Source organism: Pseudomonas sp. (assembly GCF_030147005.1).
Lineage (GTDB): Bacteria > Pseudomonadota > Gammaproteobacteria > Pseudomonadales > Pseudomonadaceae > Aquipseudomonas.
This window is the reverse complement of sequence record NZ_JASLAW010000125.1, coordinates 1-46,147: the sequence shown is the minus strand read 5'-3', so window position 1 is coordinate 46,147 and position 46,147 is coordinate 1. Positions and strand designations below refer to the sequence as shown.

The 46,147-nt window shown below is 59.1% G+C and carries 37 protein-coding genes and 2 pseudogenes; 18 read left to right on the top strand and 21 right to left on the bottom strand.

All coding sequences use genetic code 11. The features are described from left to right. Positions 1 to 219 precede the first annotated feature (219 nt). The 10 genes from Q1V60_RS11435 to Q1V60_RS11390 all read left to right on the top strand — a co-directional run bounded on the left by Q1V60_RS11435 (position 220) and on the right by Q1V60_RS11390 (position 9,194). The gene (locus tag Q1V60_RS11435; protein WP_300630332.1) at positions 220 to 531 is read left to right on the top strand and encodes a hypothetical protein; all 312 of its coding nucleotides are present in this window, start codon (positions 220 to 222) and stop codon (positions 529 to 531) included. Between the two features lie 170 nt (positions 532 to 701). Then, positions 702 to 1,607: an iron-containing redox enzyme family protein gene (locus tag Q1V60_RS11430; RefSeq protein ID WP_300630331.1), complete on the top strand. Its 906-nt coding sequence runs from the start codon at positions 702 to 704 to the stop codon at positions 1,605 to 1,607. Next, positions 1,588 to 1,884 (top strand): Rieske (2Fe-2S) protein, encoded by a 297-nt coding sequence (locus tag Q1V60_RS11425; RefSeq protein ID WP_300630330.1) that lies wholly within the window; start codon positions 1,588 to 1,590, stop codon positions 1,882 to 1,884. The genes Q1V60_RS11430 and Q1V60_RS11425 overlap by 20 nt, the downstream gene beginning before the upstream one ends. Positions 1,885 to 1,930: 46 nt before the next feature. Continuing rightward, positions 1,931 to 2,899 (top strand): 50S ribosomal protein L11 methyltransferase, encoded by a 969-nt coding sequence (locus Q1V60_RS11420; RefSeq protein ID WP_300630328.1) that lies wholly within the window; start codon positions 1,931 to 1,933, stop codon positions 2,897 to 2,899. A 59-nt stretch (positions 2,900 to 2,958) separates the two neighbouring features. Continuing rightward, on the top strand, positions 2,959 to 4,245 hold the full coding sequence (locus Q1V60_RS11415) for an MFS transporter (RefSeq protein WP_300630326.1): 1,287 nt from the start codon (positions 2,959 to 2,961) through the stop codon (positions 4,243 to 4,245). A 14-nt stretch (positions 4,246 to 4,259) separates the two neighbouring features. Beyond that, positions 4,260 to 5,192: an alpha/beta hydrolase gene (locus Q1V60_RS11410; RefSeq protein WP_300630324.1), complete on the top strand. Its 933-nt coding sequence runs from the start codon at positions 4,260 to 4,262 to the stop codon at positions 5,190 to 5,192. Beyond that, positions 5,189 to 6,463, top strand: coding sequence for an ATP-grasp domain-containing protein (locus Q1V60_RS11405; RefSeq protein ID WP_300630322.1), 1,275 nt, complete (start codon positions 5,189 to 5,191; stop codon positions 6,461 to 6,463). The genes Q1V60_RS11410 and Q1V60_RS11405 overlap by 4 nt, the downstream gene beginning before the upstream one ends. Beyond that, positions 6,460 to 7,350 (top strand): alpha/beta hydrolase, encoded by an 891-nt coding sequence (locus tag Q1V60_RS11400; RefSeq protein ID WP_300630320.1) that lies wholly within the window; start codon positions 6,460 to 6,462, stop codon positions 7,348 to 7,350. The genes Q1V60_RS11405 and Q1V60_RS11400 overlap by 4 nt, the downstream gene beginning before the upstream one ends. 33 nt (positions 7,351 to 7,383) lie before the next feature. Then, positions 7,384 to 8,505, top strand: coding sequence for an FAD-binding oxidoreductase (locus Q1V60_RS11395; RefSeq protein WP_300630318.1), 1,122 nt, complete (start codon positions 7,384 to 7,386; stop codon positions 8,503 to 8,505). Continuing rightward, positions 8,499 to 9,194 (top strand): M24 family metallopeptidase, encoded by a 696-nt coding sequence (locus tag Q1V60_RS11390; RefSeq protein WP_300630317.1) that lies wholly within the window; start codon positions 8,499 to 8,501, stop codon positions 9,192 to 9,194. Before Q1V60_RS11395 ends, Q1V60_RS11390 begins: the two co-directional genes overlap by 7 nt. A 191-nt stretch (positions 9,195 to 9,385) precedes the next feature. Here Q1V60_RS11390 and Q1V60_RS11385 read toward each other — a convergent pair. Further along, positions 9,386 to 9,669 (bottom strand): annotated as a pseudogene (locus Q1V60_RS11385) (transposase); the annotation flags it as partial. Positions 9,670 to 10,025: 356 nt separating this feature from the next. On the opposite strand from Q1V60_RS11385, the gene Q1V60_RS11380 reads away from it, so the two are divergent. Continuing rightward, on the top strand, positions 10,026 to 10,499 hold the full coding sequence (locus Q1V60_RS11380) for a hypothetical protein (protein WP_300630315.1): 474 nt from the start codon (positions 10,026 to 10,028) through the stop codon (positions 10,497 to 10,499). 136 nt (positions 10,500 to 10,635) lie between these two features. On the opposite strand, the pseudogene Q1V60_RS11375 reads toward Q1V60_RS11380, so the two are convergent. Continuing rightward, positions 10,636 to 10,892: pseudogene (locus Q1V60_RS11375) on the bottom strand (hypothetical protein); the annotation flags it as partial. A 125-nt stretch (positions 10,893 to 11,017) separates the two neighbouring features. Between Q1V60_RS11375 and Q1V60_RS11370 the strand changes: the two are divergent. Then, a complete protein-coding gene (locus Q1V60_RS11370) occupies positions 11,018 to 12,232 on the top strand; it encodes an aldose 1-epimerase family protein (RefSeq protein ID WP_300630313.1) in 1,215 nt (404 codons plus the stop codon). Positions 12,233 to 12,394: 162 nt separating this feature from the next. Here the strand turns inward: Q1V60_RS11370 and Q1V60_RS11365 are convergent, their stop codons facing one another. Continuing rightward, positions 12,395 to 13,015: a LysE family translocator gene (locus Q1V60_RS11365; RefSeq protein WP_300630312.1), complete on the bottom strand. Its 621-nt coding sequence runs from the start codon at positions 13,013 to 13,015 to the stop codon at positions 12,395 to 12,397. Between the two features lie 177 nt (positions 13,016 to 13,192). On the opposite strand from Q1V60_RS11365, the gene Q1V60_RS11360 reads away from it, so the two are divergent. Together Q1V60_RS11360 and Q1V60_RS11355 are read left to right on the top strand one after the other, a co-directional pair. Beyond that, positions 13,193 to 13,705, top strand: coding sequence for a GNAT family N-acetyltransferase (locus Q1V60_RS11360; RefSeq protein ID WP_300630310.1), 513 nt, complete (start codon positions 13,193 to 13,195; stop codon positions 13,703 to 13,705). A gap of 135 nt (positions 13,706 to 13,840) precedes the next feature. Next, the gene (locus tag Q1V60_RS11355) at positions 13,841 to 14,608 is read left to right on the top strand and encodes a pyrroline-5-carboxylate reductase dimerization domain-containing protein (RefSeq protein ID WP_300630308.1); all 768 of its coding nucleotides are present in this window, start codon (positions 13,841 to 13,843) and stop codon (positions 14,606 to 14,608) included. A 37-nt stretch (positions 14,609 to 14,645) separates the two neighbouring features. On the opposite strand, the gene Q1V60_RS11350 is transcribed toward Q1V60_RS11355, so the two are convergent. From Q1V60_RS11350 to Q1V60_RS11340, 3 genes are all read right to left on the bottom strand, one after another. Further along, positions 14,646 to 15,791, bottom strand: a complete 1,146-nt coding sequence (locus Q1V60_RS11350; RefSeq protein ID WP_300630306.1) for a sensor histidine kinase — start codon at positions 15,789 to 15,791, stop codon at positions 14,646 to 14,648. Between the two features lie 158 nt (positions 15,792 to 15,949). After that, positions 15,950 to 16,189 (bottom strand): hypothetical protein, encoded by a 240-nt coding sequence (locus Q1V60_RS11345; protein WP_300630305.1) that lies wholly within the window; start codon positions 16,187 to 16,189, stop codon positions 15,950 to 15,952. A 319-nt stretch (positions 16,190 to 16,508) separates the two neighbouring features. After that, entirely contained in the window at positions 16,509 to 17,384 is an 876-nt protein-coding gene (locus Q1V60_RS11340) for a LysR family transcriptional regulator (protein WP_300630304.1), read from the bottom strand. A gap of 114 nt (positions 17,385 to 17,498) precedes the next feature. Between Q1V60_RS11340 and Q1V60_RS11335 the strand changes: the two genes are divergently transcribed. Beyond that, positions 17,499 to 18,374, top strand: a complete 876-nt coding sequence (locus tag Q1V60_RS11335; RefSeq protein ID WP_300630302.1) for an NmrA family NAD(P)-binding protein — start codon at positions 17,499 to 17,501, stop codon at positions 18,372 to 18,374. Between the two features lie 62 nt (positions 18,375 to 18,436). On the opposite strand, the gene Q1V60_RS11330 is transcribed toward Q1V60_RS11335, so the two are convergent. The 15 genes from Q1V60_RS11330 to Q1V60_RS11260 form a co-directional block, all read right to left on the bottom strand. Further along, positions 18,437 to 19,930 carry a methyl-accepting chemotaxis protein gene (locus Q1V60_RS11330; RefSeq protein ID WP_300630300.1) on the bottom strand — a complete coding sequence of 498 codons (1,494 nt, stop codon included), beginning with the start codon at positions 19,928 to 19,930 and terminating at the stop codon, positions 18,437 to 18,439. Positions 19,931 to 20,113: 183 nt separating this feature from the next. Then, positions 20,114 to 22,270: a TonB-dependent siderophore receptor gene (locus Q1V60_RS11325; RefSeq protein WP_300630298.1), complete on the bottom strand. Its 2,157-nt coding sequence runs from the start codon at positions 22,268 to 22,270 to the stop codon at positions 20,114 to 20,116. Between the two features lie 157 nt (positions 22,271 to 22,427). Next, on the bottom strand, positions 22,428 to 23,189 hold the full coding sequence (locus Q1V60_RS11320; RefSeq protein WP_300630297.1) for a PIG-L family deacetylase: 762 nt from the start codon (positions 23,187 to 23,189) through the stop codon (positions 22,428 to 22,430). Positions 23,190 to 23,324: 135 nt separating this feature from the next. Next, positions 23,325 to 23,978 carry a glycosyltransferase gene (locus Q1V60_RS11315; RefSeq protein WP_300630295.1) on the bottom strand — a complete coding sequence of 218 codons (654 nt, stop codon included), beginning with the start codon at positions 23,976 to 23,978 and terminating at the stop codon, positions 23,325 to 23,327. Next, complete coding sequence (locus Q1V60_RS11310; protein WP_300630293.1) at positions 23,975 to 24,574, bottom strand: SAM-dependent methyltransferase; 600 nt, start codon at positions 24,572 to 24,574, stop codon at positions 23,975 to 23,977. Before Q1V60_RS11310 ends, Q1V60_RS11315 begins: the two co-directional genes overlap by 4 nt. Next, the gene (locus tag Q1V60_RS11305; RefSeq protein ID WP_300630292.1) at positions 24,571 to 25,329 is read right to left on the bottom strand and encodes a PIG-L family deacetylase; all 759 of its coding nucleotides are present in this window, start codon (positions 25,327 to 25,329) and stop codon (positions 24,571 to 24,573) included. The genes Q1V60_RS11310 and Q1V60_RS11305 overlap by 4 nt, the downstream gene beginning before the upstream one ends. Beyond that, entirely contained in the window at positions 25,326 to 26,324 is a 999-nt protein-coding gene (locus Q1V60_RS11300) for an acyl-CoA dehydrogenase family protein (protein ID WP_300630291.1), read from the bottom strand. The genes Q1V60_RS11305 and Q1V60_RS11300 overlap by 4 nt, the downstream gene beginning before the upstream one ends. 1 nt (position 26,325) lies before the next feature. Further along, positions 26,326 to 28,485: a glycogen debranching protein GlgX gene (gene glgX, locus Q1V60_RS11295; protein WP_300630289.1), complete on the bottom strand. Its 2,160-nt coding sequence runs from the start codon at positions 28,483 to 28,485 to the stop codon at positions 26,326 to 26,328. A 123-nt stretch (positions 28,486 to 28,608) separates the two neighbouring features. After that, a complete protein-coding gene (locus Q1V60_RS11290; RefSeq protein WP_300630287.1) occupies positions 28,609 to 28,878 on the bottom strand; it encodes a DUF2934 domain-containing protein in 270 nt (89 codons plus the stop codon). Positions 28,879 to 28,899: 21 nt separating this feature from the next. Further along, positions 28,900 to 31,650: a malto-oligosyltrehalose synthase gene (locus Q1V60_RS11285; protein ID WP_300630285.1), complete on the bottom strand. Its 2,751-nt coding sequence runs from the start codon at positions 31,648 to 31,650 to the stop codon at positions 28,900 to 28,902. Beyond that, a complete protein-coding gene (malQ, locus tag Q1V60_RS11280) occupies positions 31,647 to 33,731 on the bottom strand; it encodes a 4-alpha-glucanotransferase (RefSeq protein WP_300630284.1) in 2,085 nt (694 codons plus the stop codon). The genes Q1V60_RS11285 and malQ overlap by 4 nt, the downstream gene beginning before the upstream one ends. Next, positions 33,728 to 35,473, bottom strand: coding sequence for a malto-oligosyltrehalose trehalohydrolase (gene treZ / locus Q1V60_RS11275; RefSeq protein WP_300630282.1), 1,746 nt, complete (start codon positions 35,471 to 35,473; stop codon positions 33,728 to 33,730). Before treZ ends, malQ begins: the two co-directional genes overlap by 4 nt. A 19-nt stretch (positions 35,474 to 35,492) precedes the next feature. Continuing rightward, on the bottom strand, positions 35,493 to 37,049 hold the full coding sequence (glgA, locus tag Q1V60_RS11270) for a glycogen synthase GlgA (RefSeq protein ID WP_300630280.1): 1,557 nt from the start codon (positions 37,047 to 37,049) through the stop codon (positions 35,493 to 35,495). Positions 37,050 to 37,453: 404 nt separating this feature from the next. Next, positions 37,454 to 38,407, bottom strand: coding sequence for a D-2-hydroxyacid dehydrogenase family protein (locus Q1V60_RS11265; RefSeq protein WP_300630278.1), 954 nt, complete (start codon positions 38,405 to 38,407; stop codon positions 37,454 to 37,456). 24 nt (positions 38,408 to 38,431) lie between these two features. After that, on the bottom strand, positions 38,432 to 39,436 hold the full coding sequence (locus Q1V60_RS11260) for an alpha/beta hydrolase (protein ID WP_300630277.1): 1,005 nt from the start codon (positions 39,434 to 39,436) through the stop codon (positions 38,432 to 38,434). Between the two features lie 291 nt (positions 39,437 to 39,727). Here Q1V60_RS11260 and Q1V60_RS11255 point away from each other — a divergent pair, with 291 nt between their 5' ends. From Q1V60_RS11255 to Q1V60_RS11245, 3 genes are all read left to right on the top strand, one after another. Next, positions 39,728 to 41,716, top strand: coding sequence for a hypothetical protein (locus Q1V60_RS11255; RefSeq protein ID WP_300630275.1), 1,989 nt, complete (start codon positions 39,728 to 39,730; stop codon positions 41,714 to 41,716). 107 nt (positions 41,717 to 41,823) lie between these two features. Further along, positions 41,824 to 43,800, top strand: a complete 1,977-nt coding sequence (locus Q1V60_RS11250; RefSeq protein ID WP_300630274.1) for a hypothetical protein — start codon at positions 41,824 to 41,826, stop codon at positions 43,798 to 43,800. Between the two features lie 144 nt (positions 43,801 to 43,944). After that, positions 43,945 to 45,843 carry a hypothetical protein gene (locus Q1V60_RS11245; RefSeq protein WP_300630273.1) on the top strand — a complete coding sequence of 633 codons (1,899 nt, stop codon included), beginning with the start codon at positions 43,945 to 43,947 and terminating at the stop codon, positions 45,841 to 45,843. Positions 45,844 to 46,147: the final 304 nt, after the last annotated feature.

Here is a 46,147-nt window from a genome sequence, read left to right as displayed (position 1 = left end):
GCGTTCTGTGTGGCGGGTGAAAAAAATTTAGATTTAAAAAAAATATCAAAGCAAGAAACGGAGTTTTCTGTGAAATATTTTGCAATATTTTGACCCTGCCGCTCGCTGCCACCGTAGTGTTGACGCGCGGTGTAAGGCTATTGCGCCGCCGACATGCGCTATGCCTAACGATAAATGCTTTGGTTCTATCGATAAACCTAATCATTTTGGAGTGGTGCAATGGATATGCAGGTGGCTGAAGACTTTGTACGCCTTATGAAACGCTTGGGTGAAATAGAGCTATTCCATGACGGCGAAGACTGGGTAGAACCTGACTCTGTCTGGAAACGCCCCCTTCGACCGCAAGCGTTTCCCTACACTACATTTGACAGTGTTACGCAAAGTACGCTGTTCAATTATTCATCCCTGACAATGAACCGAACGCTTACCGCGCTGTACGAACAAGACTTCCTCTACCTGCCCGCTACTTCCAACACTATTATAGAAGATCTCAAAACTGCCTATAGCACTCCGCTGCGGCGAATGAGCTGATTGCCCCGCTTGAGAAAAAGGTTCTGGGGGATTTACAGGATCAGGTTAAAGTTGGCGGGGGGTGGAGCAAAGAGCTGTTCAAGTGCTTTCTTGCAGAAAAGCTGGAACCCCGTGGCGAAGCCGTATCAGATTCTTTGAGCTTGGTTCAGAGTGCCAATGACCCGCAATTGATGCTGAAGTTGTTACTGATACAACACGCTGTGGATTTCCTGCCTGAGTCTTCGCATATGGCGAGGTTTGCAAAAGGCGATTATGGTGATGCGCAATCTGCCGTATTCCGCGTATTGCTCGATGAGTTCGGTTATGGCAAACACGCGACCAAGCACAGTACGCTGTTCAAGTCGACGTTGAAGTCTATCGGCATGCTGGACAACTCCCATGCTTATTGGAATTTCTACCTGACATCCTCGCTGCTCAACAATAACTATTTTCATAAACTGACGCGAAGCCCAGAATGCTTTTTTGAATATGTCGGCGCAATCACTTATGCAGAAAACTATTTCGGGCCCTATTGCGGCAGAGTCAGGAGCTTACTGTTGCAACACTTTCCTGATGTGGACGCGCGCTATTACACCGAACACGTGCATATCGACGATTTTCACGGCTCCATGACCTTAAATGAAATTTTATTGCCGCTGGCGGAACGCTACGGGCCGGCGGTGTATCCCGAGTTCGTGCGTGGTATTGAAATGTCCTGCATGCTCCAGCAGATCATGGAAGATGATTTGTGCGCGCAGATCACTTGGATGGACAAGCGTCCCCTCTATCGCCAGCTGGCGATGGATATCAAACAAGCGGTGTTGGAAAATATTGCAAACATACCTGTGGCTTGCCTCAATGAGCCCAAGGGGGAGCTGTCTGTTCCGCACGTTCATGATGGTGACGAGTTTTGTATTGTCGATGAAGGCTTGCTGCGGTTTTGTCACGGCCCGGATTGTTTCAGTGATCTCTCGCCCGGCGACTGCGTGGTGATCGCAAAAAACCGCCTGCACGGTGCGCTGGTCTTGTCTGACTTTTGCAAATATCGAATTCTGTCTATCGGGGATTATCGCCAATATGCAACTTATAGCCTTTGATCAATCTCAGACACCTCCGGTTATCAAGACGGCCGGTAAATATATCCAAATGCAGCGCGACGAAGACGGGCAGATAAAGTTCAAGGACATGACCTGCCAGCACCGAGGCGGCCCGCTGACTCATGGCACTGAAGACAGTGAGTCGGTGATCTGTCCCTGGCATGGTAAAAAGACCAAGAAGTGTCGGATTCATTACCTGGATATCGCCTTCGTGGAAAACGCGAACACGGTCTGGGTCGGCCTTCAAAATTTCGAAAGGCTTATTTACAACGTCTGATCAATCCCCCTGAACTGGACGCATCGCCAAACTTCGGAGATTTAGCATGTTGAGTCATAACAATGAGGCTGTGTTTAAAGCTACTACCATTAATGTAAATGACCCGTTGATAGCCACCATCCCCCGCTGGCATTTTTCCATGCTGAACGACCAGCAACGCAATCAGGCTTTTTTTGACGCCATTGATGCAACCGACTTTACCAATAAAACCGTGCTTGATATTGGCACCGGCTCAGGCTTGTTGGCGATGCTGATTGCCCGAAAGGGTGCGCAGCATGTTTACACGTGCGAATTCAACCCACTGGTGGCTGCCAAGGCCGAGGAAATCATCCGAACAAATGGTTTGGAGCATCGCATTACTGTTATCAATAAACTGTCAACTGATCTAGTCTCGGGTGAGGATGTTCCGCGCAATATCGAGATAATGATTTCCGAAACCGTAGATTGCGGTTTTTTTGGCGAAGGTTTTGGTCACGCGCTGACTCATGCAAAACGTGAATTGCTCAATCCCGGCGCCATTATCATTCCTGAGTCGGTGAAACTGAACGCCTGCTTATTATCAAGTCAGGAGGTAGCCAACCTAAACTACGTGTATGACGATATTTTTGGTCTCGACGTCAGTGCATTCAACAGTTTCCAGACCACGGGTTATTTTCCGGTGCGCTTGCAGACCTGGCCGCATCGACTGATTAGTAATACCGTGGACTTCTACAGTGCCGACTTCAAGAACGAATTTATTTTTGATGCTCACCAGGAACTGAGATTTACCGCCACTGCCAATGCGCTGGCGCAGGGCATTGTGTTTTGGTTTGATCTCTTTCTTAAAGAGGACACGTGTTTATCCAATGACCCACATAATGTTCGTTCACACTGGATGCAGGCCGTCCAATTATTTGACTGCCCCATTTACGTTAGAAAATCCTACGATTACCGAGTCTCGTTAAACCTGAGTTGCGACGGCGTTCGGTTTGGTAAACAACTTGCCTCCCTGCTGTTTGAAAATATTGCCAGTTGATAGACCACTTTGCTCGGCAGGTCTCGAACGACGTTGGTTATTGAGTCAGGAGAGGGTGTATGGACACTGAACAAAAAGATCCGTTACGGCGCACCGACCACAAAAACTTCAATTTGCTCTGGTCGGGGCAGTCGCTCAGCCTGCTGGGCAATCAATTCCTGGTGATCGCGCTGCCGTTCCTGGCGGTGCAGACCGTCGGCGCATCGGCGGCACAAGCCGTGCTTTTGCCATTTTTGATGTTTGTGCCGTTCCTGGCGTTTGGCCTGCCGGTTGGCGCCTTGATCGATAGGCTGCCCAAGCGAAAAACCATGATCGTGGCGGACCTTTTGCAAATGTTGGTCTACGTGACGATCGCGCTCATGGCCATGGCTGGCTTGCTGACATTCCCGATGCTGATGGGCCTGATCCTAATTGCCGGCATTGCAACGGTGTTCTTCCAGGTGGCGTACAACTCGTTCCTGCCGGAAATCTATTCCGCTGCATCCGACTTGCAGAAAGGCAATGCCAAATTGTTTTTCTCCGAGTCGATTGCCCGCACCCTGGGGCCAATAGGGGCGGGGCCGTTGATCACGGTATTCGGTCCGCCAATGGCGATTCTTCTTAACGGCTGCTCGTTCCTGATGTCGATCCTTACCTTAGGTGCTATCCGTGATACGGCCGTGGCACCTGCGCAGGATCATGCCTCCACGGCACGCACCTCCATCATGGAGGATATAAAAACCGGCCTGAAGTTCGTGTTTTCGCACCCCAAGCTTGAACCGGTGTTTTTATGCGGTGCCGTGTATGTGCTGTTTTTGACGGTTATCGAGACCAGCCTGGTGCTGTATTGCAAGGACATCCTGCTGCTGGCGCCCAGCGTGATTGGCCTGGTCATTGGTGCGGCAGCTATTGGTTTTCCGATCGCCAACCTGATCGCCGCGCGGTTGCTCAAACACTTCGGCATGGCGCGCACCCTGGTGATTGCCGCCGCTACGTCGGTCAGCGGGTTGTTTCTGATTGCCGTCTTTGGGGCCTCCGGATCAATCGCCGGCCTGATCGCCGCCAGCGTATTGCACGGGTTGGGGGAGGGGGTGTTCGGCCCCACGTCCCTGACCCTGCGGCAGACCGACACGCCGTTGTCTCTGCTCGGCCGCGTCAACTCAGTGCAGCGCTTCATGATTTGGGGCGCAATTCCCCTGGGCAGCGTGATGACCTCATTGATCATTAAATACGTTGGGCTCGAGTGGACACTCTGGGTGGGCGGCGTTGGTACCGCGCTGTGCCTGTTACCGCTTATTCGCCGCGGAATACTGGCGGATCTGCGTGAAGCCAATATTTCCTTTAGTACAGATTCTTCCCACAGCTGAAAGGAGCCATTGCGATGACTTACGCACCGGGTATCGAAGAGTTCGTTGATCGTTGTAATGCTGTAATGCCTGCCGATTTCTTCACCTATGCGATGGAGGAGCAGCGCCGTCTGTACCAGAGCCTTGTGGTCGAGTTTCCTTATGAGCTGCCGCTGGATGTGCACTGGGCGGAACACAATGTCACCCATGGCGATGCGCACCTGCGGTTCAGGCTCTACCAACCGTCGCAGGCGATGAATGACGGTCTGGTTATTTATATTCGCGGCGGCGGGTTTGTCATGGGGTCCCTCGACACACACCATTCTGTCGCGGCGGAAATCGCTTCGAAGTCTCGGATCAAGGTCATGGCCGTGGACTTCCGGCTGGCACCGGAGCATCCATTCCCGGTGGCCCTGGAAGACTGTTACACCGCACTGCTCTACGCCCACGCAAAGGCGGATACCCTGGGTATCGACCCACACAGGATCATCCTGGCGGGCGACAGTTCAGGCGCTAATATGGCGGTGGCGGTTGCCATGATGGCGCGTGACCGCAATGGCCCCGCGATTGCCGGCCAGGCCCTGATAAGCCCGGTCTTGGATTTTACCCGCTGGCGCAACGGCGGTGATGATGCGCCACTGCTGACCGGCGGCGAGATGGAGTTTTATACGGCCTGTTATACCCCGGACCCTTCGACCACCGCGCACCCTTACGTCTCGCCCCTGGTTGCCGGTGATTTCAGCGGTTTGCCCAAGGCCTATGTGATGGGCGCGGAAAAAGATTCACTGGCGATTGATGCGCAGCTTTACGCGCAAGCATTGCAGCACCAAGGCATCGACGTGGAATTGGTCATCGAGCCCGGCATGGTCCACGCCGCCATCCGCGCCCGCTCTCTCAGCCCTACGGTGGAGGATGCATGGACGCGTTACTGCAGCAAAATCAGCGAAATGACGAGGGCCGTATCATGACGCGCTCCATTCAGCGTTACGCGGTGATTGTCGATCCGTATTCATCCGGCAATCAGTTCGCCAAAGAGTTTGCGCGTGTGGGCGTCAGGCTGGTTGCGGTGTTGTCGTGCGCCGAACCGCCAGGGGTGTATGCCGCGTCGTATCGGCCTCAGGATTTTTTCAAGGTGTATGTAGCGCCTGCCGCCGATTTGGAGGCGCTGGCTGCTGAGCTGCGCGATTACTCGCCGATCTGCGTGTTGACCGGGTGCGAGTCCGGGGTGGAGCTTGCTGAACGCCTCGCACCCATGCTGCTGCCCCAGGCTGCCAATGCGCCGGGGCTTGCCCTTGCACGGCGTGACAAGGGCCTTATGGCCGCTGCGGTGTCTGCGGCGGGCGTACCCATGATGAAGCAGATATGCACCAACGAATTTGCGAGCGTGCAACGTTGGCGCGTGGACAATGGCCTGACGCACCGGCATCTGGTGGTCAAGCCACCCAAAAGCGCGAGCACCGATGGCGTCAGCAAGGTCAGCCCCGATGAAAGCTTGCAGGTGGCGTTCACGCGGCTGCTCGATAAGCCCAACCGCTTGGGCATTATCAACGACAGGGTGCTGGTTCAGGAGTACCTTGCAGGCACCGAGTACGTCGTCGACACGTTCAGTTACGCAGGGGTCCACACCCTGTGCAGCGTATGCAAATACTCCAAGTTGGCCAACGCCAATGGCATGGCCATCTATGACCAGATGGAGTGGGTCAGCCACGACGACCCGATCATTCAAACCCTGGCCGCCTACGCCGAGCGGGTGCTCGATGCGCTGGGTATTGCCTGGGGTAACTCCCATATCGAAATCATGCAGACGACAGATGGCCCACGGTTGATCGAATTGGGCGCCAGGCCTCATGGGGGCGGGCACCCGGCGCTGTGCGTCATCGCTACCGGCGACAGCCAGGTTCATCGGTCAGTGAGGTACTTTGCCCAAAGCGTCACACCGCCCAAGCGCTTCACCCTGCTCAAGCATATGACCGTGGTTTTTTTCCGGGCATTGGCGCCTTGCATCGCGCGCAATCTTGAAAAACTGCACGCCCTTGGCGCACTGGGCAGTTATGTCGATGCGAGCATTCAGGTCAAGGAAGGTCAGGCTGTGCCGGCCACCCAGGATCTGTTCGCAACCCTGGCACTGGGCTTTGTGGTACTGGCTAACGACGACCCGCAGCAACTTGCCAGGGATGTAGAAGCTGTTCGGCAGGCCGAAGCCGAGGTTTTTCAACAGGATATGCAGGGGGTTGCATGACAACGTCACCGGTACAACACGCGCCCGGCGCGTTCCATGAGGTGCGCGGCAAACGCCTTTGGGTCGAGCAGGCGGGGGACGGGCAGCCGTTGATGTTGCTCTCCGGGCTGGGGCCGGCCGGCTCGCACGCCCTGTTTCATCCGCACTTTGACGCGCTGCATGCCGATTTCCGGGTCATCTATGTGGACCTGTATGGCCGGGGGCGCTCCGATAAACCGGACGATCTGGGCGCTGTCAGCTTCGCGCAGGATGTACTCGATATAAAGGCATTGATCAGCCAACTTTGCCCTGAAGGTGCTCATCTGTTCGGTTTTTCTTACGGGGGCCTGATCAGCCTGCAGGTGGCATTGGACCAGCCCGACCTGGTGCGGTCCGTGCTGCTTTGCAACTCTCTGCATAGCCCGCAGATGTGGCAGCAGAACCATGAAAATATCAATCAGGTCATTGCCACCCAGTTGCCCCATGTATGGGAGCAGATAAGCCAATTGCACGCGCTAGGCGAAGTGTCCACCTCGCCGCGCATGCAAGCGTTGTTCGGCCAGGCGGCCACCGTGGTCAGGTTCTATGACCCGGCTAACGCAAGCAAATTGTTCAGTGAGCCGGGCTCACGCAATACCGAGCTTTATCCGCTGTTTTGCGGTGCCGATGTTGATTTCACCATCGGTGGGCAATTGTTGCAGATCCCCGATTTCAGGCCGTTGCTCGACCACTTGGTGCCGCCGACCAAGGTATTGGCCGGACGTTTTGACCGTGCGTTATATCCGGCGCTTCAACTCGAGTTCCAGTGCGCACGCGTTGAACTGGCATTCTTGGAACGCAGTGGTTCGTTCGGCTTTATTGAGGACAATGAAGAAGTGTTAGGGCACATCAGGGCTCATTGCCAATGAGCCGGCTGGGTTTCCTGCATGAAGGGCTGCCCCATGCACGCGCTTGAACAGGCGCTTGGAGTGCATTCATACCGTGCGGTCGCTGTAACGCGGGCCGGCGCACGCGTGGCGGTGTTGCAATTGGAGCCCGCAGGCCAGACCGCACTTTGCTATCGAGCCGGGCAGTACGTCACTGTCGAACTGAACGATGGGACGCTCCGGGCATATTCTCCCGCCACTGGCATGCAGGCCGATGGCCGGTTGGAACTGCACGTGCAGTTGTACACGGGGGGGCGGTTTTCGCAGCGTGTCAAGCAAGGCGCCCAGGCGTTGGGCCTGTTGAAGGTGCGTGGCCCGTTCGGTCAGTGCGTCTGGCCAGATTCATTTGATCAAGCGGAGCAGGCCATCCTGCTGGCGACCGGCACGGGTATCGCGCCCATCAGAGCAATGGTCACGGATGCCCTGACAGCCGGGAAGGGTAAGGATATTCGTGTGTATTGGGGGGTTCCATCGCGCGACGATCTTTATCTGCATGATGAATTCGCTGCGCTCGAACGGCGGTATTTACAGTTTCACTTTATTCCGGTGCTTAGTCGCGAGATCCCCGGCGACAAGCGTTATGTGCAGCACATAGCTTCAGCGCAGCACACCTCTCTGGCTCATGCCTGGGTAGTCGCCTGCGGCAAACCGGCAATGGTCAGCGCCGCCGCGAAGCTGCTTGGCGAGCGCAACGGTTTGCCGGCATCGCAGTTCTGCGCCGACTCATTCAGCGCGTCGGATGCGCTACCGCTTGCTGCAGCCGGTGCCTCGAAAGCGGCTGGCATCCCCACACTGACAGTCAACGTAACGCGGCCAGACAGCCAATTTTCGGAGCCTGTGCGGGTCCGCGCCGATGGAACTCTGATGCAGGCTTTGCGCGACGTTCAGTTGGTCGAGGGCGTCTGCAATGGTCAACAGTCATGTGGCACTTGCCGACTGACGCTGCCTAAAACGTGGTTTGAGGCGTTGCCCCAGGCCACGCGTTCCGAAGCCCGGCTTCTGCGGGCTTTACCGGGTGCAGGCGCCCACGATCGTCTTGCCTGTCAGATCGCCTTGAGCCCTGATTTGGAAGGCCTGCAGGTTTTACTCACTGAAAGTCCACGACTCACTCTTGGAACGGGAGAATACCCATGTTGAACTTAGCTGATCGTGACGCTCTGGAAGCCGTCGGCCAACACTACAATGTGAGCACCATGATGAAAGTGCGGCAGATGACCCGGAACGCGATCTTGGACATCGCTCGTCAAATCGGGCCGGGCATGGTCGAAAAGGATGCGCTGGAACTGGCCAAGGATGTGCTGGCCGAGCGTGAGATGCTTAAAGGGTGGCATGGTGTTTTTGTAAGGTTTGGCAGAAATACGACCAAAACCTTTGGCGCGCCTTCGCAGCCCGGTATGGTGCTGGGTAAGGACGATATTTTCTTCATCGATATCGGCCCGACTTGGCAAGAGTGGGAGGGCGACGGCGGTCAGACGTTTGTAACGGGCGAAGACTCGGAAAAGGCGCGCTGCGCGGCTGATTCGAAAGCGATTTTCCATGAAGTACGCAGCCATTGGCTCAAAACCGGTGCAACGGGCAAAGCGCTTTATCAGTTTGCGGTCGATGCCACTGAGCGTCGCGGCTGGCTGCTGAACCTGGACCTGAATGGCCACAGGCTTTCAGATTTTCCTCACTCTGCGGCCTACGGCGGGGCAATGTCCGACATTGAGTTCACCCCAAGCAGCCAGCTATGGGTATTGGAAATTCATATCCGCAACCAGGAAAACACCTTTGGCGCTTTTTTTGAAGACATGCTGCTTGAAGATGAGTATTTCGACGATTTTTAACAGTGCTTGCTGTCTTGATGGGCGGAAAACGGCTGATTCTGTTGAAAAACTCGGATTTTCAGAACGCCTGAACCCAGGCACGACCACCGGAGAACCGACTCACCACTTTGAGTGGTTTTTCGGCCCTTCGGTGACCTTTGCTGCTCTTATTAGTGGGTTAATTTGAGGTTTTTTGCTGGGTGCAGGCGCACCTATCCCGTGACTGGTGGCCCTTGAGATGAAAATTTGGCCAGCCGTCGCACGTTCTGCACCGAGCGGCCAGCGTGAATTCATCGGTCGCGCCACTCATGCCACGTAGCCGCAGGCGACCCAATTTCAGGATGCGCTTGAGGTGGGCAAACAACATTTCGACCTTTTTACGTTCGTGGCGGGAGCGCTGATATGCCGGCGTTGCCGCAATGCGCCGAGCCACATCGCGAGCGGCTTCATGGACGCTGCGAGCGATCTTGCGAATCGAGGCATTCGGGCAGCACTTGGCCTACAGACGTCTATCATGACGGGCAGAAGCCGACCCGAGCTGATTACATCCTGACCCTGCGGCGGCAGGCAGTATAAGTGGAGTCGGGCTTGCACTCCGGTAACAGGAAGGTTGACAGGGCTGGATCGATGTCAAAATGACACTGTTGGTTGACGGGTGTTATGCTCGATTCCCTAACCAACCATGCTGATGGGTAGCTTATGTTTTTACGCCATCCTCTCTCGTCGATCCTCTTTTTGGCCTTGTTGGTTACAGGTTGCGCGAGCCAACCTGTTTCCCTGAAACCAGCGGAGCCGTTCCATGTGGAGCCCTTGGGCCAGAGTCTGCCTCAGACTAGTTTACGTACTGTGTTGATGAACCAGATTATCGGCAATGACCCCGTTATCATCTCGTCGCTCAAGCCGGTACTCAGCGCCAATACCGACAACGATGGGCGTGTTGCCGCGTTACGAAAGAAAGACGGTGGCGTGCTGCCTGACGGTTACTGGACCCTCTACAAGCAAAACTTGGAAGCGCTCCAGTACGACTTAAATCACCAGCACGACGCCGCACGAGCCCAGTACATCGAAACCTACCGCGACGAGTTGAGCCGAGTAGACGACGGTACACTTCAAGCCATGGCCACGTCACCAAAAGCCTTGGATGAAAAGATTCGGCGCCAATGGAGTGCACGCATGAGCGATAGAGCCGCGCGCTACATAGTCACCAGTGAGCAATCACTGAACGCCGCCACTGATGCCCATCTCAACCGCATGGCGTTGATGGATCGGCAATACAACGCATGCTCGCTTAATCCCGAATGCTGGGATACACCGGTTAAAAAGTGATTTGATTCGATCGGACATTTTTCGTAGAAAGCTACCGTTCATCACGGGCCGCTTCTGGCCGATTGCGCTCGACGAGGTGACATTTCCTTTATCTCCACGCGCTGGCCTTTTCGACTCCAGCGCGGGGAGTTTTCCACTAGCTAATGGTCGCGGCAGACGCAACCTCTACTTCGGAAACCTCCTTCTGCAATTGCCCCCCGATAACATCCCTCAGTTCACACCCATCACCCAAAGGTATAACCAACAATTGTGCGAAGTCTGAAAGCACAACGCGGTCAGCTTCCACTTCGCCCCGAAAGGCGATGTTTTCGGTACCTGAGTCACTGTGCGAATACGGTAGTCACCCATCGCGTGCAGCACATCGAGCGGGGCTTCTGAATCATTGAGCGCACTGAGTCATCTTCCGGTTTTTGCCAACTCTCTTCCTGGCGGTTACCCGCATTGTGGTGCGTTTTAAGCTTGCTGAAACGTTTCATCGAGTTTATAAATCGCACACAACTCCAAGAAAGGCTACCGCCATGACCCCGCTCAAACTCTTCATCGCCCTCAGTACACTGTCCGCTGCCTCCCACGCCATGGCCTGGGATTACGTCCTGCTGGACACCGACAAAGCCGCTCAGAACTGGCAGATCACCAGCCAGCAGCTCGGCATACAAACCGACAAACCCTTCAGCGTTACTCTGCGCACCTTGCACGGCGGTCGGCAGGAGGGCGTGAGTATTGTGGACATCGATAACGGCACGATGAAGCTTTCGGTAGTACCGACGCGCGGAATGAATGTGTTGCAGGCTTCGGTCGGCGATGTGCGCATGGGGTGGGATTCGCCGGTCAAGGAGGTGGTCAATCCGTCGTTCATCGAGCTCAATGGCCGCGGTGGGTTGGGCTGGCTGGAAGGTTTCAATGAGCTGGTCACCCGCTGCGGATACGAATGGGTCGGGCACCCTGGCGTTGATAACGGCGAGTTGCTGACCCTGCACGGCCGGGCCGCCAATATTCCTGCGAATAAAGTCACCCTGCACATCGATGAAAAACCGCCGTACGCGATCACCCTGCGCGGCGAGCTGAAAGAGCAGGCATTCAAGAAGGTCGACTTCTCCGTCGCGACCGAACTGGTGACCGAAGCGGGCAGCGTGGTGTTCGCCCTCAACGACACCCTGACCAACAACGGTGATTATCCGAAGGAATACCAGGCGCTGTATCACAGTAACTTCAGCACCCCGTTCCTGGAGCAGGGCGCTCGGTTCGCCGCACCGGTGAAGCAGGTCTCGCCGTTCAACGACAAGGCCAAGGGCGAATTGGCCGACTGGCAAACCTACCGCGCGCCGACCAAGGAGTACGACGAAACGGTCTACAACGTGGTGCCGTATGCCGATGCCAAGGGCGATACCTTGACCGTGCTGCATAACAAGGCCGGCAGCCTGGGCGTTTCGGTCGGTTTCAATACGCAGACACTGCCGGTGTTTTCCCTGTGGAAGAACACCGATACCCAAGGCCAGGGCTATGTCACGGGGCTGGAGCCGGGGACCAGTTTTTCCTACAACCGCCGTTATCAGAGGCCGCTGAATCTGGTGCCCACCATTGGGCCCAAGGAACACAAGCAATTTCGCATCAGCTACAGCTTGTTGGCGGATAAGGCGGCTGTCGATAAGGCTTTGAAACAGGTGAGCGAGATTCAGGACGGGCGGGAAACTGAGGTTCGGCAGACGCCGTTGGTTGACCTGACGAAGGGGTGACCTGGCTAGGAAAAAGGGAGCTGGAATATTTTAATGAAGTAAACGGCCTCCCTTTTTGCCAAGGCTGGAAGGCGATGGGGTAGTTGGAGTTTGTGCTGCCTGACCTACCGCTATCGCGGCCTCGCTAAGGCTCGAGCGCTCCCGCAGGGCATACCTGAGCGCTCAAGTCCGACGCGCAGTCAACAACATCGCCGCCGCCGCCGACAACAACCCCGCGCAGCAGCGATTGAACAGGCGCTTGCCCCTCGGCTCAGCAAACCAGCGACGCATATGCAGGCCCATGTAGGCGTAGGCGCTTATGGCGATCCATTCCAGGGCCAGGAACAGGGCGCCCAACAAGGTGAATTGCGCGGTGACGGGTTGGCCGGGCACCACGAACTGCGGCAGGAAGGCGGTGAAGATCAGGATGGCCTTGGGGTTGCCCGCCGCCACCAGAAACTCCTGCCGCGCCAAACCCCATAAGCCCACCTTATGGGTGGCCGTTTCCGCCTCTGCCTGCGGGTCTGCACGCCATAGCCGATAGGCCAGGTAAAACAGATACGCCGCGCCGAGCAGCTTGATCCCGTAGAACAACAACTCCGACGTTTGCAGCACCACCGCCAACCCGGCGGAGGCGAGGGCGATCATGCCGGCGAAGGCCAGCAAGCGGCCAAGGCCGGCGAGGCAGGAGGTGCGATAGCCGTAGCGGGTGGCGTTACTCACCGACAGCAGGTTATTGGGGCCAGGCGCCATATTCAGGGCGAAGCAGGCGGGCAGGAAGAGGGCGAGGGTGGCGAGGTCCATGGCGGCTCCGGATTGGGTCGGGCAGAGTGTCGAGGATAAGGGCTGTAGGGGCGGCGCAGCAATCCGCTTGCCGAACACTGACGCCAGCGGCCGGGTCACCAGAGCGAAACTAAATCCGTCATAGGCCCGCGTGCATACTCAGACGACGACAATATTCAGTGCCCGAAGGAACACACCATGATCCGCAAAGCGTTACCCGCCGACGCGAAGGCCATTGCCCAGGTGCATATCAGCAGTTGGCAAGAGGCTTATCGCGACTTGATACCTGCCGGTTACTTGAATGCGCTCAGTACAACACTGGCTCAGCGAGAAGCGAATTGGAGCCGCTTGATTGCATCGGGCGAGTCGAACGTCTGGGTCGCCGAACTCGACCAGCAGGTTGTCGGTTGGATATCGCTCGGTGCCAGCCGTGATGATGCTGCCGGGGCAAATGCAGGTGAGGTGATGGCGCTCTATGTTCTAGCCAGGTATTGGCAAACCGGCGTCGGGCTGGGCTTGTGGCGCGCGGGCCTGCAGGATTTGATGAAGCAGGGATATGAGCGTTTGACGCTGTGGGTCCTGGCCGGTAATGAAAGGGCTATCCGATTTTATCGCAGGGCAGGTTGTGTTGAGGAAACCGGGACGGAGCGCACGCTTGAGAGGGGCGGTGTCACGTTGGTGGAGGTGAGGTATGGGTTGCCACTATCCTGAATGATTGACGCATGACGGATGCGTACATTGCCCATCCTGCAGACGCCCCTAATGTCCGCACCCGTGCGGCCGTCCTCCTGCAATGTGGCTATGATGCGGCAACATCTGCCACTGGCTTCGAACGGAGGAAACACCTTGCTGAACATTGGAATTCTGGGCGTCGGCGAATTGACTGAGAAGGTGGTGATTGGCCTGCGGCGTGGCGGTTTTACCGGGCGGGTGCTGTTGTCGCCCCGCAATCAGGCGCGCGCCGAGCAATTGGGCAAGATTTGGGCCTGCGAGGTCATGGCTGACAACCAAGGGGTTGTCGATGAGGCAGACCTGCTGTTCCTTGGTGTACGTCCCGACGTGGTCGAAGGGCTTTCCAGGGAAGTACGGCTCAGTCCAGGGCAACCGCTGGTGTCCCTGGTAGCCGGCATGACGCTCAATGACCTGGCGCGCTGCTTCCCACAGGCGCAGCCGGTGCGGGCGATGCTGTCCTATGCCGCACAGATCAACCAGTCGACCGTGGTGGTCACGCCGACGGGCTCGGCCCATGAGGCGTTATTGGGTACGCTCGGATCGCTGATCGTGCTGGATCAGGAAGAAGCCTTCGAGTTGGCCACCGTGGCGGCGTGCATGAACGGTTGGTTCTATTTCTTTCTCAATGACCTTCAGCAATGGTTTACCAATAAAGGTTTGACCGCAGAGCAAGCACGTCAGCTGGTGATGGGCAACATGCAGGACTGCCTGGCCAGCGCCGGTCATCAGCCCCTGGCCAATATGGCGACCCTGGGCGATGCCATCGCTACGCCGGGTACCTTTACGGCCGCCGGGCTCGAAGTGCTGCGGGACAAGGGCGCAAAGCAGACATGGGCAGCGGCGTGCGATGACGTGCTTGAGCGCCTGCTGAAAAAATCGTAGGCCCGCTTCAAGCACTCAATAACGCTGCGCGACATGCTCAGGCAACGCCAGGCGCTTGCTTATCCAGCGGCACTCTCACCTGAAACACCGTGCCGTGTTCCGTGTCGGAGCTGACCTCAATCGACCCACCATGGGAGGCGACGATTTCCGAGGCGATGAACAGGCCCAGGCCCAAGCCTTCGGTGGGGCCGTGGTTGATCGCGCTACGCTGGGAGAAACGGCCCATGGGGTTGAATATGAACGGGAGCACGTCCTCGGGTATCGCTTCGCCACTGTTGTGCACGGTGAAGACCGCGAAGTCCGCCTGTATGCCCAGCTCGACCTGGATAGGTCGCGTGGTGTCCCCATGCTGCACCGCGTTGCTGATGATGTTCGAAAACACCTGCTCCATCCGCCCGCCGTCAAACTTCCCTGAAACGCTTGTGTTCGTGTCGAACATCACGATGGCTTCGGGGTGAAAGGCGCGAATCTCCTCGATTACACGCTGGCACAGCGGTGAGAGGTTGATATCGGCCGTCTTGACCGGAATGCCCGGCCCCATCTGGCAGCGGGTCAGGTCAAGCAGGTCGCCGACGATCTGGCTGGCCCGGCGCACACTGGTGTAGACCTGGTTGGCGATCTTGGTCGCCCGGGCGCCGGCATCCTGGGAACGCCGCAGCACGTCGGCACCCAGCAGGATTGCGCCGAGCGGGGTGCGCAAATCGTGGCCGAGGATGCCCAGAAACATATTGCGTGAGGCTTCGACCGCCCGTGAATAGCTGGCGATGGACTCGGCCAGGGCCTGATCAATGGCCTCGTGGAATCGCGTCATGTCGTCGACATTGATGGGTGTGCCGTCCTTGACCTGGCGCATCCACTGGCTGACCACACTGGTGCGCAGCGCGCGGTATTCCGACACCATCTGATCGATCGTGAACCCGGCCATCAGCCGCGTCATTGCATGGGTTTCCGCTGCGGTTTCCTGTTCATCCGTCGGGGCGTGGCCCTGGGCCTTGGCGATTTGCTCCTGCCGGGTCTGCTTGGTGCGCAGGTCGCTGACGATGGCCCGCAACATCTGTTCGGCATGGTCGCGCAGCGCGACGCTGTCGAGTTCCTCGCCCGGTGTGTCGATGGTTCTGGCGAAATCTTCCCAGGCCTGCAGAATCGGCTCGAGGTTTTCCAGAATGAAGTCGGGCAGGCGCATGTCTGTAATCCTGAAGGGAGGCGGGCAGAAAAGCGAAGCTGCACAGGTGTACGAAATTCCCGGCAGTGTAGGAGGTTGTTCGTCGCTTTTAAAGCTCGGCCGGTGTCGGGAACACCGCCAAACCGATCTGTGCGCCAACAGCGTTCACCCGACCGACGCTACAGCCCCAGGGTCAGCGATCGCAGCCTTTGTTCCACCACGCTGTCAAAATGGCTTGCGAGCTGCTCGCAACGCTCCGAAGTGAGTCCTTCACAGCAGGTTATTCCCAACACAAACCCCTGGGCTTTGGCACCGCCTTTGACTGCAAGAATCATCGACCCCGCCAGTTCGATCTCACGAAGTATTCTGTCAGCCTGTCGTTTTATAGGGCCGGGCAAATCGTTTATGGCTTCTTTCATGGCCGTCTCCGCAGGCATTTACTCCACACACACTTGGCAACAGAGGCACTGTCGGCCTCTTGAAAGCATCGACCAAGGGAGGGTTCAAGAGTTTCGTCGTGCTCAAGTGAGAGGCGATGACCTGCAGGCTTTCAACCGCGCGCCACCAGCGCTATATCCGGGTATTGCGCGCACATGAAGTCGACGAAAGCGCGCACATTGGGCGCGGCCAAGCGTCTTACTTGGCAACAGAGGCACTGTCGGCCTCTTGAAAGCATCGACCAAGGGAGGGTTCAAGAGTTTCGTCGTGCTCAAGTGGGAGGCGATGACCTGCAGGCTTTCAACCGCGCGCCACCAGCGCCATATCCGGGTATTGCGCGCACATGAAGTCGACGAAAGCGCGCACTTTGGGCGCGGCCAGGCGTCTTGAGGTGTGCAATACCCAGAGCTGCGGCTCGGCCCCGGCCACCGTGCCCCATTGCACCAGTTCGCCCCTGGCCAGCGGGGCTCCTGCGATGGACAGAGGAATAAGGGCCACGCCGCCGCCGGCGATGGCCGCATCGCGCACCATCAGTAACGAAGAAAACTGCAGCCTGGGGATCGGTTCCAGAATCAACTGCCCGCCGTCCAGATGCCAATGGGTAGGCGTGAACCCCGGCGTGACGATGCCGGCTACGGGCCTGATCGCGCCAGGCGGCGGCCTGGGTATTTCGGGCGCGGCCACCACCACCAACCGGTCTTTGGCGAAGCATCGGCCGACCAGATCGCTGTCCGGGCTGGGGTTGATGCGAATGGCGACATCGAATTGTTCTTCAACCAGATCTACCTTGCGGTCCTCCGCCACGACCTCAATGACGACTTGCGGATAGGCTGCACAGAAGCGGGCGCCAATCGCGCCCATTGCCAGTTGGGAGAACAGGACCGGGGCCGCCACGCGCAAGCGACCGCGTGGCGTCGAAACGCCCTCGCGTGCCGCCGTCATGGCTTCAGCCACTTCACCCAGCGGGCCTTGGGCGCGCGCCATCAGCAGCTCGCCGGCTTCGGTCAGTTTCAGCCCGCGCGCGCTGCGCTCAATCAGCCGGACACCCAGTTGTTCTTCCAGGTCAGCGAGCCGGCGCGACAGGGTGGCCTTGGACACACCGCTCGCCCGGCTGGCCTTGCCCAGGCCTTCGTGGGTAGCGACCTGGATGAAGTCGACCAGCGCATTGAGGTTCATGGTGTTCCGTTTTCGAGACGAGGTGTCTGGATTCTGTGGTCTACGTTTTCGTTATGCAACGGTTTACTTTGCATTCGAACCCAAACCCACTGATCCACCGCAGGAGTTTCAACCATGAGCATTCTTGTTATCGGCGCCACCGGCACTCTCGGTTCACTCGTCACCCTAGGCCTTGCCGAGCAAGGCGCCGAGGTCAAAGCCCTGGTGCGCCAAGCAGGTAAACGGGAATTCCCGGCCGGCGTTACCCAAGTGATCGGCGACCTCACTGATGTACCGTCCATGCGCGCCGCGCTGACGTCGGTGCGTACCCTGTTTCTGCTCAATGCCGTTACGCCCGACGAAGTGACGCAAGCGCTGATCGCGTTGAACCTCGCTCGGGAGGCCGGCATCGAGCGGATCGTTTACCTGTCGGTGATCCACGCCGACACCTTCACCCAGGTGCCGCATTTCACCGGCAAGTACACCATTGAGCGCATGATCGACAGCCTCAAGATCCCGGCGACGGTGCTGCGCCCTGCATACTTTATGCAGAACGACCGCAGGGTCCAACAGACGATCCAGGACTATGCCGTGTACCCGATGCCCATCGGCGCGGCCGGTGTGGCCATGATTGATACGCGGGACATTGCCGATATTGCCGTTGCAGAGTTGCTGCGACGTGATCGGGCAGCCACTGCGCTGGACCGCGTGACGCTGGAACTGGTTGGGCCGCAGGCGCTTACGGGAACCGATGTGGCAAAACTCTGGAGCTCGGCCCTGGGCCGCGAGATCGCCTACGGCGGCGATGACGTTGCCGCGTTTGAAACACAGTTGGCCGCCTACGGTCCGGCCTGGCTGGCTTATGACATGCGCTTGATGATGGAGGGTATCCAGGCGTTCGGCATGCAGGCGGCGCATGGCGCCGTGGCGCGGCTTGAAGCGATCATCGGGCGCCCGCTGCGCACGTATCAGGACTTCGTGAGCGAGTCGGTGACGAATACGGCCGCTTAAGCCGTTGCCTGGGAACACGGTCGAGCCTCGCCAGGGCTCGACCGTGTTCCCAGGCGATTGAATCAGGGATGAAACCTGCGCCCCAGCGCATCCAGGCGCACGGCGATCGGTGGCAGGCGTTCGCTGCTGCGGGCCAGGGTTTCCACATCGTCGGCGGTGTTTTGTGCGATGTGCTGCACCGACTGCAGGCGCCCCACAATATCCAGATTCGCCGAGGTCTGCTCGCGGGTGGTGATGACGATGCGCCCGTTGAGTTGATCGATATGCACAATGTCTTCGCCCACTGCGCGCAGCATGTCGACGGCCACCTGGCTGTCTTCCACGCAACGCTCCACACCCTGGCGGCTGTCGTGCATGGCTTCGACGGCCTGGCGGCTGCCCTGCTGCAAGCCTTCGATGATGGTCTTGATTTCCTGGGTGGAGACGGCGGTGCGTTGGGCCAGGCTGCGCACTTCGTCGGCAACCACGGCAAAGCCACGGCCTTGCTCGCCGGCGCGGGCGGCTTCGATGGCGGCATTGAGGGCGAGCAGGTTGGTCTGGTTGGCAATGCTGCTGATCACCTCCAGCACCGAACCGATTTGCTCGGCCTGCACAGCCAGCGATTGTACGGTCGATTCTGTGCCATTAATGCGTGAGGCCAGCTGAGTGATTTCATGCTGGGCACGGCCAACGCTTTCTTGGCCACGCACGATCTGCCGGCTGGCTTTGCCGGCGTGCTCCACTGCCTGTTCGACGTGCACGGTAATGTGGCCCATGGCGTCTTCCATGCGCTGCATCGAGCCGGTCATTTCATTGATTTGCGCCAGCTGATCCCGAGCGCCTCTTTCCAGGGTGCCACTGGCCGTGGCCAGTTCCTGGCCGAGTTGGCCGAGGCCATGGGAGTCGCGCGCGACGCCGTCGATCAGGTGGGTGAGCTGCTGCAGGAAGTGGTCGAACCGCTTGGCGAGAGACACATGCACCGTGTCTTTACCCTGCGCGGTTTCTTCCGTGAACTGCGAGGTGACGTCGAGCATTTTTTCCAGCATTTCCTGGCTTTCGACCGCTTCGGCGTGGCTATGCACGGCGAGGTAGAGCAGGGCGACGGTTTCCATCACCACATAGAAGGCGTGGACGAAGATCATCGTCCAGCCGCCATGATGTGTCATCACAAATACCGGCAAGCCTTGATGCTGCAGCACGTGGAAAACCACGTGATGCACGGCGATGGTCAGCGCCGCCACCAGGATCGGCAGCCAGTCCCGGTAGAAGGTCAGCACGGCCAGCAACGCGAAGATACCGAAGTGCGATTCGATCACACCCTGGGCCTGGTTGATGTGCAAGGCCGCCATCACCATCAGCCCGGCGCCCAGTACGCAACGCATCACGCGGGTGCCGCCGATGGCGCGATACAGCGCGGTCAGCACCACGCCGGTGCCGCCACCGACGACCACCGCCTGGGTGAAGGTGTTATGCCAGAGCGCAAGCCCCAGGGAGAACAGAAACATCAACCAGATCAATGCCAGCATGATGCGGTCGGCCTTGCGGTAGTGCTCCAGAAAGGGTGTGCGAACGGGCATTCACGTTTACTCCATGTGGTTTAACCAGGAACCAAGCATGCGGCGTGCCACGTGTGCCGCTGTTATAGAGCTATGCAGGGATGGCGAATTTTTCCGGAGCAGCTCCGGCAGCCGTTTATCGGCAGCATGGAAGCAGACTTTAAGAACGGCTGCCCGAGCGGGCAGCCGTGGCCGCAATGAGGATCAGAAGCTGTATTTGGCCGTGAGCATCATGTTGCGTGGGCTGCCGTAGGAGTCACCGCCATAGGTGACAGCCTCGGAGATGGACTGGTAGTAATGCCGGTCAAAGATATTGTTGGCGTTGAGCTGCAGGTCCAAATGCTGGTTGACCCGGTAGCCGGCCATCAGGTCGGTGACGGCGTAGCCGCCTTGTTTGAGCCGATAGGTGCTGCCGTCCGCCAGTTGGATGTCGTTGTACATGCGGCTCTGCCAGGAGACATTGCCGCCCACGCGGAGTTTTTCCAGCGGGCCCTGGAAGTTGTAGCGGGTGGTCACCTTGAACAGGTGTTCCGGGGTGTCGGTGTCGAACTGCTTGTTGACCTTCTGCGGGTTGGCATCGTCCTTGATGGTGTGGGTGCGCGCGTAGGTGTAGCCACCACCGACCTGCCAGTTGTCGGTCAAGGCACCCTGCAATTCGAAGTCAATGCCCTGGCTGCGAATTTCGCCCGAGGCTTGATAGCAGGAGGCTTGTGGGCAGTTCGGCACGACGACCTGCACGGCACGGTTTTCCTGGTCGACGCGGAACAGCGCCACGCTCGCATTCAGCGCGCCACCCAGGTATTCACCCTTGATGCCGACCTCATAATTTTTACCGACGATAGGCTTGAGCGGGGTAGCGGCGATACTTTTTTCACTTTGCGGCGTGAAGATATCGCTGTAGCTGGCATACACCGAGTGCTGGTCGTCCAGCTCGTAGATCAGGCCCGCATAGCGCGTGAGGTTACGCGTGACTTTATAGTCGCCGTCGCCATCGCGGTTGTCATAGTCGTACCAGTCCAGGCGCCCGCCCAGGATCAGCTTGAGCGGATCGGCGAGGCTCAGGCGAGTGGTCACGTAGAAACCGTCCTGGGTGGTGACGTCACGCTGGTTGTTGGTGCGGGTAAAGTTCGGTTTGCCGGCATTGATCGGCCAATTCAGTTCGTACGGGCTGTAGTTGTGGGTGGTCATGTCGTAGATGCGCTTGCTGGCGCCCACGACCAGCTCATGGGTGCGCCCGAATGCCTGGAACGGGCCGCTGGCAAAGGCGTCTACGCCGGCCTGGTTTTCATCAAAGGCGGCCTGGTACACCGTACGCGCCAGGGTGTTGTTGACCCAGCGCGACTGGTAGGAGCCGGAGAACATCGCGTCTTGTTCGGCGTAGTTGGCGTTGACCTGCAGTTTCCAGTCGTTGGCCAGTTGCTGGCGCAGCTCGACGAATACGGTGTTGATCTCCTGGTCTTTGTTTTCCCAATCGGTACCGGGGTTGTACGAGCGCGACAGGTCGAGGTGATGGCCATCCAGGCCGATCATCGATGAACCCCAGAAGTGGTTGGTTTTGTCTTTCTGGTTGGAATAGCCAAGGGTCAGGCTGGTGTCTTCGCCCAGGTCGGCTTCGGTAACGGCATAGAACAGACCGTGATCCTGCTCGGCTTTGTCGATGAAACTGTTGGCGTCGCGGTAAGAGGTGACCACCCGGCCACGCCAGGTGCCGCTCTCGTTGAGCGGGCTGGAGGCGTCAAGCTCGCCACGGTAGTCGTCCCAACTGCCGGCGGCGCCGGTCAATGTGACTTTCTGCTCGTCCAGGGGCCGCTTGCGGATCATATTAATTGCAGCCGAGGGGTTACCGGCGCCGGTCACTAGGCCAGTGGCGCCGCGTACCACTTCGACGCGATCGAACATCGCCAGGTTCGGTTGAGCACCCACTTTGACGCCGTTATAACCGCTGGGAATGCCGTCGTACATGAGGTTGTCGACGTTGAAACCGCGCGCGGTGTAGGCCTGCCGGCCGGGGCCGTTGGAGTAGTTCAAAAACAACCCCGGCGTGGCATTGACCACATCGTTGATGCTGGTCATCGCCTGGTCATCCATGCGCTGACGCGTAATCACAGTGACGGCCTGTGGGGTTTCACGCAGGGTCAGTGGCAGTTTGGTCGCGGTTTTCATCGAACCGGTGGTGTACGAATCGGTCCCCTCGGTGGTTTCGCCAAGCTGCTGCCCGGAAACCTCTGTGGCGCCGAGTTCGATGGTGGCGGGCGGTGCGTCGGCGTCGGCGGCGAAGGCCGCGGGGGAGGTGGTCAGCCAGATGGCCATCGCCATCAAACTCGGTGAAAACCCTTTGCCGCCATGGTGTTGCACAGACATGAATGTAGCTCTCCCGGAATGCCGTCCGTGGCGAATAAAAAAACTGTTGATAATTATTCGCATCAGTGTGGCAGATCGGGACGGTAGGAAAAAGCCTACGACATGAATCAGTTAACGAAATTTTCATACGCCGATAGCAGCGTTTTGCCACGTCTGGCTAGGTGAACACGATTTCGTAAGGCTCACGCATGCGCTCCAGCAACGCCTGAGCGAGCATTGGCGCCAGGCCGATCGTAGGGTCGCCCGTGAGCTGGCTGGCATAGGCATGCACGGCATGCAGCTTGTGCGCCACGCTCCAGGTATCCAGGCACAGCTTGCGCGCGCGCTGCCAAGGTATCACCGAGGCTTCGCGTGTCGGCCAGTGCCAGGCCCAGATCGGCAGCTCATACAGGTGCGCGCCCACCCGAGTGCACGCCTGGGCGCTGGCACGGGCTACAGCTTCGTAGTCATCGTTGCCATCATGGCGCCAAGTGGTGAACACCACGTCGCCTGGCTGCAGGTAGCGGGCGATGAACTGGCTCATCGGGTGCTCGTGGTTGCCCAGGGCATTATCGCGAAACCCGCCGCGAATCCATTTCAGGCTGTGCAGTGGCATACCCAGGCGGCGCAGGGCTTCGGCGCTTTCCTGGGGGCGGACGGCACTCAGCCGGCTGGCCGACCAGACCTGCGAGCCGGGATGGCTGGCGCTGCCATCGGTGATGGAGATTAATTTCAACGGGTGCTCGCGGGTGCTGAGCAATTGCAGCAGGCCCCCGCAGGCGAGTACTTCATCGCCGGGGTGAGGCGCAATTACCACCACCCTGGCACCGGGCGGGACCAGGCGGGTCAGCGTGATAACAGGAATGTGCGCCAATTGTGGCGCGCTGTTCCAGATTTGCGCAGGGCCGCGACGGCCTTCGCTTAAGGAAGCAGTTTTCATGGGGTGTTACATCCTTGTCGGTTGACGCGCGTGTTGTCACACCTCGGCTGCGGTAAGTGCGCAACGCTCCGATCCTGGAGCGCTGGGCGAGGCGATGTAAGCATAGACAAGGATAAATCGCGGTCTGTCGTTTTTTTACGAAACGAGGCTCTTGAGGTAATCCCCGAAACCACCTCGGGCGCGGCAATCCAGGCGGGCGCTGGTGATCACCTGCGGAGTATGGCTCCAGGCGATGGAGGCACCGCAACGTTCCAGTTCGCGCACCAGTTGCACATCCTCATGACACGCCAGCGGTTCAAACCCGCCCGCCTGGAGGTAGGCGCTGGCACTCACCCCCAGGTTGGCGCCGTGGATATGCCGATGCCCGTCACGGGCTTCGTAGGCCTGGCGGTAACGAATCTGCGCCGCCGCGTCGAAACCTTCGTTCCAGGCGTCCACGGTGACGGTGCCGCACACCGCATCGCAGCCCAGCGCCAGTTGCGCCACCAGCCAGTCCGGCGCCACGCGGCTGTCGGCGTCGGTACAGGCAATCCAGCGCGCGCCCAGGTTCAACAGATGCTGCGCACCAACACCGCGGGCATGCCCGACGTTGCGTGCTTCCACAGCCAGGCAGTGCACTCCCTGCGCGTGGGCAATCGCGGCGCTGCCGTCGCTGCAACTGTCGAGCACCACCAGGATCTGTACCGCTTCACCCCGTAGCTCCGGATGGTTGGCGGCGATCCTTGCGGCGTTCAGGCATTCGTCCAGCAGCGTTTCTTCGTTATGCACCGGAATCAGGATGCCGATCATCGCAGGCCCTCGAGGCGTGCGACCGAGGTGTCATCGCGGCCCCACAGGTCGAGCAGGAAGTCGTCTTCATGGTGGCGCACTACAGAAGGCAGGCCCAGCCGCTGCTGGAGCAGGGCGTGGACCTGTTCGGCGGTTTGCGGGCAACCTTCGATGTGCGGGCGCCAATGGCAAGCCAGCAGCTGGCCGTTCTCGGCCAAGGCGTCGAGGCCGCGGTCAATCAGGCGCTCCAGGTCAGCGGCGTCCAGGTAGTAACAGAACTCACTCAACACGATCAGCTCAAATTGCCCCGCTGGCCATTGCTCGGGCAACCAGCGTTGCTCCACTTGAACGTTGGAAAACCCTGCCAGCCGTTTGCTGGCCAGCGCCACCGCAGCGCCCGCCGTATCACAGCACAGCAAGTGATCACCACGCGCTGCCAGTTCGGCGCTCAACTCACCGTTCGCACAGCCGGGTTCGAAAATCGAGGCGTAGCGCGCTCGGGTCAGCACCGCCAGGGTCAATGCGCGTTTGCGTTGTTCGTACCAACGTTGACGAAACGCCCAGGGATCGTCGTTGCCGGCGAACATCTGGTCAAAATAAGGGGTTGTCACACTCAAACGAACACCACTTCAAACGGTTGCAACAAGCGCTCCACCACATAGGGCGCCAGTACGGGCGGCAGGCCGACCTGCGGGTCGCCTTCCAGCTGGCTGGCGAAGGCGTGGATGGCATGGCGTTTACGGGCCACCCTTTCCGGCGTCAGGGGGATCTTGCGCGCACGGTCCCAGGGCACCATGCCGTCTTCGGCGGTCGCCCAATGCCAGGTCCACACGGGCAATTCGTACAGGGTCGCGCCCACCGCCTGGGCGGCTTTCGCGCTGGCGCGGCCAACCGCTTCGTGGTCGCAATGCCCGTCTTCGCGCCAGGTGGCAAACACCACATCGTTGGGTTTGAGGTAGCGCTGGATGAACGCGGCGAGTTCTTCTTCACGCTCGGCGACCTTGCTGTCGGTAAACCCGGCGCGCAGCCACTTCAAACTGTGCAGCGGCAAACCCAGGCGGTGCAGGGCCTGGGCCGACTCCTGCGGGCGCACCACGCTCAGGCGTTGCACCGGCCACCGTTTGGAGCCCGGATGGCTGGCGCTGCCGTCGGTGACCGAGATCAACTGAATGGGCCGGCCCAAGGCGGCCAGGCCTTGCAGCAAACCGCCGCTGCCGAGCACCTCATCGTCCGGGTGCGGCGCGATGATGACTGCACGCTGCCCCTCCGGTACCAGCTCCTCGACGCTGATATGTGGCAATTCAGCCAGGCGCGATGAGGTTTGCCAGTAATGCAGCGACGTACCTTGGCCAACAATCGGGTTGGGTTTCATAACTGCCACCTCCCTGACGGTTCGCCGGCCACTTGCTCACCCAGGGCCGCCAAGTCGCGTTCGGCATGGCTTTGGCGCATGTACACCGGCAAATCCGCCATCAATTGGGCGAAGTGCGGGTCCTTGCAATAAGGTCCCGCGCCAACGGCACGCCCGACATGACGAACCACCTGTTCAACGGTTTCCTCGACGCACGCGCGCACCTGCTGCGCGAGTAACCGGGCATCGGCGGTCGGTGCCCGGTCCACCTGCTCGGCGCCGGCGCGTAGCACGCAAGCGGCACTGTTGAGCGCGCTGTCAACCGCGCCCAAGTGAGCCATGGCATGGGGCTCGGGATGATTGCCGCACTGCATGCGCAGCACTTCAGCCAGGCGCTGCGCCGCGCCGTACCAGCACGCCGCAATACCGATGCCGCCGTGCCAGAAGCCAGGGCGCGCCAGGTAGTCGCCCGGCCCGCCGATCGCGAGCCCCCCGGCTTGGTTGAAGATAACGTCGACACTCCCGGTGGCGGCCATGCCCACTGCGTTCCAACCTTCGTCCGTCACCGTCACGCCTGGCTGGTCCATCACCACGGCAACCAGCTGCTGACGATCTTCCTCGTCCCACGCGGTCAACAACCCGTGTGAGACCACGGACGCGCCTGAACACCAGGCTTTGCGTCCGTCGACGATTAAACGTTGCCCGTCGCGCCGCACGCGCACCCTGGCGTGCGGCGGCTCGGCTGCCCATGTCCCCCATGTGCTGCCCAACGGCTGGAGAGGGCAGTCGAGTTCGGCAATGATTGCCAGCGCATCGGTGTGGCCTTCAAACAGTTTGCACAAGCGCAGGTCATGGCCGGCGACTTGCGCCAGCCCGCTGTAGCGCTCCAGGGTCTGGCCGCTGCCGGGCAACGGCAGCTGGTCCAGGCCTTCTTCCTGAAGGTCCTTCAAGGCATTACCCAGGGCCTGCGTATTCGCATAGCCCCGGTAGCCGGAAAGGAATCCGTGCAACGCCATCTCACACCTCGTCGTCGTGTTGAAGCTCAAACAATAGCAGCGAGCGGCCGGTTGCGGCGTACTCGTGCTCAAAGTCAAAGCGCTCCTGGCCACGCACCGCCGTGTCATTGGTGTCGAGCAGGCAGTTCCAGAACTCGCCCTCGGGCACCGGTGGCAGGCGGAAATTGACCATGTCGTGATGGGCGTTCACCACCAGCAACAGGGTCGCATCCGCGCCGGCACGGCGAATACCGGTTTCTTGAGCGCGACCATCCATCAGCATGCCCAGGCAACGACCATTGCTGTCTTCCCACTGCTCGGTGGCCATCTCGTTGCCATCCGGCGCCAGCCAGGTGACGTCCTTGACGCCGATATCTTCGTTGTAGTCACCGACCAGGAAGCGTCCACGGCGCAGGATCGGATACGCCAGGCGCAGCTTGATCAGGCGCTTGACGAACTTGAGCAGCGCCTTGCCGTCCTCGTCCAGGTCCCAGTTGACCCAACCGATCTCGCTGTCCTGGCAGTAGGCATTGTTGTTGCCATGCTGGGTGCGGGCGAATTCATCGCCGGCCACGATCATCGGCGTGCCTTGGGCCAGCAGCAGGGTGGCGAAGAAATTGCGCATCTGGCGCAGGCGCAGTTCGTTGATTTCCGGGTCGTCGGTGGGGCCTTCGACGCCATGGTTCCACGACAGGTTGTTATTGCTGCCGTCCTGGTTGTTCTCGTCGTTGGCTTCGTTGTGCTTGTCGTTGTACGACACCAAATCGTGCAGGGTGAACCCGTCATGGGCGGTGATGAAATTCACCGAACTGTACGGCCGGCGGCCACGATGGTTGAACATCTCGCCGGAGGCGGTCATGCGCCCGGCGAAGTCCGCCAACTGGCCATCGTCGCCTTTCCAGAAGGCGCGTACGGTGTCGCGGAAACGGTCGTTCCATTCCGCCCAGCCCGGTGGGAAGTTGCCCACCTGATAGCCGCCAGGCCCGCAGTCCCAAGGCTCGGCGATCAGTTTGAGCTGGCGCAGGATAGGGTCCTGGCGGCACGCCACGAGGAAGCTGTGACGTTCATCGAAGCCGTCGCGATAGCGCCCGAGAATAGTCGCCAGGTCGAAGCGGAAGCCGTCGACGTGCATCTCGGTGGCCCAGTAGCGCAGGGAGTCGGTGACCATCTGCAAGACGCAAGGGTGGCTCAGGTCCAGAGTGTTGCCTGTACCGGAATCATTGATATAGAAGCGCTTTTCGTCGGGCATCAACCGGTAGTACGAGGCGTTGTCGATACCACGCATCGACAGGGTAGGGCCGCGCTCGTTGCCTTCGGCGGTGTGGTTGTAGACCACGTCGAGGATCACTTCGAGCTTTTGCTCATGCAGGTGCGCGACCATCTCCTTGAACTCGGCGATTTTGCCGCTGGCCAGGTAGCGCGGGTCGGGCGCGAAAAACGCAATGCTGTTGTAGCCCCAATAATTGGTCATGCCTTTTTCCAGCAAATGCTGGTCGTTGACGAAGGCATGTACTGGCAACAGCTCGACCGAAGAAACACCCAACTGGCGAATGTGCTTGAGCACGTCATCTTCCATCAGGCCGGCGCAGGTACCGCGCACGGATTCGCCGACTGAAGGATGGCGCATGCTGATGCCGCGCAGGTGGGTTTCATAGATGATCGTGCGATCCCATGGCACGCGCACCGGCTGGTCATTGCCCCAGGTGTGCGCCGGGTCGATAACCTTGCACTTGGGCACGAAGGGCGCGCTGTCGCGCTCGTCGAAGCTGAGGTCGTCGTCGGGGTGGCCGATGGTGTAGCCGAACAGGGCCTCGGACCATTTGAGTTCGCCCACCAGTTGCTTGGCATAGGGGTCGATCAGCAATTTATTGTGGTTGAAACGATGACCGTTTTCCGGATCGTAGGGACCATAGACACGGTAGCCGTAGATCAGCCCGGGGTGGGCGTCGGGCAAGTAGCCGTGAAAGATCTCGTCGGTGTATTCGGGCAGCTCGATGCGTTCGAGTTCCACTTCGCCGGCATCGTCGAACAGGCACAGCTCGACCTTGGTGGCGTTGGCCGAGAACAGCGCAAAGTTGACACCCAGGCCGTCCCAAGTGGCGCCAAGGGGGAAGGGCAAACCTTCACGAATCCGCGACGGCTCACGGTCCGGCGTGGTTGAGGCTTTATCGGGTTTGCTCATGGTGTTGCTCCTGCAAGGGTTCTTTTTTCGGGCCGAACGCGGCCGTACTGACGGTTATTCAGCGCATGACGTAATAGGTAAAAGCCCCCTGACGGCAATTGATTGGGTCAGGAGGCGCGGTGATCAATGAGCAGCAGGCTTGGACTTTTTCGCCGCTGCGGGCTTCTTCGGTGCCGGTTTGGCGGCGGCAGGCGCAGCCGGTTTGGGTTTGGCGGCTGCCTTGGGGGCAGTCTTTGGCTTGGCGGCCGGCTTAGGCTTGCTCGGCGTCAGCGCCTCGGCCTCGGCGAGCTTGCGTGCCATCTCCCAGTGACGTGCATCTTCACCGTGGGGCTTGCCTTCAGATTCCCAGATCTGGTGGGCTAATTCGCGGATGCGCTTGTCTTCATTACTCATCACACACTCCTCAGAAAATGTTCAGCTTTCTTGAATATCGGCATTGATAAAAACATTGACCGGGAAATCCCCCAGGGCAGCGCTGATCAACAGCTCCTTGTCTGGTGTGACTGCGCGTGTCTGAAAAAGTCCCTTCCAGTTTTGCGTTGTGGCGGCGAACGGTAATTTCACCCGCGTATCGCCCCAAACCTGGGCAGGAATCAGGGGCTGCGAGGCTGTATCGAGCAGGCCTCGGGACCAGCGTGGCACCACCACCAGCGCATATTTGCCCTGGTGTTCCCGGCAGAAAGCAACGACATGATCAGCCTGTTGACCCACCACCTCCAAAGCGGTGTAGGCACCGTCGCTGAACAATTCGACGTTAGCCTTGCGCAAGGCCAGGGCCTGCGCAATGACAGCCTGTTTGATGCGCCCGTCGCGCCAGCTGGACAGCAGCTCGCCGGTGTCCGCCGGGTTATTCAAGGCACGTTGGCGCGCGTCGAAGTCCACCGGGCGACGGTTGTCCGGGTCTACCAGGCTGAAGTCCCAGAACTCATCGCCCTGGTACACATCCGGTACGCCCGGCACGCTCAGGTGAAGCAAAGTCTGCGCCAGCCCGTTCATGGCACCGGCGGGGGCGATCGCCTGGGCCGCGTCGGCCAGGGCGTTGCGCAATGGGGCGCCGTCTTCACTGAGCAGCACGCGCTGCAGGAAGTGTTCAACGCCTTGCTCATAAGCGTCGTTCGGCGCGCTCCAGCTGCTTTGCAACTTGGCTTCGCGCAGGGCTTTCTGTTGCCACTGCCACAGGCGTTGCTGGTACGCCTCAAGGTCAGGACTGGGTTCCAGCGGCCAACTGCCGAGCAAGACCTGATACAGGATCAACTCGTCGCCCGCCGAGGGGCTGTCGGCACTTTTGCGCAAAGGGGCGGCCAGGCTGCGCCAGTGTTCGACCTGTTCGGCGTACCACGGCGCGCACTCGCTCAGCACCGCCAGACGTGCGCGCGTATCCTCACCGCGTTTATGGTCGTGGGTGGCGGTGGCCAGCAAGTTGTGCGCGAAGCTTTTCAGGCGCTGCTGATTGACCGCGTGGAAATCGGCCAGTGGCGCGCTGAATTGCTCGGTGCTGAAGCCCACATCGTTACGCGACAGCAATACCGCCGAACGATAGAACGCGGTATCTTCCACCGCCTTGGCCGCGGCGGGCGAGGTCAGTTGCTGGAAGCGCACACAGGCGTGCTTGAGCATCTTGCGCTCGCGGCCCACCGGGCGATTGCGCCAGGGTTGCCCGCCCAGCCATTTTTCCAGGTGATCGAGCACCGGCCAGTCGCCTTCGTTCAGGGTGCTGCGCGCGCCGTCCATGGCCTGCTGGAAGACCTTGTCGTCAGCCGCGCTGCGCCCCCGAGCGCTGATGTAGGTGCGGTATACCGGGAAATGCACGATCAGTTCCTGCAACGCCCGGCGGATCGCGCCCAGTGTCAGGTCACGGGTCATCACGTCGTCCCGGGCCACTTGCAAGAGTGCCTGGGCGACGCTCTCGAAGTCGCCACCTAGCGATCCATTGAGGATCTGCTGACGCGCCAGCCGCGCTTCGTCGATAAACGAAGAAGGCCGTTCGCTGTGGCGCGACCACAACTCGGCCAGCGGGGCGAAACCATCCGGGTGGTGCTGCAACAACGACAGTTGGTTCATGAATTCATAGCCGGTGGTGCCGTCCACCTGCCAGTCTTCGCGCAGGGTTTCGCCTTCGCCAAGAATCTTTTCCACGAAGATCGGCAAATGCCGCTCCGGCGACAGCGCATCCACCCGGCGGCGCAGCTTGCGGCAGTAACCACGCGGGTCAGCCAGGCCGTCGATATGGTCGATGCGCAGGCCATCGATCAAGCCTGCGCTGATCAATTCGAAAATCTTGCCGTGGGTGGCCTCGAACACCGCCGTGCGCTCCACGCGCAGGCCGCCCAGCTCATTGACGTCGAAAAAGCGCCGCCAGTTGATGTCGTCCGCCGCCGTGCGCCAACTGGCAAGTCGGTAGGTTTGCTCTTCGAGCAGGTGATGCAGGCGCGCAAAGCCTTCAGGGGTTTTCCCGTCGAACGCGGCGAGGCGCTGTTCGATGGCCGGCAGCACGTCGCCGGCCCGCTCGGCCAGGGCCTGTTTCAGCCAGCCGGCTTCGGCATAGGCGTCGTCCTGATACGCCAAGGCCGCGAAGCGTTCGGCCAGGGGTTTGAGCGGTTCCTCGTTGCCGAGAATCAGCGCGTAATCCCGTGGGCAGATCGGAAAGCGATGCTCGTAGTGCTCAACGTAAAACGCCCCTTGCGCGGCCTCGAACTTCAGCACCAGGCTGCCGCTCTGCAACGCTTCGCCGTAGTCGCTGCCAAGGAACGGCATCAACAGTTGGCCCTTGAGCAGTGGGTCGGGTGAGTGCCACTGAATATCAAAGAACTCGCTGTAGGGGCTCAAACGCCCCCATTCGAGCAGGTCCAGCCACCAGGGGTTATCGGCGCCGCCCACGGCCATATGGTTGGAAACGATATCGAGGATCAGGCCCATGTTGTGTTCGCGCAACGCGGCAACCAGACGCTGCAACGCCGCTTCGCCGCCCAGCTCCGGGTTGACACAGGTGGGGTCGACCACGTCGTAGCCATGCATCGACCCGGCACGCGCTTTGAGCAGGGGCGAGGCATACAAGTGGCTGATGCCCAGTTGGGCGAAATACGGCACCAGCGGCACCGCATCGTCCAGGGTGAAGCCTTTATGAAATTGCAGGCGCTGGGTGGCGCGTAGAGGCAGTGCGTTCATCGGTCACGCTCATAGGCTTGGTTGCGCGCTACGGCCAGCAGTTCGAGGCGGCGCGCGGCGCCGGCATTGTCGAGCAGGCTGGACGCTTCGCCGGGCAAGCGGCGGCGCCAATTGGGATGGGTGTCGGTGGTGCCGGGCAGGTTCGGTTGTTCTTCCATGCCCAGTGCATCCTCCAGGGGCAGCAGTACCAGCGGCGCACGGGTGTGGCCGAGGTAGCGCACGCTGGCATCGATCATATGGTCGGTGTCGTTGCGGATCTCATCGACGAAGTTCTGCGGGTCCTGGCTCAAGGCCTGGCGCAGTGCCTGGCGTTCACGCAGGCGGTGTTCGCTCCATTGATCCACGGTTGGCGCGTCGATCAGGCCCAGCTCGATATTCCATTCGATGTCACGGCTGTGCCACCAACCGTTGAGGGTCGGCAAATCGTGGGTACTGGTGGTGGCCAGGGCGTTGTCGGGCCAGTCGAGAATGGGCGTGAATTGGCCCTCGTTATCCTGCTCGAACAACAGCACGCGCATGCCGAGAATCGCCCGGCTGCTGAGTTTTTCGCGCAGGCCGTCGGGCACGGTGCCGAGGTCTTCACCCAGGACAATGGCCTGGTGGCGATGGGATTCGAGTGCCAACAGCCGCAACATGTCGTCCACCGGGAAATACAGGTAGGCGCCTTCGCGCGGTGATGCCCCGTTAGGGATCACCCACAAGCGCTGCAGGCCCATTACATGGTCGATCCGCAGGCCTCCCGCGTTGGCGAAATTAGCCCGCAGCATTTCAATAAAGGCGCGGAAACCATTGCGTTTGAGGCCTTCGGGGGAAAACGCGGAAATGCCCCAACCCTGGCCCGCACGGTTGAGAATGTCCGGTGGCGCGCCGACGGTCAGGTCCGCGAGCAACTCGTCCTGGCGACTCCACGCCTGGCTGCCGCCGCCGTCCGCACCCACCGCCAGGTCGGCGATCAGCCCGATGCTCATGCCGCTGCCGAGTGCCGCCTGCTGCGCACGCTGCAAGCTGCGGGCGATCAGCCACTGGGTAAAGGCGAAATAGCCGATTTCATCGCGGTGTTCTTCGGCAAACTGGACCAGCGCCGGGCTTTGCGGGCTACGCCAGGCTTCCGGCCACTGACGCCAGTCGAGGTCTTCTCCGGCGGCGGCGCGCAATGCCTGCACGGCTTCGAAGCGGCAGTGGTTCTCCAGGGCTTCGCCGCCGGCCTGGCGAAAGCTCTGGAAATCGGCATGTTGCGGATGATGGCCGTGGCGGAAGTCGTCATACAGTGCGCGCAGCAGGCGCTGCTTGGCCTTGGCGGCGGCGGGCCAGTCGATCAGCGTGAGCTGTTCCAGCGCGTGCAGTTCATCGGCCAGGCCCGCAGCCTCGATGGCATTGTGCACTTCGCGTTCACCCAGGATGCATTGCGGCGAGGCATACAGGCTGTTGAGAAACAGCCGGCTGGAAGGCGAGTAGGGGCTGTAGCGCTCGGTGTCGGCGCTGAACATGGCATGCATCGGGCTGATTGCCAGGGCATCGGCCCCGCGCTCGGCGGCTGAGCGGGCCAGGTGTTCCAGGGCCAGGGTGTCGCCGAAGCCACCGTCGCCAAGGCGGCGCAGCGAGTAGAGCTGGGCACTGAGACCCCAGGCGCGGGCAGGCTCGCTGTCGGCCGCTTCGGCCACGCTGTAGCAACAGGCGGGAGCAACGGCGAGGGTAAACGTTTGGCCGTCGATATGTGCTTGGTGGTAGCCGAGGGCGATGACGCCGGGCAACACGGCATCACCATCAAGGCGCAATTCCAGGGTTTCGCCGTTTTCCAGATTGACGCGGCAAGGTGTGTCCGGCGCAAAGAAGCGCGCCAAATCCAGGCCTTCACCGCTGTCGACGGTCATCAGCGGGGGCAAATGTTTATCCTGCTGGACCTGCTCCAACTCACGCAGGCTGGCGTCGATCTCGGCTTCGGTATCGGCCGGGTGCCCCAGCCCCTTGAGCACGGCGCGCAAGGCGTCGGGCCGCACATGCTGCGGGCGACCGTTGGCGTCGATCCAATCGACGGCCAGGCCCGCGCGGCTGGCGAGTATTTCCAGGTTCGCTTCGCTCAAAACTGTTCTCCGGCAGGGAATAAAGAAACGCGTGCGCTGAGGGGCGGCAGGTGCGCTCCGGGGTCGGCAGGCGTTTGAAAGATCACGTGCGGCGATGCGGGCTGATCGACCGGCTCGGCGCTCAGGTTCAGATCGATTTGCAACACGCTGCCATTGCCCAGGCGCCAGCGCGCACTGACGGCGCCGTCAGCCAGCACTTGCGCGCCCAGGGCCTCGCTGCCGGGCAGGTGGGGCACCACATGTTGATGACGCAGGCTCAGCAAATGACGATAAAACTGGGCGTGGTCGTTTTCGACCAGCGCGGGCTGCGATTGCCGGAAGGTCGTCAATGCGTTGGGGTCGGGGATGCGTTCGCGTTGCTCGGGATCATGAAACGCGGCGAAATCGGCGAACTCGTTGCGTCGACCTTCACGCACGGCCTGCGCCAGCTCACCGTGATGGTCGGTGAAGAACAGGAACGGTTCGGCGGCATTGACTTCATCGCCCATGAACATCAGCGGGATCATCGGCGAGAGCAGCAGCAGGGCGGTGGCCGCCTTCAACGCCTGGGGCGGGCACAGCTGATGCAGGCGTTCGCCCAGGGCGCGGTTGCCGATCTGGTCATGGTTCTGCAGGAACGACACGAAGGCGGTCGGCGGCAGTTGCGCGCTGGGTTCGCCGCGTGCATGGCCGTGACGGGTGGTCTGGCCCTGATAAATAAAGCCTTCGCCCAGGCAACGTGCCAGTTTGGCGGTGGGCTGCTCGGCGAAGTCGCTGTAATAGGCATCGGTTTCGCCGGTCAGCAGCACGTGCAGCACGTTATGGAAGTCATCGTTCCACTGCGCGTCGAAATCATGTTTGAGCAGACTGGCCTGGTTCAACTCGTTTTCCAGCACCAGCCATACGTGGCGGCCGGTGTCGACCTGCTGGCGTACCCGTTGCGCCAGTTCCTGCAGGAAGCCAGGGTTGTCGATGGCGTGCACCGCATCCAGGCGCAGGCCGTCGAAGCGGTATTCAAGCAGCCACATCAGCGCGTTATCGAGAAAGAAATCCCGCACTTCACGGCGTTCGAAATCAATGCCCGCGCCCCACGGCGTGTGCACGTCTTCCTGGAAAAAGCCCTTGGCGTACTGGCCCAGGTAATTGCCGTCGGGGCCGAAGTGGTTGTAGACCACGTCGAGGATCACCGCCAGGCCATGCCCGTGGGCGCTGTCGATCAGGTGCTTGAGTTCTTCGGGGGAGCCATAGGTGGAGTGCGGTGCGTAGGGCAGTACGCCGTCGTAACCCCAGTTGCGCTCGCCGGGGAACTGCGACAGGGGCATCAATTCAATGGCGGTTACGCCCAGCTCGGCCAGGCGCGGCAGGTGCCGCTCGACTTCGGCATAACCACCCATCGCGCCGACGTGCAGTTCATAGATCACCGCTGTGTGCCAGGGGCGGCCTTGCCAGTGGCTGTGCCGCCATTCATAGGCGAGCGAGTCGACGACGCGGCTCCAACCGTGCACATCCAGGGCCTGGGCCCTGGATGCGGGGTCGGGAACATTGCGTTCTCCGTCGATATTGAAGCGGTACAGCGTTCCGGCAGGGCAGGCTATTTCTGCTTCAAACCAGCCGTCTGCCTGAGGCAGCATGGCGATGGATTTCCCTTCCTGCAATTCAACGCTGACAGAAAAAGCGTCTGGCGCCCACAAGGCGAAACGCGTGTGTTGCGCGTCCAGCATCAGTGCGCCGTGGGGCCAGGTTTCCAGAGTCCGTAACGGCATCTATGAAGACCTCTCTTGGTTATTTAGTCGATTTCCCCAGTGCTTTAACCACCAGTTGCTCGTACAGATCGGCATAAGGTTCCACCGCCTGCGACCAGTTAAAGGGTTGGGTCATGGCGCAACTGCGCATGGCATTGAGCAGGCCGGGGAAGGAAAACACTTTAAAAGCGCGTTCCAGGGCTGCTTTGTAGCTCTCGACGGTGGATTCGTTGAACAGGAAACCGGTGACCCCATTTTCAATGGTGTCGGCCAGGCCGCCGGTATTGCGCGCCACCGGCAACGAACCGAAACGCTGCGCATACATCTGGCTCAAGCCGCAGGGCTCATAACGCGATGGCATCAGCAGGAAGTCGCTGCCGGCGAACATGCGGCGTGCGTCGGTCTCGTTAAAGCCGATGCGCACGCCAACCTGGCCGGGGAAGCGCAGCGCCAGCTCGCGCATGGCCTGTTCTTCTTCCGGCTCGCCACGCCCGATGATCGCGATCTGGCCGCCGTTTTCAACGATGAAGCCGGCGACCGCTTCGGTCAGGTCCAGGCCTTTCTGGTAGACCAGTCGCGACACCACGGCGAACAGCGGGCCGGTGGAATCGTGCAGGCCGAACAGCTCGCGCACATGGGCGGCGTTGATGGCCTTGCCTTCCCAGTCACCGATATTGAAGTTGTGGGTCAGGTGCGTGTCGGTGGAGGTTTCCCAGCTTTCGTCGATGCCGTTGGGAATCCCGCTGAGCAGGCCTTGCTGGGTCTTGCTGGCGAGGAAACCGTCCAGGCCGCAGCCAAACTCCGGCGTGGTGATTTCCGCGGCGTAGGTGGCGCTGACCGTGGTGATGTGGCTGGAATACGCCATGCCGGCCTTGAGGAACGACATCTTGCCGTAGAACTCCATGCCTTCCTGTTGCAGGGCATGGGGCGGAATGCCCAGTTCGGGGGTGCATCCCAGGCTTACCACGCCCTGGTAGGCGAGGTTATGAATGGTAAACAGGGTCGGCGTGCGTGAACCGCGCCAGTGCATGTACGCCGGGGCCAGGCCAGCGGGCCAGTCGTGGGCGTGCACCAAGTCAGGGCACCAGTGGATCTGTGCCAGGTTGGCGGCCATGTCGGCGGCGGCCAGGCCCAGGCGGGCGAAGCGGATGTGGTTGTCCGGCCAGTCGCGGCCGTTGTTGGCGCCGTAGGGAGTACCTTCGCGCTCGTAGAGCTCGGGGCAGATCAGCACATAGATGACCAGGCCGTCCTTGAGGTCCATACGCCCGATCTTGCACGGTGGCAGCGCCGCGTGGCCGCCCAGTTCACCGACGATATGGATCGGGTTGTCGCTCTCCATCACCTGCGGGTAACCCGGAATCAGCACCCGCACATCGTGCAGGTGGGCCATGGCACGGGGCAGGGCAGCGGAAACGTCGCCCAGGCCACCGGTCTTCACCAGGTCGGCAAACTCGGAAGTGACAAACAGCACTTTCTTTCGATTCGGATTCTTACTCACGATCGGCCGCACAGTGTTGGGCAGGTCGGCCAATGACGTCGGCCCCCCTGCCTGCTGACTAAAACGCTCTCCCTGAGTTACTACTGCGGCACTGATCATAATGCACTCCCCTTGTTTCGTTGGTCGGCTAATGGCCCGCTGCCAGTAGCTCCTATTGACCGCATCCTGCGGCCAGGCGCACAAGCGCTATACAAACTGGCAAGGCCTATGCCAGTTGCACGGTTAGCTGAAAAAGTTTGGATGGGCGGGCATTCGGCCTGAACCGGATATTTTCGCCTTACCTAAAACTGGACCTGCGGCAGAGTTCGAAAGTTTCGATTTTTTGCGGGGTTTTTGTTTTGGAGCGGACCCATCGGTCATGAGTCTAGGACAGATCCTAGATCCTGTAGGGTTTTCGGCGGGATTTTGTAGGACAAAAAACTTTTAACCTTATGCAAGGTTGACAACTGTGGTGAGGGAGCATGGGCCTTCACCACAGCGTGCGCACGCTCTTAAATGGTGCATCAGCCCAGCACGCGAATGGGCACGTCGTTGGCCCAGGCCTGAATGTCTTCGATCATCTGCTGATAGAACTGTCGGTAATTCTGCTCACTCACATACCCGATATGGGGCGTTGCCAGCACATTGGGCAGGCTGCGCAACGGATGGTCAGTGGGCAGAGGTTCCTCGGTATAGACGTCCAACGCCGCCCCGGCCAGGCGGCCGTTGCTCAGTGCCTGCACCAGGGCCTGCTCATCGACAATCGGCCCACGTGCGGTGTTGACCAGGCGCGCCGTCGGTTTCATCCAGCCCAACGCCTGGGCATCCACCAAGCCACGGCTGCGTTCACTGAGCACTAAATGAATGCTCAGGATATCGGCCTGCTCGAACAGCTCGCGCTTGCTGACCCAGGTGACTCCCGATTCCGCCGCCCGCTGTGGCGTGAGGTTCTCACTCCAGGCAATCACCCGCATGCCGAACACCTGGCCGAAGCGGGCGACCTTCTGGCCGATACTGCCCAGGCCGAGGATTGCCAAGGTCTTGCCATGCAGGTCGCCGCCCAGGCCAACCTGCCAGCCGCCTGCGCGTAGCGAGTTGGCTTCGGCGAGCAGATTGCGCGTGGTGGCCATGATCAACGCCCATGTCAATTCCGGCGCTGCGTGTTTATAGCTGTCGGTGCCGCACACCTGGATACCCAGGGCCTTGGCGGCGGGAATGTCGATGGCGGCGTTGCGCATGCCGCCGGTTACCAGCAATTTGAGTGCGGGCAGCCCTTGCAGCAGCGCCTTGTCGAAGGTTGAGCGTTCGCGCATCACGCAAACCACCTCGAAGCCCTGCAAACGCTCTGCCATTGTGGCGGTGTCGGCAGGGTAATCGTGGAGAAAATGCACCTGGCCCACGGCGTCCAGCACCGACCAATCCACCACGCCCCTGGCTACGTTCTGCCAATCATCCATCACTGCAATCTGTACCGACATTTAGGGGTGCCTCGCAAGATTGGATCAGAGGGTTTTCAAACCCTGCAACAGCGCTTTATGAAACTGCTCCGGCTCTTCCATCTGTGGCGCATGGCCCAAGCCTGGGAACTCGACGAGGGTGGCGTGGGGTATCAGCTTGGCCACCTGCTTGCCCAGCACCTGGTAATTGCCAATCCTGGCCTTGACCGCCGGTGGCGCTACATCTTTGCCAATGGCAGTGGTGTCGCTGGTGCCGATCAGCAGCAAGGCGGGCACCTGCAAGTCCTTGAACTCGTAGTACACCGGCTGGGTGAAGATCATGTCGTAAATCAACGCCGAGTTCCATGCGACTTGGGTATGCCCAGGGCCTTTGTTCAGGCCGACGAGCATATCCACCCAACGTTCGTATTCGGGTTTCCAGCGTCCGACGTAATAGGTGTCGCGCTCATATTTGCGCACGCCGTCGGCGCTCATCTTCAACTCACGCTGATACCACTGGTCGACGCTCTGGTAGGGCACGCCCAAGGCTTTCCAGTCTTCCAGGCCGATAGGGTTCACCAGCCCAAGCTGCTCGGTTTGGGTGGGGTACATCAGCGCATAACGGGTGGCGAGCATGCCGCCGGTGGAATGGCCGATCACCGTGGCCTTCTGGATGCCGAGTTTTTCCAGCAATTGGTGAGTGTTGGTCGCCAGTTGCTGGAAACTGTACTGGTAGTGATCGGGTTTGCTGGAAGAGCAGAAGCCGATCTGGTCGGGGGCGATGACGCGGTAACCGGCGTCGCTCAAAGCCTTGATCGAACTTTCCCAGGTGGCGCCGCAGAAGTTCTTGCCGTGCATCAATACCACGCTGCGGCCGTTGGCGGTGCCGTTGGCAGGCACGTCCATGTAGCCCATTTGCAGGGATTTGCCTTGGGACTGGAAGGAGAAGTGTTGGAGGGGGTAGGGGTATTGGAAACCCTGGAGCTCTGGACCGTAGGCTGGAGGCTCGGCGAATGCTGGAGTCGCGCCAGTGAGCAGCAGGCCAGCGAGCGAAACAATGCGCAAGTACACGTTTGGTTTCTCCAAATAAAAACGTAAAGGTGAGGTGGCTGCATTAACGGTTGATTAACCCGGCACGTGAGGCGGCTGGTTATCACGTCGCCGAAATCGGATGAGTGGTGCGCTGACCCTGTTAATTCTGACAGTAGACGGGCCTCATTAAAGGGGGCCAACTAAGGGTGCCAAGGCGAGCCGAATGCAGGATCCACTTGGCACGCTATTTACCCTGTGTCTCGCAGCCTTTTAGCACGTTGCGATCGCTTGCGCGTGTGATGTGGGGCTTTTTATTCCAAGGAGCATAACGTGAGCGCATCTACTGTGTCGGTTCCGACAGCAACCCACGTCACCATCATTGGCGAAAATATGCCAGGCGGGACTGTGCGAGGAAGTTACAAGTACAACGCTACCGGTGGAGAGATTGAAGAAGGGCGATCAATGTGTCGCTGGTATATAGGCGAAGACGCCGGGCCTCTAACGGAGAACTTTGACCTGGTTATTATACAAAGCATGATCGGTAAACAAATTAGATTTGCCGTGACCCCTGTATCTGCCTCAGGTGTCAGTGGTATTGAAGTGTATTCGCAAGTTAGAACCATCGTCAGCGGTTATCAAAACATTTCGGAAGAGGACAGTAACAGCAGTTTCATCAAGCAATATGGTGCGTTTTCCTTGTATCGACACCAGCCCAATGACCGTATCGTGAACTCCACTTCCGGAGCATTTGCCTGGATGAGTGGCACCACGCAGAGTGTCTTTGTGAAAGGGCGCAATGATTCTGGCGGTACCCCACCAGCTGAAATAGCGCAATACCTGAAAAACAATCCCGCCACGCGTATGTTTTCAACCGCTGGGGACTTTGCTGCGTTGGTGCCGGTGGTCGGCACTGCCAACCAGTTGCTCCTGTGGGGCCGAAATATAGGACCTATTCCACATGACTTGGATTTGAGCAATATTAAATACGTCTATTGTAATGAGACGGCAATTGCCTGGATCTATGATAATCCACCTCCGGGTAAAAACAGGATTGGAGCATTTGGCAGTGTTGCCAATGGTGGAGCCGTACCTGACGAGATACAAAAATTCCTGTTCTTTGATCAACCCAAGGCTATTTACAGTACGTCAGCGGCCTTCGCGGTGCTTACTGAAAGCGGGCGTGTTTACGCGTGGGGAAGCCCAGCAGCGGGAGGCACTTTCGATCAGAACAAGCGAAAAGAGTTGGACCAGATAAACGTCACTCGAATGGTTTCCACTGCGGGCGCTTTTTGCGCGATTGGCGCGGTGCGCGTTGGGGATCCTCGTGTCAACACGCTGGTGACTTGGGGGCCGGCTACCAGCGGTGGCGCAATCTCTGCAGCGGACCTCGAACGGATCCTGGATGGCGACGGGGCAAAGCATGTGATCGCCAATCGTGACTCTTTTGTCGTTATCACCAGTCGACGCGCGACAGCCTTGAGTTGGGGAGGCCCGTATGGTGGGGTGATGAGCGAAGAGGCCAGAACAATGGCTGCGCGCGGTTATATCGTGATGTGCGCGAGCACGGCGTATGCGTTTTGCATTGTTAATAATGCAGGCGGGATAGCGGCGTGGGGCGTCAATGGCATGGGCGGAAACACGCCCAATGCTGAAAGCGACGCGGGCTCGGAGGAGCCATTCACAGTCGTGGACGCGGGTGAAGTGCTTGAGTCCAGCGGGGCGAAAGAGCGAGTGCGGGCGGTTTTCGAAAAACTGCAGGTGGCAAATGCAAATCCAGAGCGGTCGCACACGCCTGATACCGCCTGTGTCTGTCACAGTATCGGCAAGCAGCGCAGCAGTTTGACCCATCTTGTGACTGAATTGGGAGAAGTCACGCTGAGCACGAATGACTCAAGCTTTTTCATGTCGAGCAAGGGCAATGGTGGGGTAACGATTGATTTGATTACGTGGGGCCACGCCGGCTATGGCGGGGCAATACCTTCGGCTACCCGGCAAGTTTTGATGGCCAGTCAAATCACCGATGTGTATTCCACGAACGGAGCATACGCATTGATCGCTAATCAAGGGGGCGTCGTTGGAGCCGTCGTCGCGTTCGGAGCGACTAATGCCCAGCAGGAAGCAGGGCAGATACCTGTTCTGCTCCAACCCCATTTGCGTGATGGAATTAAAGAACTTTACTCCATCCAACAAATGCCCGCGTATGCTCCAAATATCGGTCGGCAAGGCGCTTTCTCCGCACGGGCTGCCAATGGAACATGGGTTAACTGGGGAGGGACAGCGCTAGTTCCAAATGAACATATAGATCCTGGAAAACCGTAAATTCACGGTGCTTGTAAGAGGCTATACGCAGGCTTGTAACGGTAGGTGCGAATGGGTTTTAGACTTACAGCCGTTAACGTGCCTGCCATGCCGAGTTGGAGGGAATTATGCAAATAACTCAATCTGCCCATACTGTGCCGGAAGCAACCCAGGTCTCGATTTTGGGTGATGTGCATGTCAGCGCTACCGTCCGTGGGTTTTATCTCTATAGCAATAACGCTGGCAGTCCTGAGGGGTTGTCTGAATTTTTTTGGCATCTTAATGGTGAACGACTTGAAACAGAGGGGCAGTTGGACCTGAAATTAAGACAGGCGGACGGAGGCAAGTTTTTGCAGTTTTCTGTCATCCCGGTTGCGTCTGACGGTACCCGAGGCGTTGAGAGGTTTTCACAAACCTATGAAGTTACCTCAGGCTTTCAAAATATATCGGACGATGAAAATGAGTGGTGCTTCCTGAAGCAGCGCGGCAACTTCTCGTTTCATGTACCGGAGCCCGCAGACCGGCTGTTTGTTTCGACAGGCGGGGTGTTTGCACTGCTCGAGCCTAATACGGGCGACGTCCATCTTGAAGGGCAAACAGGCTGGGGCCTGCCGGTGCCGCCGGAAATCGTAAATTTTCTGAAAAACAACAAGGCCATCAAGCTGTTCTCTTCTGAAGTGAGCTTTGCTGCGCTCATCCCGTTGGGCGGCACCAACCAATTGTTAATGTGGGGCCCCACCATTCCTCCCACTCTTCCGCCCTTGCAAGGCATCCGGTCGGTCTACAGTACGAGAAGTGCATTTGCCGTTATTTATACTAACCCTCAAGGGTTCAGTAACCGGATCGCTGCAATAGGCCCGGTAGGCAGGCCCGTATCCACGGTGCCGGATGAGATTCAATCCGCGCTGATATGGGATCAGCCCGAGGCTATTTATGCGACTGATGACGCATTTGCAGTGCGAACCCGTGACGGCAAGGTGTACGCCTGGGGGCATCCTCATAACGGTGGCATCATCCCTGATGACGTCAGGAGGCGACTCAATTCGATGTTTGTCACTCGGATTGTTGCAACCGCAATGTCGTTCTGCGCCATTGATGACAGGAATGGTGACTGCGTAGCGTGGGGAAATCCGGGCGGCGGCGGCGTTATCCCCGTCGACCAATACGGCAAAATCATTGAGGAGGGCGGCATTGAGTCGCTGATTGCCGCCGAGAATGCATTTTGTGCTATCACCCGCGATCGTCGCCGGGCTTACAGTTGGGGGGCTGCGGGCCAGGGTGGAACCATGTCGGCTGGTGCACTGACGTTGGCCACTCGCGGAAATATCATTCTTTGCAGGGCCAATCGCTGGGCGTTTTTGATGGCCAATGCTTCCGGCCAGGCGGAGACGTGGGGCGCGGCGCTCTATGGCGGCGCTCCACTTCCGGCTAACGTAAAGCTGGAAATCGAGAATGCATTCAGGATCAGCGCGGATCCAAACGTTTCGTCCGAGGACCTCCTCGCCGTTCCGGGCGCGCCGGAGCGGTCCCCGACAAGAGGGCAAAAGCCGCGGCATCACCCCAATGTTTCATCCCGCGCCATTGTTCTGGACGGCAATCTCAGTGTGTATGCCAACGACGTGAGCTTCTTTTTATTGAGTCGTAAGGACGATGGCAGAACTCATGCCATCGTGTTGCATGGCTATCGTACCCATGGGGCTTTCATGAGCCAGGGACTTCGACAAACATTGATGGCCAGTTTGATTCGCGACGTGTACTGCACCAACGGGGCATACGGTGTTATTACCACTCAGGGTGGCACAGCAGGGGCCGTTTCCGTTTGGGGGGCCACGCTGGCGATGGAGGATGCCGGTGAAATACCTCCTGAACTGGCCGAACATGTTCGCAGTGACGTGGTGGAGCTGTACTCCATCAAGCGTTTCCCCTATGTCAAACAGCCCGATCCGCCACCTCGGCCACCACCACCACCACCGCCTCCACCACCACCGCCACGGCCCGTGCACATCGATCCCTCGTTTGCGGCGAGACGCACCGATGACACCTACGTGTTATGGGGCGGTAACGTGAAAAACCAACATTACGACCCTCGGGAGCACGACACGTAAACATAGTCGTTTTGGATCAACCTTATAACCCGCGTTCGCGCGGGTTATTTGCAAGACCTTGAGTTGTTGCAGCGCAGCTATGCATTCGAAGCACCACCTCATTGTTCCATCCAACTACGTCATACGAAGTGTTTGGAGAACCCCATGAAAAAAAATAATCTCATGACCCCGGAGGCTACTCATGTTCAGGTAGTGGGGGATGTTTTTGTCGGCGCGACCGTACATGGTTTTTACCTGTACAACAGCAATGGCGGCAACCCTGAGGGGCTGTCTAAATTTTATTGGTATATCAACGGTGAGCGTCTGACAGAAGAAGGGCAATTGGATATAAAGTTGAGAGCTGCGGACGGTGGCAAGTTTCTACAGTTTTCTGTGACTCCTGTAACGTCTGATGGGGTGGAAGGTGATGAAGCAAAGTCCCCGCTGTACCCAATAAATTCAGATTTTCAAAATATTTCTGATGAAGAAAACGAATGGTGCTATCTAAAGCAGCGCGGTAATTTTTCATTTCATGTGCCTGAGCCCTCCGACAGATTGTTTGTTTCTACGGGGGGCGTTTTTGCGTTGCTGGACCCCACCAGTGGTGATGTTCACCTAAGAGGGCAAAATGGATGGGGCTTACCGGTTCCACCTGAAATAAGCAGTTTTTTAAAAAATAACAAAGCTGTCCGGTTGTTCTCGTCCGAACGCAGTTTCGCTGCGCTCGTGCCGCTGGGAAGCACTAACCAGTTGCTGTGTTGGGGGGGTGATATTCCTGCCACGTTGCCACCCTTGCAGGGCATTCGTTCTGTTTATAGCACCCGAAGTGGTTTCGCTTTGATTTACAGTAACCCCGCGCCTGGGGCCAATCGTATCGCCGCCATTGGCCCAGTGAATCATCCAGTGTCGACTGTCCCCGCTGCCATTCAACAAGCATTGCTGTTTGATCCGCCCTTGGCTATTTACGCCGCAGATGATGCCTTTGCTGTGAGAACCCAAAACGGTCGTGTTCATGCGTGGGGCGACCCGAATAAAGGTGGCACGATACCGGCCAACGTTCGGGATCAGCTCAACTCAATGTTTATTACAAGGATTGTGGCGACAGCCATTTCCTTTTGTGCCATGACCGCGGAGGGTGATTTCGCTGTATGGGGACATGCCACCGGCGGCGGCACTATTCCCGTTGAGCAATTGCGTCAGATCCTCAATGACGGCGGGATCGAATCGGTGATCGCTGCTACAACGGCTTTCTGCGCCATCACACGAGCGCGTCGTCTTGCGGTGAGTTGGGGTAGGGTGGGCGAAGGCGGGAACATGTCTGACAGCGCGGCAAACTTGGCCTTACGTGGCAATATCATTCTATGCACGGCTAACCGTTGGGCATTCTTGATAGCAAATCAATCGGGCCAAGCCGAAGCTTGGGGAGCCATTGGATTTGGGGGCGACCCTATACCACCGCAAGTGAAAGCCCAGTTTGAGGCGGCCTTTAACGGCGCTTGTGCAGTTCCTGGTGACCCACCGCGGCCTTGCGCAAACAAGGAGCCGCAACGACAACACAAAAACGTCTCGTCCAGAGCCATTATTGTGGATGGAAATCTCAGCTTATACGCCAATGACCACAGCTTCTTCTTACTCAGTCGCCATGACGACGGCAGAACCAATGCAATTGTTTTGCATGGTCTTCGTACCTCGGGCGGTGAAATGAGTACTGCCTTGCGGCAAACGTTGATGGCCAGTCTCATACGCGACGTTTACTGCACCAACGGAGCTTATGGGGTGATTACTACTCAGGGCGGGACGGAGGGTGCTGTGTCCGTATGGGGCGCTACTCTACAGATGGAAGACGCGGGTGAAATTCCTCCCGAGTTGGCTGAATACGTGCGCAGCAATGTGGTTGAGTTATATTCGATAAAACGCTTCCCTTACGTGGGTAACCCTCCACCACCAAGACCCGTTCATAACGACCCTTCATTCGCCGCTCGGCTCACCAATGGCACCTATGTGTTATGGGGCGGCAATGTCGAAAATCAATACTTCGACCCGCGAGCCAAAAGCAACGAATAACCATGTTTGGACAAACCCTATAACCCGCGCTTGCGCGGGTTATAGGGTTGTAAGCGCTCCATAAACCCCGCTTTGGCAGTCTCCACCAGGCTGTAAAGTTGAGCACTGGCTTTTATGTCAATAAAAAAGAGGCAGTCCCTGCGACTGAACTGGTCAAGTAATCTTGGACACTGATTACGGTTCACGCCGCCAACCTTTCCTTCATGACCGGCGACCGGTAGTCGTTATAGCTGTGAGGCCTGCTGATGTTGTAGCGAGAGACATAGCGCTGTACGTCTGCTCGGGCCTCATGTTCCAGTTTGTA

Coding starts and splice junctions, on each gene's coding strand:
- Q1V60_RS11265 (WP_300630278.1), bottom strand. CDS start 38,407: ATGTCGGTACAGATTGCAGTGATGGATGATTGGCAGAACGTAGCCAGG.
- Q1V60_RS11420 (WP_300630328.1), top strand. CDS start 1,931: ATGTTGAGTCATAACAATGAGGCTGTGTTTAAAGCTACTACCATTAAT.
- Q1V60_RS11330 (WP_300630300.1), bottom strand. CDS start 19,930: ATGCCCGTTCGCACACCCTTTCTGGAGCACTACCGCAAGGCCGACCGC.
- Q1V60_RS11415 (WP_300630326.1), top strand. CDS start 2,959: ATGGACACTGAACAAAAAGATCCGTTACGGCGCACCGACCACAAAAAC.
- Q1V60_RS11335 (WP_300630302.1), top strand. CDS start 17,499: ATGAGCATTCTTGTTATCGGCGCCACCGGCACTCTCGGTTCACTCGTC.
- Q1V60_RS11360 (WP_300630310.1), top strand. CDS start 13,193: ATGATCCGCAAAGCGTTACCCGCCGACGCGAAGGCCATTGCCCAGGTG.
- Q1V60_RS11425 (WP_300630330.1), top strand. CDS start 1,588: ATGCAACTTATAGCCTTTGATCAATCTCAGACACCTCCGGTTATCAAG.
- Q1V60_RS11430 (WP_300630331.1), top strand. CDS start 702: ATGCTGAAGTTGTTACTGATACAACACGCTGTGGATTTCCTGCCTGAG.
- treZ (WP_300630282.1), bottom strand. CDS start 35,473: ATGCCGTTACGGACTCTGGAAACCTGGCCCCACGGCGCACTGATGCTG.
- Q1V60_RS11340 (WP_300630304.1), bottom strand. CDS start 17,384: ATGAACCTCAATGCGCTGGTCGACTTCATCCAGGTCGCTACCCACGAA.
- glgX (WP_300630289.1), bottom strand. CDS start 28,485: ATGAGCAAACCCGATAAAGCCTCAACCACGCCGGACCGTGAGCCGTCG.
- Q1V60_RS11285 (WP_300630285.1), bottom strand. CDS start 31,650: ATGAACGCACTGCCTCTACGCGCCACCCAGCGCCTGCAATTTCATAAA.
- Q1V60_RS11435 (WP_300630332.1), top strand. CDS start 220: ATGGATATGCAGGTGGCTGAAGACTTTGTACGCCTTATGAAACGCTTG.
- Q1V60_RS11290 (WP_300630287.1), bottom strand. CDS start 28,878: ATGAGTAATGAAGACAAGCGCATCCGCGAATTAGCCCACCAGATCTGG.
- Q1V60_RS11325 (WP_300630298.1), bottom strand. CDS start 22,270: ATGTCTGTGCAACACCATGGCGGCAAAGGGTTTTCACCGAGTTTGATG.
- Q1V60_RS11320 (WP_300630297.1), bottom strand. CDS start 23,189: ATGAAAACTGCTTCCTTAAGCGAAGGCCGTCGCGGCCCTGCGCAAATC.
- Q1V60_RS11380 (WP_300630315.1), top strand. CDS start 10,026: ATGAACCAGATTATCGGCAATGACCCCGTTATCATCTCGTCGCTCAAG.
- Q1V60_RS11250 (WP_300630274.1), top strand. CDS start 41,824: ATGCAAATAACTCAATCTGCCCATACTGTGCCGGAAGCAACCCAGGTC.
- Q1V60_RS11405 (WP_300630322.1), top strand. CDS start 5,189: ATGACGCGCTCCATTCAGCGTTACGCGGTGATTGTCGATCCGTATTCA.
- Q1V60_RS11395 (WP_300630318.1), top strand. CDS start 7,384: ATGCACGCGCTTGAACAGGCGCTTGGAGTGCATTCATACCGTGCGGTC.
- Q1V60_RS11400 (WP_300630320.1), top strand. CDS start 6,460: ATGACAACGTCACCGGTACAACACGCGCCCGGCGCGTTCCATGAGGTG.
- Q1V60_RS11390 (WP_300630317.1), top strand. CDS start 8,499: ATGTTGAACTTAGCTGATCGTGACGCTCTGGAAGCCGTCGGCCAACAC.
- Q1V60_RS11350 (WP_300630306.1), bottom strand. CDS start 15,791: ATGCGCCTGCCCGACTTCATTCTGGAAAACCTCGAGCCGATTCTGCAG.
- Q1V60_RS11370 (WP_300630313.1), top strand. CDS start 11,018: ATGACCCCGCTCAAACTCTTCATCGCCCTCAGTACACTGTCCGCTGCC.
- Q1V60_RS11305 (WP_300630292.1), bottom strand. CDS start 25,329: ATGAAACCCAACCCGATTGTTGGCCAAGGTACGTCGCTGCATTACTGG.
- Q1V60_RS11315 (WP_300630295.1), bottom strand. CDS start 23,978: ATGATCGGCATCCTGATTCCGGTGCATAACGAAGAAACGCTGCTGGAC.
- Q1V60_RS11245 (WP_300630273.1), top strand. CDS start 43,945: ATGAAAAAAAATAATCTCATGACCCCGGAGGCTACTCATGTTCAGGTA.
- Q1V60_RS11410 (WP_300630324.1), top strand. CDS start 4,260: ATGACTTACGCACCGGGTATCGAAGAGTTCGTTGATCGTTGTAATGCT.
- Q1V60_RS11300 (WP_300630291.1), bottom strand. CDS start 26,324: ATGGCGTTGCACGGATTCCTTTCCGGCTACCGGGGCTATGCGAATACG.
- Q1V60_RS11365 (WP_300630312.1), bottom strand. CDS start 13,015: ATGGACCTCGCCACCCTCGCCCTCTTCCTGCCCGCCTGCTTCGCCCTG.
- Q1V60_RS11345 (WP_300630305.1), bottom strand. CDS start 16,189: ATGAAAGAAGCCATAAACGATTTGCCCGGCCCTATAAAACGACAGGCT.
- glgA (WP_300630280.1), bottom strand. CDS start 37,049: ATGATCAGTGCCGCAGTAGTAACTCAGGGAGAGCGTTTTAGTCAGCAG.